Below are 57671 nucleotides of genomic sequence, written 5' to 3'. Positions count from 1 at the left end.
ACTCCTCAATAGCGAAGAGATAGTCTGCCAAATATTGCCTATCTTCTTCTTCAACATTATCTATCCCTTCTAAAGCGACTAAAGCGACCTTGATAACAATAGCATTAAGCCGAGAGTAAAGTTCTCCTTCATCTGCTAACAAATCTGATGTTAATAAAGCTTTCAAAGCTTCTTTGTCCTGCTGGTAATACAAATCTGAGATGAGATTGGCCAGCTCGATATGAGGTGCTTCTTTATATCCATGGTATTTGTAAGTAAATTCTTCCATGGTCATGTTAATACCCTCGACAGCCACGATTAACTTATCCGCTGCCAACATGGATTTTCCCGATTCAAAGCGTGACAACTGTGCTGCTGTAAAGTCTCCTCTGACAACATCCTTTTGCTTAACCAAGCGAGAATTTCGGAGTTCCCTGTAAAATTCGCCTAAACTCATTTGTGGTACTGTACCCATGACTCATCCCCTTTCTTGATGCATTAAAATTCCACTTCCATTTATTATAATATCCAAATATATTTTTGTCAATTTTGCTTATTATTCTGCCAAATGACTGCTTGTTTCTGAAAATCATGACACTTTTCCATTTTCCTACCAAACCCTTTTACCATCAGCATATTTTATGGTATAATGAAGAGTAATATTTAGACTGAATAAATTGACAACTCGAGAAAATTGAATAAGCATTACCAGACAGCCCCAACTGTTTGGGGCTTTTTTCATAGTTGCCAGTCAAAAAGAAAGGAACTATACTACACATGATTTATAAAGTATTCTATCAAGAATCAAAAATTAGCCCACGTCGCGAGCAAACACGTGCTCTTTATCTAGACATCGATGCTGCGTCAGAATTGGAAGGTCGTATTATCGCGCGTGAATTGGTGGAAACCAACCGCCCTGAATACAACATCGAATTTATCGACCTCTTATCAGACAATCATCTTGAATACGAGAAAGAGCACGCAGATTTCAAAATTACGGAGTTTTAATCCATGTCATCAGTCAATCTAAAACCTCATGAAGTTGGCGTTTTCGCCATCGGTGGTTTGGGAGAAATCGGGAAAAATACCTATGGTATCGAGTATAAGGATGAAATTCTCATCGTCGATGCCGGTATCAAGTTCCCAGAAGATGACCTATTGGGTATCGACTACGTTATCCCAGACTACTCCTATATCGTTGAAAATCTAGATCGTGTCAAAGGTCTAGTCATTACCCACGGTCACGAAGACCACATCGGAGGCATTCCCTTCTTACTCAAGCAAGCCAATGTCCCAATCTATGCAGGTCCTTTGGCCCTCGCCCTTATCCGTGGCAAATTGGAAGAACACGGACTGCTCCGTGATGCGACCTTGCATGAAATCAATCATAATACAGAGTTGACCTTCAAGCACCTCAAGGTCAGCTTCTTCCGCACCACCCACTCCATTCCAGAACCACTTGGTATTGTCGTTGACACCCCGCAAGGAAAAATCGTCTGTACCGGTGACTTTAAGTTCGACTTCACGCCAGTTGGCGAGCCCGCAGACCTGCATCGCATGGCTGCCCTCGGTGAAGAAGGTGTTCTCTGCCTCCTCTCCGACTCGACAAATGCTGAAGTCCCAACCTTCACCAACTCGGAAAAAGTGGTCGGCCAGTCCATTATGAAACTGATTGAAGGCATTCACGGACGCATCATCTTTGCTTCCTTTGCCTCCAACATCTTCCGTCTGCAACAGGCAGCTGACGCAGCAGTCAAGACTGGTCGCAAAATTGCTGTCTTTGGACGTTCTATGGAGAAAGCTATCGTCAATGGTATCGATCTCGGCTACATCAAGGTGCCTAAGGATACCTTCATCGAGCCAAACGAGATCAAGGAGTACCCAGCCAGCGAAGTTATGATTCTCTGTACAGGTAGCCAAGGCGAGCCTATGGCAGCACTCTCTCGCATCGCCCACGGTACTCACCGTCAGGTTCAACTCCAGCCGGGCGACACGGTTATTTTCTCGTCCAGTCCTATTCCGGGAAATACCACAGGTGTCAACAAGCTGATCAATATCTTGATTGAAGCCGGTGTTGACGTCATTCACGGTAAGATTAACAACATCCATACCTCTGGACACGGTGGCCAGCAAGAACAAAAACTCATGCTCCGCCTAATCAAACCAAAATTCTTCATGCCTGTCCATGGCGAATACCGGATGCAAAAAATCCATGCCAGCCTGGCAGTAGATACCGGCGTGCCAAAAGATAACATCTTTATCATGGAAAACGGTGATGTCCTAGCCCTGACCAAGGATTCTGCACGATTGGCCGGCAAGTTCAACGCCCAAGATATCTACGTGGACGGAAACCGTATCGGTGAAATCGGTGCAGCTGTCCTCAAAGACCGCCGAGACCTCTCAGAAGACGGCGTTGTCCTTGCTGTTGCAACCGTTGACTTCAAATCCAAGATGATTCTGGCAGGTCCAGATATTCTCAGCCGAGGCTTCATCTATATGCGCGAATCTGGTGACTTGATCCGCGAAAGCCAACGCGTTCTCTTCAACGCTATCCGCATCGCTATGCGTAATAAAGATGCCAATATCCAGACGGTCAACGGCGCCATTGTCAATGCCCTACGACCATTCCTATATGAAAAAACAGAACGCGAGCCTATCATTATCCCAATGATTCTCACTCCTGATCAATAATAAGCAACAATCCCGTAAGTTCTATGAACTGCGGGATTATTTTATAAATGACCACTATTCCTTAAAATGTGAAACATTAATCTGGTGATACTCTTCGAAAATCAAAATTAACCGGTGTCAACTTGCCTTGATGAACTCCAGTTCAATCTTCGCCATCGTTTTCTAGGCTACTTTTGATTTTCATTGAGTATGAACAGAAAAAGACAAGTATCCGTGAGATACTTGTCTTCGGTCTAAAAAACTGCAAGGGACCTAATTCGCTATCTGGTTTTCAAGCTCATGTCCATCCCCTCGCCCTGCATTTCTGAACTCGGGCTGAAACAGTCTCTTCCCAGACTGTTTCACTCCACCGGTCCATTACTCGCTCTCGAATATCTTGGCTCATGAAAAAATGGGCCAAGCGCCATTACTCGCTTTCCAGTTTCTCGGCTCGTGAAAAAATGGTCCACCGGACCATTTTTTTTAATACATATCCAAATAGTTGTCGATTTCCCATTGAGAGACGTAGGTTGCGTAGCTTGCCCATTCGATTTTCTTAGCTTCCAAGAAATTCGTATAAATATGATCACCTAGGGCTGCACGAACGACTTCATCTTTACGAAGTGCCTTCAAGGCATTGTGAAGAGTTGATGGTAGGTCTGTAATACCAGCTTCACGGCGCTCTTCGTCTGACATTGCATAGATGTTGGTTTCAACAGGTGCTGGTGCCTCAATCTTGTTCTCAACACCTTCTAGACCTACTTCTAAAAGGACAGCCATTGCTAAATATGGGTTAGCAGTTGGATCAACTGAGCGCAATTCCAAACGAGTTCCCATACCACGAGAAGCTGGAACACGAACCAATGGAGAACGGTTTTTACCAGCCCAAGCGATGTAAACAGGAGCTTCAAAACCTGGAACCAAACGCTTGTAGGAGTTTACAGTTGGGTTTGTAATAGCAGTATAGTTGTAAGCATGCTTGATCAAACCTCCCAAGAAGTGATAGGCTGTTTCTGACAATTGCATACCACGTGGATCTTCTGGGTCAAAGAAGGCATTGTTTCCATCCTTGTCAAAGAGTGACATGTTACAGTGCATACCTGAACCAGCGATACCATATTTTGGCTTAGCCATAAAGGTTGCATACATACCATGTTTACGGGCAATCGTTTTAACAACCAACTTGAAAAGTTGAATCTTATCACAAGCACTCAAAACATCATCGTATTTGAAGTCAATTTCATGCTGACCAACGGCACACTCGTGGTGACTTGCTTCTACTTCAAAGCCCATTTGAGTAAGGACATTCACAATTTCACGACGGGTATTATCTGCTAAATCTGTTGGAGCTAGGTCAAAATAACCACCTTTGTCGTTCACTTCAAGGGTTGGATTTCCTTGCTCATCCATCTTGAAGAGGAAGAATTCTGGCTCTGGACCCAAATTGAATGAAGAAAATCCAAGTTCTTCCATGTGGCGAAGGGCTTTTTTCAAGTTACCACGAGGATCACCAGCAAATGGCTCACCTGAAGTTGAATAAACATCACAGATCAAACCCGCTACTGAACCATTTTCATCACCCCAGGGGAAGATTGTCCAAGTATTCAAGTCTGGGTAAAGGTACATATCTGATTCATTAATACGTACAAACCCTTCGATTGATGAACCATCAAACATGACCTTGTTTGATAATACCTTATCAACCTGCTCATCAGTTGCTGGAATCTCTACGTTTTTCATCACTCCCATAATATCTGTGAACATCAGACGCAGGAAGGTAACGTTTTTCTCTTTAATATCGCGTTTGATATCTGCCACTGTGAATGCCATTAGTTTTCTCCTCTATTTAAAAAGTAATTACGATGAACGGAAAATGGAACTAGGACTTGAAAAGCGTCCTTGACGACTGAATTCATCATGTAAGATACGACGGACATCTTCGTCCGTCAAGGTTTTCTGTTGTTTTTGAACCTTAGCTTTCGCTTCACGATTTGCATATTCCTTCTTAATCGCAGCTATATTCAAACCTTCAGCTAGAAAATCCTTGATTTCAAGAAGTAAGTCCATATCATTTAGAGAATACAAGCGACGATTCCCTTCATTTCGATCAGGCTTTATCAATCCATGATCTTCATAGTAACGAATCTGACGGGCTGTTAGGTCGGTCAATTTCATAACGCTGCCAATTGGAAAAATGGCCAGGGAACGACGGAACTCTCTTTCTCTCATAATGAACTCCTTTCTGCCTACCATTATAGGAGAATTTTTTTTTTAGGTCAATAGGCGATGTTATATTTTATAACATTATTTATCCTGAAAACGTTTTTTTATAACATTCACATCATAATTAACTAGAATCGCAATGAAAACTCCGATAAAGGTTTCAAATACACGAATAAACACATATTGAATCGTATCACCAGCAGGAATCGACAATGTAATAATTAATAAAGCTGATACACCACCAATAATTCCCGCTTTATTATTCATCGCCACATTTGTCATAATCGTTAACATGACAAATATCGGAACAAAAACCGCAGTTACCCAAAAATGATCTAAGAATAACCTATCCAAAATAAAGAAAAGTAGCGCATAAAAACCGCCAATAGAATTACCCAGAATACGAGAAGCTCCAAAATGGACACTCTGATCGAAGTCTTCTCGTAAACTAAACACAGCCGTCAAAGCCGCAATCTGAATCCCTTCCCAGCCCATATAGCCAAAGAGTAGAATAACTAGAAAGACTGCTAAACCCGATTTGAACGTCCGCATCCCCAACCGAAATTTCTTTGGATCAAATGTATATTTTTTAAACATACCTCTATTCTAACATGATTTCGGAAAATAGAATAGCAAATACCTGCCCAGCTTTTCTTTTCTCCTAAGCTCGACTGGAGAAGCCTCCTGTTCACGCCAGCTTTTCGAAAAACCCAATAATCTGCTACTTTAAATCAGCTGCAAGAAGGAACCCAGAAGTAAGACAAACAAATAGACGCTGCAAAAAAACAACGTCTTTTCTACATTTATATTTTTGTCGCAGTAGCTGAATGGGAGTTGTGACCAAGATTCAGCCTTGCGGGGTTCAAATAGCACAGTGGACTATTTGAAGTTATCACCAAGAAAAATCAAAGTAACAATCTACGGAATCATTTTTGACAGAAGCTTCGCTTCTTCTATTTCTAACCTCAACATATCTCCCAGATATTTTGAGCTGACTTACCGCCTATTTTTCAGTCAAAGCTGCACCTAGCCAGTCTTTCTAGGTCACACTTCCCAGAAAGACTAGGCATGGCACTAGAAGCTGGGCATAAAGTCCAGCATCGCTTCTTAGAGTTCGTGTCAACATCTCAGCGCAGTGGTTGATTGGCAGATTTGTTCGTGTTTTACACTCTAAATCTGACCTATACGACTGATGCGAACAGAGTTCGCTTCATTTCCAACCTCAAACTGTCTCCCAGACAGTTTGAGCTGTGCGGGGGTGGGAGTGAAACAGTCTATCCCCAGACTGTTTCAGCTCAACAACTGGAAATAAGGACTTGTTGACGAACTCTTTTTTTGACTAGTCGAGTTCTTTCCCACTCCCGTCGCAAGTCCTGGAAGCACTTTACACCTTGCTAGACTTTCTAACTCGCTTAGCTTCGTAGAAATGCTACGCGATGCACTAGAAAAGAGTTGGTCTCCCAACTCTTTTCATCGCATTTTTTACTTTTCAGTCAAAGCTGCAAGTCCTGGAAGCACTTTACCTTCGAGGAGTTCCATTGATGCACCACCACCAGTTGAGATCCATGAGAACTTATCTGCACGGCCAAGGTTGATAGCTGCTGCTGCTGAGTCACCACCACCGATGATTGATTTCACGCCTGGTTGTTTCACGATAGCGTCCATTACACCGATTGTACCAGCTTGGAAGTCTGGGTTTTCAAATACACCCATAGGTCCGTTCCAAACAACTGTTTTGGCACCAGTCAACGCTTCGTCAAACTTAGCGATTGACTTAGGACCGATGTCAAGACCAAGGAAGCCTTCTGAAACTGCTTCACCTTCTGTGTCGCGAACTTCAGTGTAGCCAGCAAATGCGTTAGCTTCTTTTGAGTCAACTGGCAAGATCAATTTACCGTTAGCTTTTTCAAGAAGTGCTTTTGCCACATCAAGCTTGTCTTCTTCTACAAGTGAGTTACCGATTTCGATACCTTGAGCTTTGTAGAATGTGTAAGTCATACCACCACCGATAAGAACTTTGTCAGCTTTTTCAAGAAGGTTCTCGATAACACCGATCTTATCAGATACTTTTGAACCACCAAGAATTGCCACGAATGGGCGCTCTGGAGTTTCAACAGCTTCTTGGATGTAAGCAATTTCGTTTTCCAAAAGGAAACCAGCTACTGCTTTTTCTACATTTGCTGAGATACCAACGTTTGATGCGTGCGCACGGTGTGCAGTACCAAATGCATCGTTAACGAAGATACCATCACCAAGTGAAGCCCAGTATTTACCAAGTTCTTCGTCGTTTTTAGATTCTTTCTTACCATCAACATCTTCGAAACGAGTGTTTTCAACAAGGAGAACTTGTCCATCTTCCAAAGCATTGATAGCTGCTTCTAATTCAGCACCACGAGTAGCACCTGCGATGAAAGCAACGTCTTGACCCAATTTAGCTGCCAAGTCAGCTGCTACAGGAGCCAATGATTTACCTTCTTTGTCAGCTTCTTCTTTCACACGACCAAGGTGAGAGAAAAGAATTGCACGTCCACCTTGCTCAAGAATATACTTGATAGTTGGAAGAGCAGCTGTAATACGGTTATCGTTTGTGATAACGCCATCTTTCAAAGGCACGTTGAAGTCCACACGAACAAGAACTTTTTTGCCTTTCAATTCTACATCTTTAACAGTCAATTTTGCCATTAGATAAGAACTCCTTAAATTATATTTACTTTACCATTGTATCATATTTTCTGTATTTTTTCTTGCATAAAGATATTTTTTTCACAAATCTTCAAAAAGAACGAATGAAAAAAGAGGCCGAAGCCTCTTCGATTTTCACTAAGGATTATTTAGCGATTTTTGCGAAGTACTCAAGAGTACGAACAAGTTGTGCAGTGTAAGACATTTCGTTGTCGTACCATGAAACAACTTTTACCAATTGCTCGCCATCAACTTCGATAACTTTAGTTTGAGTTGCATCAAACAATGAACCGAATGAGATACCTACGATATCTGAAGATACGAGTTGGTCTTCAGTGTAACCAAATGATTCAGTAGCAGCAGCTTTCATAGCAGCGTTTACTTCTTCAGCAGTTACTTTCTTGTCAAGAGTTGCAACCAATTCAGTTACAGAACCTGTTGGAACTGGAACACGTTGTGCAGCACCGTCAAGTTTACCGTTCAATTCTGGGATTACCAAGCCGATAGCTTTAGCAGCACCAGTTGAGTTAGGAACTATGTTTGCAGCAGCAGCACGTGCACGACGAAGGTCACCACCACGGTGTGGTCCGTCAAGAACCATTTGGTCACCAGTGTAAGCGTGGATTGTAGTCATCAAACCTTTTTGAACGCCAAATGCATCGTGAAGAGCTTTAGCCATTGGTGCCAAACAGTTTGTAGTACATGAAGCACCTGAGATAACTGTTTCAGTACCATCAAGGATGTCGTGGTTAGTGTTGAAAACAACAGTCTTAACATCGTTACCACCAGGAGCAGTGATAACAACTTTTTTAGCACCGTTAGCGTGGATGTGTTGCTCAGCTTTTTCTTTAGAAGCAAAGAAACCTGTAGCTTCCAAAACGATATCTACGCCATCAGTAGCCCAGTCGATGTTTCCTGGCTCGCGCTCTGCAGAAACTTTAACGAATTTACCGTTAACTTCGAAACCACCGTCTTTAACTTCAACAGTACCGTCGAAACGACCTTGAGTTGTGTCATATTTCAACAAGTGTGCAAGCATTACTGGATCTGTAAGGTCGTTGATACGAGTAACTTCAACACCTTCTACGTTTTGGATACGACGGAAAGCAAGACGACCGATACGTCCGAAACCGTTAATACCAACTTTAACTACCATGAATGATTTCCTCCTTATGAAAATCGAGTTCTTTATTTTAAAAGGCAAGCCTTTTAATCCTTTTGTGAAAATATTAACTTGTAAGCCTACAAGCATCTTTTCAACGTTCTTATTATATAACTATTTACCGAAAATTGCAAGAGTTTGCATACTTAAATCATGTCCACATACCTTTTCTTGTATTTACAAACTCTTACAAACTCTAAAAGATTATTCATTGTATTTGCAGTCATCTATTTCAAGGCAAGTTTTCTACTCAATAATATAGCATATCAATTCACAATCTGATAGATTATAGACAATATGTAAAGACCCCCAGTTGAGAATTCGTGGATTTACCTGTACACTAGAATAAAAAAACAATCGACTTCTAACAGGAATTACCACACTCAATTGGAGGTCTTATATGTTTCATTTTACCACACTTTTCATCGGAATGGATGTTCACAAAGAAAGTTTTTCACTCTGCTATTATGATATGATGGCGAATCAATTCAAACATAGCACTAAAGTTGGTCCAAATGTTAGCTATATTGTGAACTATGTGAATGAGCTTCGTCGTTTATATGGTCAAGATGCAGAAGTGTTATGTGGCTACGAAGCCGGATGTCTTGGATTTACCCTATATCACCAGCTACAAGCTCACGGGATTCCCTGTATCGTGATGGCGCCTACAACGGTGATGAAGGAAGGATCTAAGCGTGTTAAGACTGATAAAAAAGATGCAGCTCAGCTCGCAAAAGCTCTGGCCTTTCGTAGCTATCGGCCTGTTCATATTCCTACTGTTGAGGATGAACAAGTCAAAGAATATATCCGCATGAGAACAGACCACAAAGTGGCTCTGAAGAAAATCAAACAACAAATTCTTGCCTTCTGTCTCCGACATGATTTTCGCTATACCGAGGGAAGCAGTAATTGGACACAGAAACATGTTCGCTGGCTCCGTTCCCTAAATCCTGATGGACTTTACGCAGAGATTTTGACAGAATATCTATTGACCTATGAGAAATTAGTAGATCAAATAGAACGGTATGATGCACGAATTGAGCAACTGGGTCAAAGCGACAGTTATCAAGAGAAGGTCTCACGGCTTTCTTGCTTTATTGGCATTAAAACACTAACTGCTCTTTCCATTGTGACAGAAATCGGTGATTTTAATCGCTTTGCGACAGCTCAACATTTTGCTTCTTATCTTGGGCTAACTCCTAGCGAAAATTCTAGCGGCGACAAGGAGAGAAGAGGTGCTATCACCAAAGCTGGGAATAGCCATGTGAGACGACTTCTGATAGAAGCTGCACAATCATTGGCTAAGGGGACGATTGGGTATAAATCCAAAGAATTGAAAAGGAGACAAAGTGGAAACCGAGTGGAGGTGATTGCTTATGCGGATAAGGCTAATGAACGCTTAAGAAGACGTTATCGCACACTTGTTCTAGGAAAAAATAAGAAACAAAATGTTGCTAAAACAGCTATTGCACGAGAATTGTCTGGTTTTATTTGGGGGATGATGACAGGAAGAATAGCTTGAAGTTAGCGCTTGTTTTCATGTACACTTTTGACCATTAAGTTTTATCATCGCAGAGCGATGAGGAATCCCTATTTCTATCCAAAATCACTGGGTGAATTTGGACAGAAATAAGGATTGAAATCATGTTTGAATGGAAAGTATCTTGAAGGAGTTTAGGACTTCAAGGTTTGAGTCATCTACGAAACGACTAAGTGGCACAATTGTGATCCACGCTTATAGAGAGTAGGACTCGCGGCAGAACCATTGACCTGTAGGTAACCAATCCACGAATATCAGAGTGGCCAATGCCCGAAGCTAAGAACTAGGCTCTTTCTAGATACTTTTCATTTTTTAATCAGTTCGATTGTTTTTACTTGACAAAGGGCTTTACATATCAGTCATTTGAATTAACTTTGATACATCGTCACTTTCGGCTTGCCGTACTCTGCAGAAGTGACTTGCTTTGCAAGTTATATCTCCAACCTAGCACAGCCACTAGGCTGTGCTAGCAACCTGCACCTCAGTTCCTTGTCTGAAAGCTAATTCATTCGACTATACTTTTTTGAATTTTCCGTATTTTCCTATCTTCAAAAGCAACATACTCTACATTTCTGGTTCAAATTTTTTTGAAAATATATTGAAAAAGTGCGGAGCTAGAAATTGGTTTTGTGCATTTTCTGAATGACTATTTTTACAATCCTTTCTAACTCAATTGAAAAAAAAATAAAAAATGTTACAATAGTAATTAACATATTTTAGAAAGTATAATACGTAATGCGAACAACCCATTCAGAGAGCATTAAAAGACGCTCATTGAAAAGATTACATCGTTCAAAATGGAAAAAAATAGTTATCAGCACTATCATACCTCTAATCTGCTTTGGAATTTGGTACGGAGTCAGCTTTGCCACCGCTTCTATTCAAACCAAATTAGCGGATTTTTTTCCAAACCATGTACAAACCATTTATAACCTTTCAGTTGCTCTTTTATACAGTAACCTAGTTTTTACAATCACACTTCCTTTATGGATTTGGTGGAAAATCCTATTCAACGAAAGATTTACATGGTGGAAACCTTCCTCCCTTCTATTTATTCTCCTACCAGCATTCCCTGTTTTCTTATTAGCTGGATTTGAAGCAGCCTCCCATCTTCCAAAATCTCCTCTTATTATCTCCCACCGTGCTTTAAACGACCACCAAGCCATCGAAAATACCGTTGAAGCAGTCCAATTAGCTAGCGAAAGCAACCCAGATTATATTGAAATTGATCTTTGGGAAACTGCTGATTTAGAATTCGTTGCTTTTCATGACCCAACTTTGATTAATTGGGCCGGACTAGACTACCGTCCTCATGATTTAACTTTAGCAAGTTTAACAGAAACAAGGATAACGGATGCAGCAGGACATACTGCTCAAATCGCAAGTTTTGACCAGATTCTAGCTGAAGCAACTGCGAGAAAACAGAAACTCTTAATTGATTTTAAAACTTCAGACCAAGATAGCCCGCAGATGGTGGACAATTTCATGAAGAAGTATCAAAAACGTTTTGAAGAAGAAGGTCATCAACTTCAGTCTGGTAGTTATGATTTCATGAAATCCGCCCTCTCCTACTCTCCAAAGTTTGAAACTTACCTATTGATGAGCAGTCCTCCAGAAAATGAACTACCAAATTTGACAGGTTATAGCGTCCCCTTAGACCAACTCACAGATGAATTGCTCAATTATATTTGCAAATCGGGAAAATCTTTCTACGTATGGACTGTCAATACTCCTGAAGGAGTACAACAAGCAGACTCCATAGAAGTAGATGGCATCATCACCGACTACCCAACTCGTACACAAACAGTTTTATCTGGTCTATCACAAGCCAATAAATACACAAAACTGTATCAAGAACAATTACAATATTTTAAAATATTCCCCATCCAGGAATAATGATTTTGTCTTAAGAGAGATGCGAAAATGTCCACTTGATTATTTAGCATCCACTTCGTTTGTCCGACTTCCACGTGCCACAGTTCAGCCCTAGACTGTTGGAGGTGATTTTTAATGAACTACAACATCTTCTCAGCCACCAGTTTAACTGGTGGTTTTCATTTGTTCTTGACGAAAGAGAAATAGAAGGCATGAAAAAAAGCCCGCTCTTTCGAGCAGGCTTGGACAGTCAATTAAGCATTGCCGCCGTTTTTCTTAATGATTTCATCTTGTACAGATTTTGGTACATCTTCGTAGTGGTCAAATACCATCATGAATGTACCGCGACCTTGTGTTGCTGAACGAAGAACAGTTGCGTAACCGAACATTTCAGCAAGTGGCACATAAGCACGAACGATTTGTGTGTTACCACGAGCTTCCATACCGTCAACGCGACCACGACGTGCAGTAACGTGACCCATAACGTCTCCAAGGTTGTCTTCTGGTGCAGTGATTGTTACAAGCATCATTGGCTCAAGGATAGTTGGTTGAGCTGATTTAGCAGCTTCTTTAAGGGCAAGAGATGCTGCCACTTTAAAGGCTGTTTCAGATGAGTCGACATCGTGGTACGAACCATCGTAAAGCTTAGCTTTAACGTCAACGATTGGGTAACCAGCAAGAACACCGTTAGCCATAGATTCTACGAGACCTTTTTCAACCGCTGGGATGAATTCACGTGGAACCACACCACCGACGATAGCATTCTCGAACTCGAATCCTTTACCTTCTTCGTTTGGTGTGAATTCGATCCAAACGTCACCGAATTGACCTTTACCACCAGACTGGCGTTTGAAGAAACCACGAGCTTGTGTAGAAGCGCGGAATGTTTCACGGTATGATACTTGAGGAGCGCCTACGTTTGCTTCAACCTTGAATTCACGACGCATACGGTCAACAAGGACATCCAAGTGCAACTCACCCATACCAGAGATAACTGTTTCACCTGTTTCAACGTTTGTTTCAACGCGGAATGTTGGATCTTCTTCAGCCAATTTAGAAAGGGCAATACCCATCTTGTCTTGGTCAGCTTTAGACTTAGGCTCAACCATCAATTGGATAACTGGTTCTGGAACGTGGATTGACTCAAGGATGATTTTTGCTTTTTCATCTGTCAATGAGTCACCAGTTGTAGTGTCTTTCAAACCAACCGCAGCGGCGATGTCACCAGCGTAAACAGTTTCAATTTCTTGACGGCTGTTTGCGTGCATTTGAAGGATACGTCCGATACGCTCACGTTTACCTTTAGAAGTGTTCAATACGTATGAACCGCTGTTAAGGACACCTGAGTAAACACGGAAGAATGTCAAACGACCTACGAATGGGTCAGTCATGATCTTGAAGGCAAGAGCTGCAAATGGCTCTTCATCTGATGCATGACGCTCTTCTTCAGCATCTGTATCTGGGTTAACACCTTTAATAGCAGGGATGTCAAGTGGGCTTGGAAGGTAGTCGATAACTGCATCAAGCATCAACTGAACACCTTTGTTTTTGAAGGCAGAACCACACAATACTGGGAAGAATTCAACGTTGATAGTTGCTTTACGGATAGCAGCTTTCAATTCGTCATTTGTGATTTCTTCACCTTCAAGGTATTTCATCATCAATTCTTCATCAGTTTCAGCAACTGCTTCAACCAATTTTTCACGGTATTCTTGAGCTTGCTCAAGGTATTCAGCTGGAATATCTTCTTCAAGAATGTCTGTACCAAGGTCGTTAGTATAGATTTCAGCTTTCATCTTGATCAAGTCGATGATACCACGGAACTCATCTTCAGAACCGATTGGCAATTGAATTGGGTGAGCATTTGCTTGAAGACGCTCATGAAGTGTGCTTACTGAGTAAAGGAAGTCAGCACCGATTTTATCCATTTTGTTGGCAAATACGATACGTGGAACACCGTATTCAGTTGCTTGACGCCAAACTGTTTCAGTTTGTGGTTCAACACCTGATTGTGAGTCAAGAACGGTTACCGCACCATCAAGAACGCGAAGTGAACGTTGTACTTCGATTGTGAAGTCCACGTGTCCTGGTGTGTCGATGATGTTTACACGGTGGTTGTTCCATTGAGCTGTTGTCGCAGCAGATGTGATTGTGATACCACGCTCTTGCTCTTGCTCCATCCAGTCCATTTGTGATGCACCTTCGTGAGTTTCACCGATTTTGTGGATTTTACCAGTGTAGTAAAGAATACGCTCAGTTGTCGTTGTTTTACCCGCGTCAACGTGCGCCATGATACCGATATTACGAGTTTTTTCTAATGAAAATTCGCGTGCCATGAGGTTTGTTCTCCTATATTTTTAGATTTCTATTCTGATTATACCATATTTTAAGAAAAGCGAGTGGGCAAGTCCCACCCGCTTGATTTCTTACTAATGGTGTGAAGTGGTTGAGGCAAGCCTCAATCCGATTTGTGATGTTGGAACGAGAAGTTTGTACTATAATCTCAATCGATTTATATAGAACTGACTTAACGCCCTCACATCTTAATTGAACTCGGGCTACAACTCACTGACAAAAAGAGACGCAGTTGTTTTGGCTTTAGCCAATTACAAATGGGGCTACCTTTAGGTGAGAACCTCATTGATTGCACAGCAATCTGCTTCGCTTCCCTATTTTGTCTAGGAGTTGCTTGACGCCCTCGTATCTTAATCTTAGTTGAATTTTAGCTACAAATGTCTGCCAAAAAGATAAAATCTCCTAGAAACTGAAGTTTCTTCGTCAATTTTCCTATTTTGGCTAGCATTTGTTTAACGCTAAAATATCCTATCTTACCAGCGGAAGTGTGCGAATGCGCGGTTTGCTTCTGCCATTTTGTGGGTGTCTTCACGTTTCTTAACAGCTGCACCAGTGTTGTTTGCTGCATCCATGATTTCTTTCGCAAGGCGATCAATCATAGTGTGCTCACCACGGTTACGAGCGATTGTTACCAACCAACGAAGACCAAGTGTTGTACGACGCTCTGGACGAACTTCAACTGGGACTTGGTAGTTAGAACCACCGACACGACGTGCACGTACTTCAAGTACAGGCATGATGTTTTCCATTGCTGTTTCAAATACTTCAAGTGCATCATTGCCAGTTGCTTCTTTGATTTGATCAAAGGCACCGTATACGATCGATGCAGCAGTACCACGTTTACCGTCCAACATAACACGGTTAATCAAACGAGTTACCAATTTTGAGTTATACAATGGATCTGGCAATACTTCGCGCTTAGGCGCTTGATTTTTACGACTCATTTATATTTCCCCCTTCTTAGCCTTTTGGACGTTTAGTACCGTATTTAGAACGGCCTTGCTTACGATCGTTTACACCAGCAGTATCAAGTGCACCACGAACGATATGGTAACGTACCCCTGGAAGGTCTTTTACACGTCCACCACGAAGAAGAACCACACTGTGTTCTTGCAAGTTGTGACCGATACCTGGGATGTAAGCAGTAACTTCGATAAGGTTGCTCAAACGTACACGAGCAAATTTACGAAGGGCTGAGTTAGGTTTTTTAGGTGTCATTGTTCCAACACGAGTTGCAACACCGCGTTTTTGTGGTGATGAAACGTTTGTTTGAACTTTTTTACGGCTGTTGTAACCAACGTTCAAAGCTGGTGATTTAGATTTTTCTACTTTAGACTTACGTGGTTTACGTACCAACTGGTTAATTGTAGGCATCTACATTCTCCTGTATATATTTTTTATTTTTGGTGATAGGGCATTGGTGACAACCCCTATCTGTGTGTACTTTTGCAACATTTGTCAGCACGTCCCTGTACACTCTTGAGAGACCAAAAGTAAAAAGTACCGTCTAATATAGTACCACATCCCAAACCCATTGTCAAATAGATATGTTTGAAATTTTCAAGAAAAAAACACAGCCAAGTAGCTGTGTCATTTTGCTATTTCTTAGTAGCCCATACCCATTCCATCCATAGCTTGTGGCATAGCTGGAGCGGCTGGTTCTGGCTTGTTGGCAACGACTGCTTCTGTCGTCAAAATCAAGCTGGCTACGGAAGCTGCATTTTGAAGAGCAGAACGAGTCACCTTAACAGGGTCAATAATACCTGCCTCAATCATGTTGACCCATTCGCCAGTCGCTGCGTTAAAGCCAGTGCCAAGTTCTGAATTCTTCAGTTTATCAATGATAACTGAACCTTCATAACCTGCGTTATAGGCAATCTGACGAACTGGCTCTTCCAAGGCACGTAGGACAATATTGCGTCCTGTCTCATCGTCGCCTGTCAATTCCAATTTCGCTACGCTATCAATTACATTGACAAGAGCAGTACCACCACCGGCAACGATCCCTTCTTCAACTGCGGCACGTGTTGCATTGAGGGCATCTTCGATACGGAGTTTCATTTCTTTCAACTCAGTCTCAGTAGCGGCACCGACTTTGATAACTGCAACACCGCCTGACAATTTAGCCAAACGCTCTTGCAATTTTTCACGGTCAAATTCAGAAGTCGTCACTTCAATCTGTGACTTGATAACAGCGACACGGTTGGCAATGACTTCTGGATTTCCAGCACCTTCAACAATGGTTGTACCATCTTTGTCAACCACAACCTTGGCAGCTTGACCAAGTGCTTCAATGGTCGCATCTTTCAAGTCTAAACCAAGGTCTTCTGTAATCACTGTACCGCCTGTCAAGATCGCAATGTCTTCCAACATAGCTTTGCGACGGTCACCAAAGCCTGGAGCTTTGACTGCAACAACGTTGAAGGTACCACGAATCTTGTTGAGAACAAGAGTAGGAAGAGCTTCGCCATCCACATCGTCAGCAATAATCAAGAGCGGACGACTAGTCTGGAGAATGCTTTCCAAGAGTGGCAAAATATCTTGGATATGAGAAATCTTCTTATCTGTAATCAAGATGAATGGATTTTCAAGTTCTGCCACCATTTTCTCATTATCTGTTACCATGTATTGCGAGAGGTAACCACGGTCGAATTGCATACCTTCAACCACATCCAGCTCAGTTTCCATACCGCGAGATTCTTCAATGGTGATAACACCATCTGTACCCACACGCTCCATAGCTTCTGAAATGTACTCACCAACTTTTTCAGAACGTGAAGACACGGCTGCGACTTGAGCAATTTCAGCTTTATTGGATACTGGGCTTGCTTGTGCTTTCAAGGCTTCAACCGCAGTCGCAACCGCAGCCTCGATACCACGACGGATACCAATTGGATTGGCACCTGCAGTTACGTTTTTCAAGCCTTCACGTACGATAGCCTGGGTCAAAACAGTTGCAGTGGTTGTCCCGTCACCAGCGATGTCATTGGTTTTTGACGCTACTTCGGATACCAGCTTGGCACCCATATTTTCAAAGTGGTCTTCCAACTCAATTTCTTTGGCAATGGTTACACCGTCGTTTGTAATAAGTGGTGAACCGTATGCTTTTTCCAAAACAACATTACGACCTTTTGGACCCAAGGTTACTTTGACAGTATCCGCCAGAATATCGACACCACGGACCATGCTTTCACGTGCATCTGCTGCAAATTTAATTTCTTTTGCCATTTTTCTACCTCTATTCTACAATTGCCAAAATGTCTGCTTCACGGATGATGTGAACGGTTTGGTCCCCATCTTTAACTTCCAATCCTGCGTGAGCATCAATCAAAACAGTATCTCCAACCGCCACCGCTGGGGCAACCAAGTCACCGTTCAAGGTACGAATTCCTTGTCCAATCGCTAGGACACTTGCTTCTTTTGTCTTTTCTTGGCTTGCACCTGCAAGGACAAAGCCACCAACTGTTTGTTCTTTTTCTTCAATTTTTACGACGATACGATCGCCCAATGGTTTTAACATTCTATTACCTCCTGGTCTTTTTAGCACTCTCTACATGCGAGTGCTAACTCACATTTCCTATTGTATCACTTGGTCAAAAATAGTCAAGAAAATTCTATTCCTTTTTCGTGAAAATCCTTCTTAAGTATGAGACAGAATTTACCTATTCATTGTTGGTAAACTATGTTATACTATTTTTAACAAGTTAGGGGGGATTCATGAAATTTTTTAGAGATTTAAAAACAGATTACCTTGAGAGTCGATTTTCTGCCCACGAAAGTTTTGCCGAATGGTTTTTAAAACGTAAATTAGGCTTTTGGGGAGTGGGAAAGAACTCGACTGGTCAAAAAGAGTTCGTCTTCCCACCCCCGCACAGTTGATTAGGTCAGATTTGGAGTGTGAAACACGAACAAAACTGCCAATCAACCACTGCGCTGAGATGTTGACACCAGACCTGAGAAGAGGAGTCTTGCCTTTTGCTCAACCGCCTATCTACTCTGGCTAGTCTGGTTGCTTCTCTTTTCCCACCCTCATTACATCATCTTTTTCTTTTACGGAGTTCTCCTACTTTCTCTAATTATCATGCTGATAGAATGGTGGAAATATAGAAAATAAGTAGCAAAAAACACCAACTTTCGTCGGTGTTTTTAAGGAGATATGAAAAATATTTAGGATTGACTATAGTATAGCCTATTTTTCAATACGCTCCATCGGTCTTGGGACTGATATTGCTTTAAAACGGTAATTCCTCCTCTTCCAAGACCAAGTCTGCTAGGTCATCACCAGTGTTATTTTCACGCATGGCACGTTGGGCACGGCTTTCGAGCAACTGGAAGGATTGTCCTAAGATTTCAGTCACATAGTGGTTGCTGCCGTCTTTTTCGTATTTTCGCGTTCGCAACTCACCGTCAATAGAAATCAGACTGCCCTTGCTACCATAAGAAACAAGTGTCTCCGCCAGTTTGCCCCAGAAAATAACATTAAGAAAATCTGCTTCACGCTCACCGTTTTCTGTCTTAAATCGGCGATTGACTGCGACAGTTACACGAGTCAAATTTTTGCCAGTTGGTGTTTGAGTGAGTTCGGGTTGGGCCGTCAAGCGACCGATTAAAATAACTTTATTATACATTTTATATCCTCCTACTTATTTATTCGTAGAAGGATTAGAAAAGGAGCGAAAATTATGAAAGAATTTTTGATGGAAAAGATACAGACCTCCCAACCATATACCAATGCCGAACTGGCTTGGTTGCTGGAAAACATCGGTCATCCTGATCCTGCTATACGCGACGAACTGGTCTATGCTAGTTTTTGCCATATCTTTTTGAAGGGCTTGATTACAAGAGAACAAGCACAGTCGCTACTGCAATTCTCTCAAGAAACCAAGCCATTTTCCCTAGAAGGCTCCACACTAAAGCGAAGTTTTACTTGCTTGCTCTACTGTCTTCTGCTGTCTGTCGATAATGAGCCAGAGTCTATTTATCATGCATTTTTAAGCACTAACGACCACGAACTCCTCTTCCAGCAGGCCTTGGATTATTTGGCGATTGAAAATGACTGGTCTGGCTACGATGAAAAATTTGGCTGGGTTCACACAGCTACCCACGGAGCTGATTTTCTTCTGGCCGCAAGCTGTCATGATCAATTTCCCGCTGAAAAAAGCAAAGAAGTCTGGCAAACTATTGTCACTTGTCTATCTAAACAAAGTAAAGTTTTCTCAGCTGGCGAGGAAATCCGTCTGGCACAAATCCCTGTCTACCTCCTGCTAAATGAAAAAGTGTCAAGCCAAGAGCTGACGGAATGGATTAGCAAGCTGGACTTTCCAAATCAAGAACCAGTAGACTACTTCCGGTGGCTCAATCTCCAACATTTTCTGTCTAGTCTTTATTTCCAACTCAAATCACAACAGGCCTTGACCGAAGAAATCGAACAGGCTATTGAAGGAAAAATTGAACCAGCATAAAAGAATTGGCCACCTGACCAATTCTTCTTTTTCTATCCCTTCCAGTGTTTAGCTGGATCAAGTGCTTCTCCGATCACTGCGGAGTCGTCCAATTCGATAATGCCACGGACTTGCGGTGCGTTTGGCAAAGCCAATTCACGTGGGCTACACATCATACCAAAGCTATCTTCGCCACGCAACTTCCCTGGGAAAATAAGGCTACCGCTCGGCATCATTGCTCCCGGAAGAGCCACAATGGTTTTCAATCCTTGGGCAGCATTTGGGGCACCGGCTACGATTTGCACTGTTTTGTCCCCAACATTGACCTGACAGATATTGAGGTGGTCGCTGTCTGGATGAGGAACCAGTTCCACAATCTGACCGACAACGAATTTCGGACTATTGTCGTTGGCCAAACTTTCAGTAAAACCTTCCTTAGCCAATGCAGCATTCAAAGTCGTAACCTGCTCATCTGTCAAGAAAACTTGACCATTTCCAGCAAGCTCAACCAAACTTGATGCTTCAAAGATATTCCAAGCAACTGTTTGACCCGTTTCTGCTAAGAAAACACGCGCCACTTGACCCTTACGTTCAAACTGGACAGCTTGTCCCTTGTCTTCTGCAACGATGACCATGAGGACATCGCCGACCTGTTCTTTATTATATGTAAAAATCATTTCTTTTTCATTTCTCCTTTATGCAAATAGACCGGTCAAGCCTTTCCAAAGATTTTCAAAGAAGGCTCCGATTTTTTCTAAAATCCCTGAATCTTGTAGATTCTTATAGGCTTCTGAAATTTGTTGCTCCGCCTGTTGCTTGAACTGGTTGAGCTGGGCAGCCACTTCCGCCGAATCAATAGCAGAGGTTCCCTGATAAGCTTTAGCAAATGTGACTAGCTTAGAAATTTCATCTGCTGTGATGACATTTTCCAAACCGTTTTGGGCCAAAACATCATTGATGATGGTGTTGATGTCTGCCTCAGAAGCCACCTGACCATTGGATTGCTTGTAATCCGCAAGAGCTGTCTTGATTTCTGCTACTGCCTTATCCAAAGCAGAGCTGTCAAATTGTTCATCACCAGCATGGGCTGTCGCTACTTCATTAACAGTAGTTAGTTCTTGCTGGGCTACTTCTGTCCGAGCCGGATCAACTGTTTCACCATTAGCTGCGAGAGCCTTGTAAACACCTGTCAGAGCGGACTCTCCCGTCACCTGAATGGGTGCCGCAACATCAATCAAGACGTCTGTTGCACCGGCAGTAATGGCCGCATTGGCATACTGGGTCTTGGTAATCAAGGTGATATTCTGTGGCGTCTTAATATCCACCACAACCCCTTTTCCATCATCCTGCTTTTGCACCAAGACAGATGAATAGAGGGAGGCTGTGTCCGCTCCAGATGTACCTAAATATTGGTCCATATCCGTACCCAACACAATTTGGCGGCTGACGTTATTGACATCCGAAATACCAAGCAAACTATTGACCTCTGTCGCCTGGGCATCTGACAAACCACCACCATAGACCAGTGTCGGCTTGCCCCATTTTTCATTGATAACATCCGTCTGAATTTCCGCTTGAGCCAACGGTGCCAAACTTAAACTCAACCCCAGCACCACGGGTGCTAACAGGATTTTTCCGAGTGATTTCTTCATGTTGTATTCCTTTCTTTCGGGAAATGGGAGTGGGAAAGAACTCGACCATCCATAGAAGAGTTCGTTTTCCCACCCCCGCACAGTTGATTAGGTCAGATTTGGAGTGTAAAACACGAACAAATCTGCCAATCAACCACTGCGCTGAGATGTTGACACAAACCCTGAGAAGTGGCGCTGGACTTGAGCCCAGCCTCGATTTACCTACCCAGTCTAGATAAGAAGTTCATGATTTCTTCCTTGGTCTTGCGATTCTTATCGACAAAACGACCGATTTCCTTACCATTTTCCAAAACAACCAGACTTGGAATGCCTAAAATAGCCCATTCCTGTGCCAAAGGCATAAAGTCATCTCGATCCAGTTGCACAAAACGGAGATCTGGAAAAGCTTCTTCGATAGCTGGCAAATGCGGTTTGATATAGTGGCAATCTCCACACCAAGTCGTCACAAATAGAAAAACGGTTGGCTTGCCATCTTCAATCAAGGCAGCCACTTCTTCAAGCTTTGTTGGAAAAATCATCTTTCTTCCTCCCTGTACTGAATAGAACCTTGGGTATTTTCAAATAAAAACACCTGTCCTGCCTCCATCACAACCCCGCCAATAAGCTGGTCACGAGTTGAGGCTGTTTCATCCACATAGACCGTGGCAATCTCTCCTAAATCAGCGAAAAAGTCACGCACCTCCTGCAAGGCCTGTGCTTTTTTACGGTCTTCTTGGATTTTACGGTAAAATTGAGCACTAGCGGTGAGCACACCTGCCCCCAATAAGCCTGCTAGCAAGGCTGTCTTCTTCTTTTTCATGTTGACTATTTTATCATATTTCTCCGGATTTTTCCCAAAAATGCCATTGGACTTGTGACAGCTGAGACAAACTCGCACCACTTGACAAAAGACTTAAAAATAGATAGAATGGTCTTACAGTGAGAAGTTCGATAATACATCGGCAATCAAAAAGCCCCCAACGTTCCCAGCGTTGAGGGTTTTCTTTTGCCCCTGGGGCCTATTTGTTGCGATTGTTGAGCCAATACTCAAAGAGTATCAACACAAGACCTGATACAATAGGTGCAACGAACAATGTGAGAAGTTCGAACAACAAGGCAATCACCTCCTCTCTATTTTGAGGGGCATTTCTATCCTAGCAAACTTCAAGCATTCTTGTCAATACTATCCATATTTTCAAGACAAGTCTAGCTCTTCGTGATAAAATAGTAGTAATCATGTCATGGAGGAAGAAGAATGACTCTTTTTGAAAAAATTAAAGAAGTTACAGAATTGCAAAGCTTACCGGGATTTGAAGGACAGGTTCGCAACCACATCCGCCAGAAAATCACGCCACACGTGGACCGCATTGAAACAGATGGGCTAGGTGGAATTTTTGGCATCAAGGATACGGCTGTTGAAAATGCTCCTCGTATCCTAGTGGCCGCTCACATGGATGAGGTTGGCTTTATGATTAGCCAAATCAAGCCAGACGGTACTTTCCGTGTTGTCGAGCTAGGTGGCTGGAATCCTCTGGTTGTTTCTAGCCAAGCCTTCACTCTTCAGTTGCAGGACGGTCGTACCATTCCAGCCATCTCAGGCTCAGTACCACCTCACCTTTCACGGGGGGCTAACGCTCCTGGCATGCCTGCCATTGCTGATATTATTTTCGATGCTGGTTTTGCCAATTATGACGAAGCCTGGGCTTTCGGTGTTCGTCCGGGGGATGTCCTGGTTCCCAAAAATGAAACTATCCTTACTGCCAACGGAAAAAATGTTATTTCTAAGGCTTGGGACAACCGCTTCGGTGTCCTTATGGTGACGGAATTGCTGGAAAGCCTATCCGGTCAAGCTTTACCAAATCAGTTGATTGCTGGGGCCAATGTGCAAGAAGAGGTTGGCTTACGTGGAGCTCATGCTTCTACAACCAAATTCAATCCAGACATTTTCCTTGCTGTTGATTGCTCACCAGCGGGCGACATCTATGGTGACCAAGGAAAAATCGGAGATGGTACCCTATTTCGTTTCTATGACCCAGGTCATATCATGTTAAAAAATATGAAAGACTTCCTCTTGACGACTGCTGAGGAGGCTGGTGTCAAATTCCAATACTACTGTGGTAAAGGTGGAACAGATGCTGGTGCAGCCCACTTGAAAAATCATGGCGTTCCATCGACAACCATCGGTGTCTGCGCTCGCTATATCCATTCACATCAAACCCTCTATAGCATGGATGACTTCCTAGAGGCTCAAGCCTTCTTGCAAGCCATCGTTAAAAAGCTAGACCGCTCAACGGTTGATTTGATCAAGAATTATTAGACAATTATGCAAAGCGAAGAAGTACCCTATGATCGCTGAAACTATCTTGCCAGTTTAAAATAATATATCAGTAAACGCTCTCTAACCTGTATCGTCATATTCTGGCATTCACCGATAAGTCTGAGCCTACTATAAGAAACAAACCTATAGCAAACGAATCTCCAAATTAACAGATTATTTGCATTTTACATGTAATCTGTTATAATAAAAATGGAAAAAGAGCTGGACGGCAATCCAGCTCCGAATGTAGAACCGTTAAAAAGACGGTGGCTCGTATTACAGATTTAATCCGTCCTACTCGCGCAAAAGTGGGGACGGGTTATTTTTTGTCTTCATCTTTGAAGATTTTATAGCCCAAACCAATCAAAGCAACTGTGAAACCACCGAAACTTAAAATCGTCTGCACAACTTCAAAAGCTGTCAAAAGAACGCTCCTCCTTTCCGTCAGATTTTGATGAATTGCCCATAGGCATCACCTCACTTTCAGAAAATCAAGAGCTACCGTCTTCACTTTTCTACTCATCTAGTGTATCATATTTCATCCCTAAAAATTGTTGGAATAGCGTAGTCTTTCCGAAATTTTTAGCAATCCAAAAAATCTTCCTACTGTCATAGTAAGAAGATTTTTTTCATATTCGCTACCTATCCTTGTTTGCGTCTTCTTGCACTTGCAAGACCAAGACTAGATAATACTGCCACACCTGCGAGTGCCAACAAACTTGTTTGCTCCCCTGTGTTTGGCAAGGTCTTAGCACGTTCTACACGTGAGTAAGTAATACCTTGTGGTGTGACGGTGACACCTGCTTGTGGGTTCGTCACCACAACTTCCCCGTCAACAACTGTTACATCTTGACCTTTATCAAGAGCTTGTTTGACTGCATCTACATCAACAGCTGGTTTTTCAGCAGCAGTTGGTGCATCTTTTGGTACTGCAACAATTGTTCCGTCTGGAAGCGTTGCAATCACATTGTCTTTTGCTTTGTCTTCAAGGTCTTTGAGTTTGTTGTACTCAGCTTGAAGTTCAGCCAATTTGCTTTCTTCTTCAGCAAGTTTAGCAGTAACAGTTTCAAGTTTGTTTTTTGCTGTTTCAGCTTTAGTTTGTGCTTCTTTAAGAGTAGCTTCTTTTTCAGACAACTCAGCTTTTGCTTCTTTTAGCTTAGTACCAGCTTCAAGATAACCTTTAAGTTCAGTAGCAAGTGCTTTAGCTTCTTCAACCAAGCGGTCTTTTTCTGCAAGAAGAGCGTTTTTATCTTTGTTCAAGCTATCAAGTGTTGCTTGTTGTGTTGCAAGGTTAGCTTGAGCTGTTTTAAGAGCTTCAGCTTTTGCAGTTGCAGTAGCTTGTGCTGTAGCAAGTTCAGCTTTAGCAGTATCAAGAGCTGCTTTCTTTTCAGCAAGATTTGCTGAGAAGTTGTCAACTGCTTTTTGTGCATCAGCTTTGCGAGCTTCAGCGTTTGTTAGAGCGATTTCTGCAAGACGTAGATTATTTTCTGCGACTTGTGTTTGAAGAGGTGTAGCCATTGCATCAGCAAGAACTTTTTCTGCTGCAGTTTTAGCACCAAGCGCTTTAGCATAAGCATCACTTGCTTCAGTTAAGTCAGACTTAGCTTTGTCTGATGTAGATTGTGCTTCAGTTTGTTCAGCTTGTGCTTTGGTAAGTGTTGCTTGAAGAGTTGTTGTATCATTTGGATTGGTGATTTCTGCACCTGTGTAGACACCAAATACGTTGATAATATGTGGTTGTCCAGCAAATGTGGCAAATGCGACACCAAGGTTAGGTGCACCAATCAAAGTATTGAATAGATGACCCCAGCTTGATGGTGCATCTGCAAATGCCATATATGTAACGGCATCATAAATTTCTTTTTTCAAATCATACATTGTTGTTGTATTTCGAAGATTTGAAACATTTTCACCGAAGTAATCACCGCCAGAAACATGACCTGCACTCATAATTGATTTATTACGAGCGATATATTTGTCAGCTTGATTTTTAGCTGCTTTAAGTGACCCTGTATTGAGGGTAAGTGGTTGTGCACCAAATAGTTGACGCACTGCGTTTACAACTTGTAGATTGTATAATGCAAGTTCTTGCAATTGTTCATCTGTTAAGGCATCAATGTTGACAATTTTGTTTTTATCAGCTGGACTGATAGTGGTGCTTGAGGCTTGAGCCACCTTAACACCTTGACCAGTCAATGTTAGTGACCATTGGCTGGTTCTATTTTTCATATACTTTTCATAAGCTGTTTTAAAGTTAGAAACATTTGATGTATACCCATTTCTTTGTTTCACTTCATCTGAAACAATTGTATCTGGCATAACAATTGTAACAGTATCAGCATTTGTAAGAGCAAGAGCATCTTGTGCTGATTTGACAGCATCAGTAGCTTTAGTCACTGCATCAGTTGTTTGTTTAACCGCATCTTGTGCAGCGGTCAATTTTGCTGAAGCAGTTGTTACAGCATCTGTTTTAACTGCAACGTCAGTTGTTGCGGCATCAATTGCAGTTTGACGTTCTGCATCTGCCTTTTTAGCTGTATCAACGGCTGTAGTAGCAGTTGTAACATTATCTTGTGCTGTTTTGACATCAGCTGTAGCTTGGTCAAGAGTTGCTTGAGCCTCTGCAAGACCAGTACCAGAAAGAGCATCTTGAGCTGCTTTAACATCAGCTTCTTTAGATGCTACTGCGCTATCTGCTTGGTCTTTTTCTGCTTGGGCAGTATCAACAGCAGTTTGTGCATCTGCAACAGCTTGTGTTTGTGCTGTGATTTCAGCATTAACTTCATCTGTTTCAGCAGCGTTTGCTGTTTGGTCAGCAAGGTTAGCTGTTTGGTCAGACTGGTTAGCTGCAATGTTTTCTGGTGTTGCTTTAGCAGTGTTTGCTTCTGCGTCAGCTACAGCTTGGGTTGCAGTATCAACGTCTGCTTGAGCAGTGGTAACAGCTTGGTTAGCTGCATCTGCATCAACTTGAGCTTGGTTAGTTTCAGCTACAGTAGCATCAACAACAGCTTGTTGAGCATCAAGAGCTGGTTTAACATCAGCTGATGTTTTAGATGTTTCGACAGCTGTAGTTTCCACTGCTGGTGTTTCAACAGTTGATGCTTGAGTTTCTAACCATGAGGATAAACCTGCGTTTGCTTCGTCATATGTAGAGTATGTACCATTTGGTTCAGATTTTACAATTTCGCCTGTGGTACGATTGACAGTTTGCCACTCACCAGTCACACGGTTTAAAACAATACCGTATTGTGTGTCTGCTGATACGGTAGATGCACCAACGGTTGCAAGGGTGATGGCAGTAGTTGCCGCAATTGTGCCATATATATACTTGTTCTTTTTCATTATTTCCTCCTGTTTAGGCTAATAGGAAGGGCTTGGCCGAAGTGTCAAGCCCTGCTATACTAGTATAGCAGGCATTTTGTCAAGTTTTTTGCATGATTTTTTCCAGAAATATAACAAAAAATGCATGTGTTCATTTTCTAACTACATGCATTTTAAATTCCTGTGCTAATTTTTAATTGTACAGCATCGTTTCCAATATATACTTCCTCACATAAGTAATGAAATAAAGCGACCCTGTAATCAGGTAGAGTTTTTTGGGATTGTCCAAGTCCGCCTGCTCCAACCATTCCTGATAGGTTTGCACCCGTTCATAGCCTGACGGATAATCGTTCAGCTGCACCGCTCTGAAATCGTCAAAGGTCGTCACGCTAACAGGTCCAAATTGGCTGAGTTGGGACAACATCTGGTCCACAGGCTTGGTATTGATGGCTGCAAAGAAGATTTCAATATCTCTGTCACCATACTTATCTTCCAAGAGTTCTGTCAGGACGGCGATACTTTCATTATTGTGGGCACCGTCAATCATGAGATTAGGTCTAATCAACTCTAAACGGCCTGGCCAGATGGCTTGGGACAAGCCCTGGCGGATGGTTTCATTGGTAATTGTTGGAAAATGAGGGCTGATGAGCTGGGCAGTTGTCACTGCCAAGGCTGCGTTGACCTCCTGGTGACGCCCCTGCATCTGTAGCCTCAAACCCTCAACACGGCCGAGAGGACTTGAGACTGCAAAGCCTGCTCTGCTATTTTCCAAAAGAATCTCCCGCCCCACCGCATAGGTCGGACTCTGAAGCTGACGGGCCTGCTCCTCAAAAACTGCCACCACTTCTGGCAAATCGGTCGCATAGACGAGGGGAACCCCCTCACGCAAGACAGCAACCTTGTGACGGGCTATAGCAGCGTGGGTCTCTCCCAAAAAAGCCTGATGGTCCAAGCCGATGGACGGGCAAACTACTGCCAATGGGGCAAGGACATTGGTCGCATCCTGCAAACCGCCCATGCCTGCCTCCACCAAGAGAATATCAGGACGCTGGTAGTAGGCAAAATAGACAAACATAGCCACTACTACAATCTCAAACTCCGAGATGGCATCCAGTCCAGCCGTCTGGTCCAAGTCCTCAATCAAGGGTTGCAAGTCTGTCACAATCCTCGCAAAATCCTCCTCCGAAATCATCTCTTGCTCAAAGACAATCTGCTCTCGAAAATCAATGATAGACGGTGATGTAAAGCGGCCGACCGTGTAACCCGAAGCCTGCAAGATGGACTGCAAGGCGTTGAGGGTCGAGCCCTTGCCATTTGTCCCTACGAAGTGAACCGTCGGCACTTGAAGTTGGGGATTATCCAAGCGTTCCAAGAGCCAGTTGACACGTGCAACACCATTTTCTAAATCTGATGCAGGACGACTAGATAGCCACCGGCGAGTTTCTTGATAATTCATGATTCCCTCTCTATAAAAAGCAACAGGGGGATGACCTGTTGCTTGATACTGTTTTATTTAATGCCCATTAACTTGGCCAATTCAGGTATTTTTTGTAAACTTGGCAAGACAAGCATGGTCACGACAATCCGTAATGGAATTTCAAAAACTGCCTTAATCAGACGACTGCTATACAGAACAATCCAAGGTGTTCCAAAATGGAAATGGAGGGCAATCGGTGTCATGATAAAGGAAATCACAACCTGAATCAAGACAACAACCCCTGCAACATAGAGCCAATCAGCCTTGTTCTTGGTGTCTAGCGGTTTTCGATAGAAGAACCAGCCATAGATAAAAGCCGATACCGCCTCAATCAAAATCCAAGTAAAGAGGACCGTTTGCCCGCTAAACAAGACAAAGACTGGGTCTGAAATAGCCGCAAAGACAGCTGCCCAAACCGGACCAGCAATAGCTCCCAAAATAGTATTGGGAATGAAGGTAAACTGAACCTGCAAGGTTTCTGAAATCCGAATGGAGAAATAGTTCTCCACAACCATAACCAAGGCAAGGGTCATAGCAATAGCAGTCAACAACTGCACCGTTAGTTTTGGAATTTTCTTTTCCATAAAAAATGCTCCTTTTTCAAAAAATGGAGCTGTCGTGTGTATTCGACAGCGGATGCAATGGTTTACCGCGCCACTTTTAGCTAAGGACTCGATGTTCCGACCAAAACAGACATCAACCCCAACCAAAAGCTAGCTTCGTTATGTGGCAACATCCCATCCACATACACTTGACGCAAACCATCTACTCTGTGCAAATTTCTTTGCTAGTCTATTGTATCACACACTATATATTTTGACCACTTGCTAAAAACTATACCTTTCTAAAGGTATAAACTATAAGAGAAACTGGCAGTCTCCGACTACCAGTTCGTTTTTCTTATTTCAAACGTTCAACTTCACGCGCAATAACCAATTCTTCATCCGTCGGAATAACCAAGACACGAACTTTTGATTCTGCCGTTGAAATGTCACCATAGTTGCCAAATACATTCTTTTCTGGGTCCAACTCAATACCAAACCAAGACAAGCCTTCTACTACGTCATTGCGCATAAGCGGTGCATTTTCACCCATACCTGCCGTGAAGACAATAGCATCTGCCCCATTTAAAACTGCAAGATACTGACCGATAAATTTCTTAATACGGTCAATGAAAATATTGTAGGCCAACACTGCATCTGGGTTCTTAGCTTCCAAACCTGATTCAATGTCACGCATATCACTTGAATAACCCGATACACCAAGCAAACCTGATTGTTTATTCAACATGTTAACAACATCCGCAGCGTCCTTCAACTCATCAACATTTGCAATCAAGTAAGGAATAATCGCTGGATCAATATCTCCCGAACGAGTTCCCATCATTGGACCAGCTAGAGGAGTGAAGCCCATAGAAGTGTCAACTGATTGACCGTGGTAGTTGGCAGTAATAGATACACCATTTCCGATGTGAGCCGTAATCAATTTTAATTCCTCAATCGGACGTCCCAATACTTTTGCTGCCTCATGCGCTACATAATAGTGACTAGTTCCGTGCGCTCCATACTTACGAACCTTGTGGTCGGTATAGTACTTTTGTGGAATCGGATAAAGATAGGCATGCTTTGGCATCGTAGTGTGAAAGGCTGTATCAAAAACAGCTACATTCAAAACTTCTGGTAGTACTTCCTCAAATGCACGCATTGCTGCTACGTGTGCTGGGTTATGAAGCGGTGCCAAAGCACTTAGCTCTTCAATTTGCTCAACCTCTTTTGGTCCAATAACAGCTGATTCTTTGAAAATCTCTCCACCTGCAACAACACGGTGTCCGATACCAGTAATTTCCTCGTAAGCAGCAATGATGTTGTGTTTAAGCAAGTCTTCTAGGAGAATCTTAACCGCAACTGTATGATTAGGAATATCTAAAACTTCACTTTCTTTCTTCCCATCATACTTAACTGTTGAGATGGAATCGTTCAAACCGATGCGCTCAACAATCCCTGCCGCTAATACTGTTTCTTCTGGCATTTGATAAAGTTGCCATTTCAGACTTGAACTACCTGCATTAATTGCAATTGTTTTTGACATATCTTACCTCTTTTAAAGCGTTTTCCTAAATAGTATAACAGATTTTCACTTAAATTGCATTCTCTTGCTTCCAATTTTTGAAATTGAGCATGAACTTCTGAATAGCTTCTGGTTCTTGAAGACTTTGCAAGGGATAAACAAACGGCGCTAGAGGTCTAGCTGCTTTCCTTTGCAAAACAAAAATAGACTTGGCCATAGCAGCCTTCCCAAAGAGATTTGGTGGCAGGGCAATCATGGCAACAATATTGGCTTGCTCCTGTAACCAACCTTTCAGCAAATCGCTTTGCGGACTAGTCAATAAATCATTTGGAGCCAACAAAATCGCAAAGCCATCTTTTTCCAGATATTTGAGGGATTGTTCCATGAGCAAATGGTGGGCGTAGGTATGTTCATTTGAACTGGCAACCTGATAACGGCTGGCAATCTGGTCATCTGGATAGTAACCAATCGGCAAATCCGCAAGAATGATTTGGCTTTCCTTCAAAATCTGCGGACGTACCGCATCGCCCTGGGCAAAAGAAATCTCTGCCTGCATGACATCCGCAATACTTGCCGACAAATCAATCAAGAGGTCGTCCACTTCGATCCCCAAGTAATCCAATTCTTTCTGACTGGCGTTGAGAATGGTCTGAGCTAGATTGCCTGTCCCCGAACCAATTTCTAGAACCGTCACCTTTTGAGTCGGCACCAATTGGTCTACTAGAAAAGATAGGATAAATCCGATAGAGTCAGGTGTGAACTGGTGATTGTACTGCATGGGTTCAGTCTGATTGGCCTTGATGAGCAAGAATTGGTAGGCACGACGCCATTCTTCCTTGGTTAAATCTAGTTGTTTCAAGGTCTTGTTATTATTGATAATAAGGTCCGTCTCATGCTGATCAGCTACGTAAGCAGCATTTTGCTCAATCATGGCATCATAGATATTGGTACCTAGCTGGTTTTGGATAGTCTGTACGTTTTCTAATAGTAGGTCGTAAGCCTGTTCGATCTTTTCAAAATTCATACTCTTATCTTATCAAAATTTCACAGACTTTGCACCAAAAAGGGGAGCAAGTCAACTCACCCTCCTTCTGATGATAGCCCCAAAGGAAATTGATAGGTATACAGACCATCACTTGTTAACTCAACTGTAACCAATAGTTGGTCTCCTTTAAGTTGATAACGAGCCTGACCCTCCTGAAAAGTGACCGCTCCCTTATCTTCTATTGGTTTGCTTTCCACGTTTTGAGTTGATGATGTGTCAACTGATTTTGTAGTTGGTTCTGGCTTAGTGCTTGTTGTTTCTTGTACCTCCCCTTCTTCCTTAATATTAGCCGTTTCACTAGCTGTTTCTTTATCTTCCTTCATTTCATCTGTTTGACTTGCTACCTTCTTGGCAATCGCTTCACGCTCTTGCAATTCCTCTTCAACCTGGTCCAAGACCATCTGGGCCATGATGTAGGCTGTCGCTTCTTGCTTAGCTACTTGAGCTATTTGACTTTCAGCCTCTTGGCGGTGGAGATAAAACTGAAGCAAGAGACTAAAAACCGCCAGCATCAAAAGGGCATAGAGTAGGATGCCAGCCTTAACTTTTTTCTTTAAAAGCATAGATAAAGGTCCGCTCCTCTCCGTTTTTAAAGCTAAAGTCGATGCGCACCAGCTGGTTTTCTTGGGAAATGGCTGCGCTGTCTACTTGATAAATCATGGGCTGATAGCCCTGCCCTCTGTCATTTGTTTTCCGAAAATCATCCGAACGTGACTTGCCAAAGGCTAATGCTTGTCCATCCTTATTGACATAGACCTTGCCATTTTCAACCTTGACCAATTCCGACTGGTCCCATTCCGACCGCAACTGACTAGAAAATACTAGCCACTCCTTTTGAACGGTCTGACCTTGGTAATGTGCTTCTTGAACCAACAACTTTGACAAGCCTTCAAAAATCAAGAGGCTGCCTGAAACGATAACTAGAGCCACCAAGCATTCCAATAGGGTAAAAGCAAGAACCTTACTTTTTAACAACCGATAAAACCTCCTTTCCCTCGTGGAAAACCGCAACTCTATCCGAAGTCCGTTGAACCTGAACTGCAACTCCGTTTAAGGATAGGTCATCTTGCTCGGTCTGCACGGCCATCTGAGCTAGATTGAGAACCTCCTGTTGTTCCAATTCCCAAGCCTGTCGCCTGCGACCTGCATCCACCGCTGATAAAATCAAGCTGCAAATAGTCACTAGAGTCGCAAGGGCAACCAGACTTTCTAGCAAAATATAAGCCTTATTCTTCTGTTTTCTTATAGCGACCACTCCCTATATATAATTGATACGTGACTGTTTTTCGACTAAACCGAAAACGAATTTTAGACAGTGAGGAATTTCCACCATCTTCTTCAAATGTGATGGTCTTCCCTTCCAATACTTCTACATTTCTGGGTACCTGTACAGACTGATAACCATTCGTAACCTCCTGTCCACCGATAGCTAGACTTACTGTTTGGTGAGAACTGGCCGCCAATTTCTGACTGTCTTTATAGATGGCCTCATATTCCCAGAGAAAAATCTCTTCTTGAACAGACTGAAAGACGGTCTGCACTGTTCCCGACAAAGAAACTGCCAAAAAACTAACAACAAATAAGGTCAGCAAGCTTTCTAGAAGAGTGAAGGCCTTATTTTTTCGCCTTAGCATACTCTTCTGCTTGTTTCTCAGTAATATAGCCAGCCGCCTGTAAATCTGCCACCGTTGCTTCCTTATCATGCTCTAATGCATAAAGTTCCATCTGGCTTTCTACGACTTTAACGACAGCTGTACCCCCGGACTCTTTAATCGCTTCTTTTTGTTTGCTCAAATTTGGCACAAAGAGGAGCAAGAGCAGGCTAATGATCCCCAAAACGACTAACATTTCCACCAGAGTGAACGCTTTTACCTTCTTTTCAATTAATTTTTTCATTTTATAACTCCATATTTTGATAAATCGGCAGCAACATGGCTGCGTAGATGAGAACGACCATTAAGGCCACAAAGAGAAAGACCAGCGGTTGGATCAGCTGCATGGCTCTATTGACCCGAGAGAAAAAATCCTCCCAACACTCAGCTGCATAGACTGTCAACTCGCTCCCCAACTTGGACTTGACCTGACCATACTCGGCAATCAAACTCAGCTCCCGCTTAAAAAAGGCGTAGGTCTTAATGTGTTCGTGAAAGCTCTGACCATTGGAAAGCGACTGCTCCAGGTCCTGGCCAATCTCCCGAAAGAGCTGCGATTGCTGCGATTGCATCAAGCCCACAATCTGCGGCAGGTCCAAGCCTTGCCCAATCAAACTCCCCCACTCCCTGGCGTAATAGGCCGTCAGATAGATTTGGATGAATTTTCCGAAAAATGGCAGAGCAGCTAAGCAGGAAAAGACCTTGATTTTGTTGGTTTTGCGAAACCAAACCATACCAGCTAAGACCGCCACCAAACTAAGTCCACAGAGGGATAAGAAGATAGTCGGCAGATGATTTATCAGCATAGTCGCTGCATTACCTTCCTCCAACTGGGGCAGAAGGTAATTTTTCAAACCCAACATAATCAAAAGAAGAAAAGCAAGCAGTATAACTGGATAGGTCGCCACCTCAATCAGCTTTTTACGAACCTTGCTGACATTTTCCAGATAGGACTGAATATGGCCCAAACTCAGACTGGTATTGCCATGAACTTCTGCCAGAGCTACTTGCGTGACCACCGCATCTGAAAAACGCAAATCCGCCAGCAAACTTGAAAAGGGTTTGCCTGCTAACAGCCCATCTGACAAGACCTGGGTATAGGGATCTGCCAGAAGCTGACTACGTTTGAGGAAATCAACAATCTCTCCCAGATGAAAGCCACTGGCAAAGAGATTGTTAAACAGTTCAATGACCTTACGCTGGCGAGCCAAGGGTAATTTTTTCTGTTTCTGCCTGCCGAAGACTGATATGTCCTGCTGCAAAAAGGCGATCAATTTGTTCATTCCACTGGTCTGCGGAATGGTTTTGGTAGTCTCCATTTGCAAAATCCACTACACCTCCTCCCCCGATCAAGCGTTGATATGCAATGCCTTGAAGGGCATTATTTAACTCCTCGGGGCTGACCCCCAATTCCAACATACGAGCATAAACACCCGAAATAGACCTTGCATGAACCGTTGAGAAAACGGTAGCTCCCGTCAGGCTGGCTCGAATGACTGCTCGAGCCGTTTCTGCATCCCGAATTTCACCGATGATGAGCAGGTCCGGTCGATGACGGAGGGACAGTTTAATCAGATTATCGTAGGTGGCTCCGATGGCTTCATTGAGCTGGAGTTGCAGCATGTCCTCCTGCTTGATTTCGACTGGATCTTCAATGGTCAAAATCTGCTTGTCTGGGAATTTCAGCCTGGCAAGATGGTACATAAGTGTGGTCTTACCAGAGCCGACTGGACCCGAAAAAAGGTAGAGCCCTCGTCCCTTGATTTCTTCTGCAAGTCGCTCGGCCGCCTCAAACCAGAACTTGAGTTCCTTGTCATTGTCATAGAGCAGGCGGATAACCAGACTTTCCTTGCCACGATAATCACCGACTGTTGATAAGCGAAGCGAAATCTCTCCGCTCCCATAATCATAGTCACAGGAACCCTGCTGGCTACGGCGTTTTTCACCAACATTTAAACCTGCTAAAAACTTGAAATGGCTGATGATGGCTGTTACTTCCTCCTCAGCCACGTCTTGCACAAATTCCCGCTCGTCCATGATACGATGATAGACTTGGTAACACTCACCTCGAGGAACTAGATAGATGTCACTGACCCTATCTGCCACCGCCTCTTCAATCATCTTTCTTGCTTTTTCTTGAATCATACAACCTCCTCACCCTATCAATTCGTAAGGAAACTTGATTTTCCATACTTTTTTGTTAAAATAATAAAAAAGCTTGGAGGTTCCTATGAAAAGATTAAAAAAAGGCGACCACATACGCGTAGTCAGTCCTTCTTCGTCTATTGAAAGAATTGGTGGTTTTGAGGCCAATCTTGCTGCCAAGGAAAAATTGGAAGAACTGGGCTTCAAACTCTCTTTCTCAGAACATTATTTTGAAAACGATATGTTCGATTCTGCTCCGATTGCCAGTCGTGTTGCGGACTTGGAAGCCGCTTTTGCAGATGAATCGGTCGATGCCATTCTGACAACCATTGGCGGTTTCAACTGTAACGAACTACTGCCTTATCTGGATTTTGACCTAATCGCCCGCCATCCGAAAATTTTCTGCGGTTATTCGGATACTACTGCCCTGCTCAATGCCATCTACGCCAAGACAGGCATGCAAACCTACATGGGGCCAGCTTATTCAAGCTTCAAAATGATACAGGGCCAAGCCTATCAAACAGAAGCCTGGCTCAAGGCTGTGACACAAGATTCCTATGATCTGACTCCGAGTCCTGAATGGTCTAGCGATGCCTGGTACCTACCAGATGCCCCTCGCACCTTTTACCCAACAGAGTGGAAAGTCTACAATCCAGGCCAGGCCTCTGGTATTGCCATCGGCGGAAACATCTCAACCCTCAACCTACTGACTGGGACAGAGTTCGCACCCAGACCAGACAACTATATTCTATTTTTAGAAGAGGCGGAAGACGACGATTATCTCATTATCTCTCGTCATTTGACAGCTCTTCTACAAGCCTATCCAAATCCACAGGCTCTTGTCCTCGGTCGTTTTCCTAAGGAAACCAAGATGACCCAGGAGATTTTGTTGGCGATTTTGGACAAGCACCCTATTCTCAAAACCATCCCTGTTCTCTACGATTTGGATTTTGCCCATACCCAGCCTCTGTTTACCATTCAAATTGGCGGGTATGTTGAGCTTGATGCGGAAGCATTTACTATCAGATTTAGCTAAAAAGGATTGACCCGCAAAGGTCAATCCTTTTTTATTATTCATTTACGCAATTATAGTCGAATGAATTAGCTTTCAGACAAGGAACTGAGATGCAGGCTGTACTAGAGTACGGCAAGCCGAAAGTGACGATGTATCAAAGTTAATTCAAATGACTATATTTTGTTTTAATTTGCAGGGGCGCATACGAGGTTGCGTAGGTTGCTTAATAAAACCAGCCGGTAAATTTTCTCTCGCTTCTACCAACATCAACGAATGATACCGTTGTAAATATTCATCACATTCCTCACACCAATGCTGGTCTGATTCATCCCAAAAAGCCACCATTGTGCCATTCTTACTTTTCTTCATTGGAAAATCCTCTGATAGCCGTACCCACTCCTTCTGAAATGCTTTTTGCGCATCCTCATAACGTTCATAGGTCGTCTTACTAACTATATCTTCTTCCCAACCATCTAAAAACCACCAGGGTTCAAAATCTCCATACATTCTAATAACTTGATACATAACACATACTTCCTTTTTCGTACACATTATATCGAAATCATCTGATTTAAGAAAACATTCTGCTTGTTAATTCCTTATCAAGTAATGTATGCGCTTCATTTCCGAATATCAAAAAGCACATCCCTAGAAAAGAGAGATGTGCCATCTTAATTTATTCAGTTACAGCTTCAAGCTCTGCTTCTGCTGCAAGCTCTTCTGCTACTGTGTCTTCAATGATTTCAACTTCATTGATGGCTTGTGGTTCAAGATTACGGTAGCGGGCCATACCTGTACCTGCTGGGATAATCTTACCGATAATAACGTTCTCTTTAAGACCGAGAAGGTTGTCACGTTTACCACGGATAGCAGCATCTGTAAGGACACGTGTTGTTTCCTGGAAGGATGCGGCAGACAAGAATGAGTTGGTTTCAAGGGAAGCCTTCGTGATACCCATAAGAACTGGACGAGCTGTTGCCGGAATACCACCAGCGATAACCACTTCAGCATTGGCATCTGTAAAGTCTGTGATATCCATGAGGGTACCCATGAGAAGATCTGTGTCACCTGGATCCATGACACGAACTTTACGAAGCATTTGACGAACCATTACCTCGATGTGCTTGTCGCCGATTTCTACACCCTGGCTACGGTAAACTTTTTGAACTTCAGAAAGAAGGTAAGTTTCAACCGCCAAGACATCACGGACTTCAAGTAAGCGTTTAGGTTGGATAGAACCTTCAGTGAGGGCTGCTCCACGCGCTACTTGGTCACCAACTTCAACCTTCATACGGGCTGTAAATGGCACCACATACTCACCTTCACCAGTTACGCCCTTAACAAAGACTTTCTTAGTACGAGTAGAGGCATCTTCTTCAATGGCGATAACTTCACCTTTGACCTCAGTGATAACCGCTTCCCCTTTCGGATTGCGGGCTTCAAAGATCTCTTGGACACGAGGAAGACCCTGCGTGATATCGCTGTTTGAGGCTACACCACCCGTGTGGAAGGTACGCATGGTAAGCTGTGTACCAGGCTCACCAATAGATTGGGCTGCAATCGTACCAACTGCTTCACCCACTTCAACCGCATCACCTGTTGCCAAGTTGATACCGTAACAATGACGGCAGACACCGTGACGAGTGTTACATGTAAATAAGCTACGGATGGTTACTTGTTCAACGCCTGCATTGACAATTTCACGGGCAATATCTTCCGTAATCAATTTGTTTGGACCAATGATAACGGCACCCGTTTCAGGATGTTTAACAGTTTTCTTAGTGTAACGACCTTGCAAACGCTCTTCAAGTGGCTCGATCATTTCCTTGCCATCTGTGATCGAACGGATATCAAGACCACGGTCCGTTCCACAGTCGTCTTCACGGATGATGACATCTTGGGCAACGTCAACCAAACGACGAGTCAGATAACCTGATTCGGCTGTCTTCAAGGCCGTATCCGTCATACCCTTACGGGCACCGTGAGTTGAGAAGAACATTTCCAATACAGAAAGACCTTCACGGAAGTTAGACAAGATAGGCAATTCCATGATACGTCCGTTCGGAGCTGACATCAGACCACGCATACCGGCCAACTGGGAGAAGTTGGAGATGTTACCACGGGCACCAGAGTCCATCATCATAACGATTGGGTTCTTAGGATCTTGTTTTTCAACCAGGCGTTTTTCCAATTTTTCCTTAGCTGAACGCCATTCATCTGTAACAGCTGCATAACGCTCATCATCCGTAATCATACCACGGCGGAATTGTTTCTTGATTTGTTCTACACGTTCGTGAGATTCTTCAATGATTTCTGCCTTGTTGTCGATGACTGGGATATCGGCAATACCCACTGTCAAACCAGCAAGTGTTGAGTGATAGTAACCCAAGTCTTTCAAACGGTCAAGGAGGGCTGATGTTTCAGTTGTACGGAAACGCTTGAAGATTTCAGCGATGATGTTTCCAAGATTTTTCTTCTTGAATGGTGGGTTGATTGGTAATTCTGCAATAGCAGCCTTGATATCTGAACCTGGTTCCAAGAAGTATTTATCAGGAGTTCCATCTGTCAAGTTAGCATTGTTTGGCTCTTGCAAGTATGGAAGACCTTCTGGCATAATCGCGTTGAACAAGATTTTTCCGACAGTTGTCATCATGACCTTGTGTTTTTGGTTGTCTTTCCAAGGCTTATCAAGGCTATCTGTTGCAATACCAACACGAGTATGCAAGTGAACATAGCCATTGCGGTAAGCCATAACAGCCTCATCCGCATCCTTGAAGACCATACCTTCACCTTCGCGACCAGCATCTTCCATGGTCAAGTAGTAGTTACCCAAAACCATATCCTGAGATGGTGTTACGACTGGTTTACCATCTTTAGGGTTCAAGATATGCTCTGCCGCGAGCATAAGGATACGTGCCTCTGCCTGTGCTTCTTCTGACAATGGAACGTGAATGGCCATCTGGTCACCGTCAAAGTCAGCGTTATAGGCTTCACAGACAAGCGGGTGCAAACGAAGAGCCTTACCGTCAATCAGAACTGGCTCAAAAGCCTGGATACCCAAACGGTGAAGGGTAGGTGCACGGTTCAAGAGAACTGGGTGTTCTTTGATGACGTCTTCCAAGATATCCCAAATACGATCATCACCACGCTCAATCAAACGTTTCGCGGCTTTTACGTTACCAGCAATATCACGGGCAACGATTTCACGCATAACAAACGGTTTGAAGAGCTCGATAGCCATTTCACGTGGCACACCACATTGGTACATTTTTAGAGTTGGACCAACGGCGATAACGGAACGTCCTGAGAAGTCAACACGCTTACCAAGCAAGTTTTGACGGAAACGTCCTTGCTTACCTTTAAGCATGTGGCTGAGTGATTTAAGCGGACGGCTACCTGGTCCTGTAATTGGACGACCACGGCGACCATTGTCAATCAAGGCATCCACAGCTTCTTGGAGCATCCGTTTTTCGTTTTGTACGATAATCCCTGGAGCGTTCAGTTCCAAGAGACGAGCCAAACGGTTGTTCCGGTTGATAACACGGCGGTAGAGTTCGTTCAAGTCAGACGCCGCAAAACGGCCACCATCCAACTGAACCATCGGACGCAAATCTGGCGGAATAACTGGAAGGATGTTGAGAATCATCCACTCAGGCTTGTTACCAGATTTATAGAAGGCATCCAATACATCCAAGCGGCGAACTGCCTTAATGCGTTTTTGACCAGAAGCTGTTTTCAATTCTTCTTTCAAAGCTGCGATTTCTTTTGGAAGATCGACTTGCTTCAAGAGGTCTTGAATGGCTTCTGCACCCATTTTGGCTACGAATGAACCATAACCATATTCACGCAAACGCTCACGGTATTCGCGCTCTGTCATGATAGACTTGTGCTCAAGCGGTGTATCTTTTGGATCAATAACCACATAAGCCGCGAAGTAGATAACTTCCTCAAGCGCACGTGGGCTCATATCCAAGGTCAAGCCCATACGGCTTGGAATGCCTTTGAAATACCAAATGTGTGAAATGGGTGCTTTCAACTCAATGTGTCCCATACGTTCACGACGGACTTTTGCACGAGTTACTTCCACACCACAGCGGTCACAAGTGATCCCTTTATAACGGATACGCTTGTATTTACCACATGAACACTCCCAGTCTTTTGTTGGACCAAAGATAACTTCATCAAAAAGTCCATCACGTTCTGGTTTGAGTGTACGATAGTTGATTGTTTCAGGTTTTTTAACCTCACCGTAAGACCATGAACGAACCTTACTTGGTGAAGCTAACGTGATTTGCATACTTTTAAATCGATTTACGTCAACCACTAATAATCCCTTTCTTTTCTTGTGAGAGGTTGGTTTTCCACACCTCAAATTCTTGAACAATAATCAGCAGAATGGATAGCTTGTAAGCTATTTTTCTATAAATCAGACGGAGGAAGACCGTTGGTCCTTATCTCTTTCAGTTCTGAGATTTGGACCAACTTGTTCCATCCATTCTAATTATTCTTTGCCTTCTGCTTCTTCTGCGGCAAAGGCTGCGGCTGCGTCAGCTGCGGCTTTTGCACGTGCTTTTTCAAGATCATCTACGTGGATGATGTCATCATCTTCACCTTCATCAAGGTCACGCAATTCTACTTCGTTGTTGTCTTCATCAAGGACACGCATATCCAAACCAAGTGATTGCAATTCTTTGACAAGAACGCGGAATGATTCTGGAACACCTGGTTTTGGAATTGGTTTACCTTTGGTGATGGCTTCATAGGCTTTAAGACGGCCTGTCACATCATCTGACTTGTAAGTCAAGATTTCTTGAAGGACGTTAGAAGCACCGTAGGCTTCAAGGGCCCAAACCTCCATCTCACCGAAACGCTGACCACCAAACTGAGCCTTACCTCCGAGTGGCTGTTGGGTAACGAGTGAGTATGGTCCGACTGAGCGGGCGTGGAGTTTATCATCAACCATGTGGTGAAGCTTGATCATGTACATGACACCGACAGACACACGGTTATCAAATGGCTCACCTGTACGTCCATCGTAAAGAATGGTCTTGGCATCTGAATCCATACCTGCTTCTTTAACAGTTGACCAGAGGTCTTCTGAACTTGCACCATCGAAAACTGGTGTTGCGATATGAATGCCCAAGTTGCGAGCCGCCATACCCAAGTGAAGTTCCATAACCTGACCGATGTTCATACGTGATGGCACCCCGAGTGGGTTCAACATGATGTCAACTGGTGTTCCGTCTGGAAGATATGGCATATCCTCAACAGGTACAATACGTGAAACGACACCCTTGTTACCGTGACGACCGGCCATCTTATCTCCGACCTTAATCTTACGTTTTTGAGCGATGTAAACACGAACCAACATGTTAACACCTGATTGCAATTCATCACCGTTGGCACGGGTAAAGATTTTCACATCACGAACGACACCATCGGCACCGTGAGGTACACGAAGAGAGGTATCACGTACTTCACGTGACTTGTCACCGAAGATCGCGTGCAAGAGACGCTCTTCAGCAGAAAGATCTTTTTCACCTTTTGGTGTGACTTTACCAACAAGAATGTCGCCCTCTTTAACTTCGGCACCAATACGGATAATCCCCATTTCGTCCAAGTTGCGAAGGGCATCTTCACCAACGTTTGGAATTTCGCGTGTGATTTCTTCAGGGCCTAACTTGGTATCGCGTGTTTCTGATTCGTATTCTTCCAAGTGAACAGATGTATAGACATCGTCTTTCACAAGGCGTTCAGACATGATAACCGCGTCCTCGAAGTTGTAACCTTCCCAGGTCATGTAGGCAACGATAGGGTTTTGACCAAGAGCCATTTCCCCATTTTCCATAGAAGGTCCATCTGCGATGAAGTCACCTTTTTCTACGATGTCGCCCAATTTTACAAGGGTACGTTGGTTGTAGGCAGTACCCGAGTTTGAACGACGGAATTTAGAAATGTGGTAGACATCAAGCGATCCATCTTCACGACGCACTTCTACCTTGTCCGCATCTGCGTAAACAACCTTACCATCGTGTTGAGCGATGATTGCCGCACCTGAGTCGTGGGCAGCCTGGTATTCCATACCAGTACCAACATAAGGTGCTTTGGGATCAATCAATGGAACAGCCTGACGTTGCATGTTGGCACCCATGAGGGCACGGTTGGAGTCATCGTTTTCCAAGAAAGGAATACACGCTGTCGCAACGGCAACTACCTGCTTAGGAGACACGTCCATGAAGTCTGCTGAATCAGCTGGGAACTCTTGGTTGTTACCTTGGTGACGACCCATTACAATCTTATCAACGAAACGGTTGTTTTCATCGAGTGGCGAAGTTGATTGGGCTACGATGTAAGCATCTTCTTCATCAGCAGTCAACCAAACGATTTCATTTGTAACTGTACCAGTTGCACGGTCAATCTTACGGTATGGTGTTTGAATGAAACCATACTTGTTGAGATGCCCATAAGAAGACAAGTTGTTGATCAAACCAATGTTTGGTCCCTCAGGCGTTTCAATCGGACACATACGACCATAGTGAGTGTAGTGAACGTCTCGAACCTCATAACCAGCACGGTCACGGGTCAAACCACCTGGTCCCAAGGCTGACAAACGACGTTTGTGCGACAACTCAGAAAGTGGGTTGTGTTGGTCCATGAACTGTGACAACTGGGATGAACCAAAGAATTCTTTGATTGCGGCTGTAACAGGACGGATATTGATGATTTGTTGTGGTGTCAATACTTCATTGTCTTGAACAGACATACGCTCACGCAAGTTACGTTCCATACGGGTCAAACCGATACGCACCTGGTTGGCAAGCAATTCACCAACGGCACGAATACGACGGTTACCCAAGTGGTCAATATCATCTACACGACCAAGACCCTCAGCCAAGTTGAGGAAGTAGCTCATTTCAGCCAAGATGTCCGCAGGTGTTACTGTACGTACGTTTTCTGCAGGATTAGCATTACCAATCACCGTCACAACACGTTCTGGATCCTTAGGAGCTACAATCTTGAATTTCTGCAAAAGAACTGGCTCAAGAAGAACAGCGTTGTCATTTGGAATATATTCTACCAAGTTGAGCTCATCGAATTGTGCTTCTACTTTTTCAAGCACATCACGACTCAATACAGTACCAGCTTCCAAGACGATTTCGCCTGTCTCACCGTTAATCACATGCTCAGCAAGTGTTTGGTTGAGCAAACGAGTACGGAGGTTGAGTTTTTTATTAATCTTGTAACGACCAACAGGTGCCAAGTCGTAACGACGTGGGTCAAAGAAACGAGCTGTCAAAAGGCTACGAGAGCTTTCAGCAGTCTTTGGTTCACCTGGACGAAGGCGCTCATAGATTTCCTTAAGCGCTTCATCCGTACGAGAATCTGCTGGGTTTTTGTGAATATCTTTTTCAATGGTATTGCGAACCAATTCGCTATCGCCAAAGATGTCAAAGATTTCATCATCACCTGAGAAACCAAGCGCACGAACAAGCGTTGTGAACGGAATCTTACGCGTACGGTCAATACGAGTGTAGGCAATGTCTTTCGAATCTGTTTCCAATTCCAACCAAGCTCCACGGTTAGGGATAACCGTTGAACCATAACCTACTTTACCGTTCTTATCTACTTTATCATTGAAGTAGACACCTGGTGAACGAACCAACTGAGAAACGATGATACGCTCTGCACCGTTGATGATGAAGGTACCCATTTCAGTCATGATTGGAAACTCACCGAAGAAGACTTCTTGTGTCTTGATCTCGCCAGTTTCTTTATTCACCAGACGGAAAGTTACATAAATTGGAGCTGAGTAGTTCGCATCATGCGCACGCGCCTCTTCCAATGTGTATTTAGGCTCTTTCAATTCATAACCAACGAATTCCAATTCCATGGTATCCGTAAAGTTTGAAACTGGAAGTACATCTTCAAAGACTTCTTTCAAACCATAATCTAAAAAGTCTTGGAAAGAGTCCGTTTGGATTTCAATCAAATTTGGTAAATCAAGAACTTCCTTGATTCTTGAAAAACTACGACGGGTACGGTGCTTACCGTACTGAACTTCATGTCCTGCCAAAAGTTTTCTCCTTTGTAATAAGATACGAGACCGTGAAAACCAAAGTGAAAATAGGAGAGTGACGCCGTGTCACCAGACACAAGGAGCTCTATCTTTTTCACACAGGTTTTAGTCCGAGTTCAATTAAAAGATACGAGGACGTAAAATTCGAGAGAAAAATAGGAAATCAACGAAGTGTCATCAGACACTAGGAGATTTATCTTTTTTCCGACGAATTTAGTCCGAGTTCAATTAAAAGATACTAAGCCGTAAACAACTCAAAGAAAAATAAGCGGTAAGTCCGAAATCTTTGATTTCGTTGACGCACCCTCGTCAGAACGACTAGGACTTTCTTGACAAATCGTCGAAGAAAGTTCAGTCGTTTACGACGCCACGAAGTAAACAAAACCAAAGCTCTACAAACCTTATCTTTTTTCACAGAGTTGTAGGCGAGTTCAATTATATACAGCCATGTGATGACTAATATTCATCCTTTTTCTGAATTTTTAGAATCTTTAAGAATAGGTAACAATTCTCAAAAAAATTCCTCATAGACACAAAAAGAGCAGCTAAATCTTCCTTTGAAAAAGTTTGATTTAACTGCTGCAAGCCTTGTTTGGACAATATTTCAAACAAGACACACGACAAATAATTTACACTATTATAGCACAAGTACTAGGAAAAATCAAGGTGAATCATTATTCGCTTGCTCACTAGTTGCTGTTTGCGTTTCTGATGACTGATTCGTGTTATTAGCTGAAGAACTCGTTCTACTCCGAGTCGAACTGCTTCGTTGGGTTGAGCTACTTGATGTTGGCGTTTGGGAACCGATAATTGTATTCCAAGCCTGTGCTCGGTCACTATCTGTCCCCCCAACCATGAAGTTATAACTTGTTACTGGTGCACCATTTTTAGCCCAATAACTAGTTGTCATCGCACCACCAACTGTTACTTGGCGCCCATTTACCTGTGTCGTCCCTGCACGTTGACCTGTAGAAGCAACGACGCTAGAAGCAATAACACTACTGTCTAATTCAAATTTTCCTGCGAACATATCCGCATTAACATTGTAAAGCGCATCAACCATATGGGCCACATATTGTGAATTATTGTGGTAGCCTGTCCAGACATACATTTCTGAGTTATCATCATTCCCAGCCCAGGTACCTAAAGTTACTCTAGGGGTTGATAGCATGAGCCACACGTCATTGACTTCATTACTTGTTCCCGTCTTACCGACGAAATCAGATGATGCTGCCTGTGGGTTTAAACCACTCAATCGACTCTTGAACGTCGTAGTATAACCAGAGTTGACAACCTGTCTCAAAAGCTGGTTCATAATACTTGCAGTTGCTTTAGAATAGACCTGAACCGGAGCCGCTTCATGCTGATACACTACTGTTCCATCAGAGGCAGTAATGCTTTCAACAATGTAATGTTTGTTATAAACGCCACCATTTGCCAAAGTTTGATAGGCATTGGTATTTGTCAATACTGAAATTTCAACACCACCGGCCAACGGTACACTTTCAATATCGTACATAGGAATATGATAATTCATTTTATCCATGTATGCTTTGGCATCTACACCTGCATTTCTCATCATCTTATAGGTCCAAAAAGCAGGAATGTTAACAGAACGGTCAATAGCAGTCTGTAAGTTCATCATACCAGTACCACGTCCTGAACCATACATAATCGGTTGTCCACTTGAGAAGTTCGTTGGATAATCGGAAAGGATGCTGGCAGAACCTATCAAACCTTGATCAATCGCAATACCGTAAGCTAACAGAGGCTTGATGGTTGACGCTGGCGAACGAAGAGTATCAAAGGCATGGTTATTTTGGTTGGTTGCATAATCGCGACCACCCACAAATCCTAAAATGGCTCCTGTGGCATTATCAATTAAGACACTGCCTGTCTCGACATATTCGTTTCCATCATCCAAAACAGAGCCATAATTTGCTACAACAGATTGCATCGCCGCATAGATTCCTTGATCAACGGTACTCTTGATCGTATAGCCACCTTGACTCAATTCTTGCTTGGCCAACTCCTCATAGGATGCCTTTGTTTCATCATTTTTCAAATCATTTTTAGAAACCTTATCACGTTTTACCAGATAATCAAACATAACCTCTTGCGCTTCTTCCATGACCTCGTAGTAGAGATAATCTTTCGTATCCGCCATTACAGGAGCTGGAGCAATAAAATCTTGTTTAATATCGTAAGCTTTGTAGGTTTCGTATTCTTCCTTGGTCAAGAATGACGCCCGATACATATTAAAGAGAACATCTTGATAGCGTTCAATACCGTAAACCATATCTTCATCTGATTTACGTGTTCCATCTGATGCATAGGGAGAATAAACAATCGGACTTTGCGGTAAGCCTGCAATAAAAGCAGCCTGCGGAACAGCCAAGTCTTTCGCTGGTTTACCAAAAATTCCCTGAGCCGCAGCTTCTACCCCTGCAATATTTCGTCCCTGATTATTTCGACCAAATGGAGAAACATTTAAGTAAATGGTCAAAATCTCTTCCTTGGTCATATTCCGCTCTAATGCCAAAGCCGAAACAATCTCATTAGCCTTACGCGTAAAGGTTGGAGCATCTCCGACAAGTTGCTGTTTTATCAATTGCTGCGTCAAGGTTGAACCACCGCTAGATGAACCTAGACCAACTGATCCCAGTGCCGCACGCAAAACAGCCTTAGGCACAACTCCATTGTGGGTTTCAAATGTTTCATCCTCTGTCGCAATTACAGCCTGTTTTAGATAATTCGAGACCTCTTCCGAAGTAATAGGTACACGAAGCAGATCTGAATTCACTTCCGACACCAAGCTACCATCCGAATAGGTAACGGTGGAAATCCGACTAACTTCTGAAACCTTCGCTACCAGTTCCTCTGTTTTGGGAATCTTAACGTCATCAAAAAGACTAACCACGAAACCAATTCCTATACCCGCACCAAAAAGACCGAATAGGAACACCAAGACAGCTACTGAATTGAATAATAATTTCAGCGTCCGAAGGAAAACTCCTACTACATCCCCTAGGCCTAGGGCACTGATTTTCTTTTTAAAATCTTGCTTATCTGATTTAGTCGCCATATTAACTCCTTATCGTTCCATTATACCAAATTTTGTTTATTTTCCGCAATTTCGTGGTATAATAGGGAGGAATTTTTTAAAATGAAGTTCGGTCCAAAAATCATATAAAATGGTTTATGGTCCTGTATATTAAACCTAAAGGAGACAGCCCACATGAACATTTTTGAAGAACTAAAAGCTCGTGGCTTGGTCTTTCAAACGACAGACGAAGAAGCCTTGGTAAAAGCATTGACAGAAGGACAGGTTTCTTATTACACAGGATATGATCCAACAGCAGATAGTTTACACTTGGGGCACTTGGTTGCTATCTTAACTAGCCGTCGCTTGCAGTTGGCAGGCCACAAGCCTTACGCCCTAGTTGGTGGTGCAACTGGTCTGATTGGCGACCCTTCCTTCAAGGATGCGGAGCGCAGCTTGCAAACCAAAGACACCGTGGACGGCTGGGTGACAAAAATTCAAGGTCAACTCTCTCGCTTCTTGGATTTTGAAAATGGTGACAACAAGGCTGAAATGGTCAACAACTACGACTGGTTCTCAGACATTAGCTTTATCGACTTCCTTCGTGATGTTGGTAAATACTACACGGTCAACTACATGATGAGCAAGGACTCTGTAAAAAAACGGATTGAAACAGGGATTTCCTACACCGAGTTTGCCTACCAAATCATGCAGGGTTATGACTTCTACGAGCTTAATGACAAGCACAATGTGACCCTACAAATCGGTGGTTCTGACCAATGGGGCAATATGACTGCGGGTACCGAGTTGCTTCGCCGCAAGGCTGACAAGTCTGGTCACGTGATGACTGTTCCCCTCATCACCGACTCTACTGGTAAGAAGTTTGGTAAGTCAGAAGGCAACGCTGTTTGGTTGGATGCCGACAAGACTTCTCCTTACGAAATGTACCAATTCTGGCTCAATGTCATGGACGACGATGCCGTTCGTTTCTTGAAGATCTTTACTTTCTTGTCATTAGATGAGATTGCTGAAATCGAGAAACAATTTGACGCTGCCCGTCATGAACGTTTGGCTCAGAAGATTTTGGCTAAGGAAGTCGTGACATTGGTCCACGGTGAAGAAGCCTATAACCAAGCTCTTAACATCACCGAGCAATTGTTCGCAGGCAATATAAAAAACCTATCCGCAAAAGAGCTCAAGCAGGGCCTCAGCAACGTTCCAAACTACGCTGTACAGGCTGAAGACAACCTTAACATCGTTGAACTTCTAGTCACCTCTGGTATTGTCAGCTCAAAACGCCAAGCTCGTGAGGATGTAGCAAATGGTGCCATTTATGTCAACGGTGAGCGTGTGCAGGACTTGGACTATACCCTTTCTGACAGTGACAAGATTGACGGCGAGTTGACTGTTATCCGCCGTGGTAAGAAGAAATATTCGGTATTGACTTATTAAGCTATGAAAAATATTAAACAAAATCCTAAAAATCAAGAATTTTTGACTGATTACTTTGAACAAATGGCTCAGGAAGCCAGTCTTTTGCATCCTGAGTTAGAGCATTTGTCTGCCGAGGAACGTCAAGCTTTTTTGGACCAACTCTATCGTGAGGATGAGACACGTCGTGCCAAACGCCTAAAGGAGCATCTGGAGGTGTTCTCTGATGCAGTTATTGGAATCATCATCACTCTGATGCTGCTGGAAATTCCTTTGCCGAGTGACACTGTTGATACACATCACTTTTTCACCGGCATCCTCATCTTCTTCGTCTCCTTTTTCATCGTGGCGGATTTTTGGTATGACAACCACAAGATTCTAGGACAGATTGAGCACGCAACCAGCAAAATCTTGATTGTTCAATTTAACTTCATGGTAACGCTGGCCCTCATCCCCCTCTTTACTCGGTGGATGATGGAAGGCATCACCACCACGGCTGTTATTGGTTATGGGGTCGTGACTATTGCAGTCAATCTCTGTCAATCCATTTTGAATTACTTTGTCCTACAAGAAAAGTTTGCCGGAACAACATATACAAAGCGGTTTGTTTCCATGGCACACTTACGACAATTGGTGACCGTCGCCCTTTTCAACATCGTCGTTATCCTATTTGCTTACTTTAATCCGACACTTGCCTTTTATTTCTACATTTTACGGCCAATCGTATCTTTCCTAGGAGCAGCCTTCTTCGAAAAGAAACGGCAGGAGCGGAAAGAAAAAATGGCAGTTAGAGTAAATCACATATAATTCCCAAGGAAATCCTATGTGATTTCCTTTTCTGCTAACCTAGGAGAAAAGACATGACCTGCATTTTTTGCCACCAACTCAAAGAAGAAGATATTCTCTACCAGACGGAACATTTCAAGGTTGTCTGGGATATTGACCCCGTCCAAATGGGGCACCTACCGATTATCAGCAAGGAACACTATGACACGCTCAGCCAAATCCCTTCTGCTGTTCGCTATGAGCTATCGGACTTGGAAGTCTTTTTGACTGATAAACTCTGTCAAGCATTGACAATTGACGGTGTGACCACAGCCTGCAACGATCGCTTGTTTGATGCCGGAATCCATTTCCATGTCCACCTGATTCCACGCTTTCGATCAGACGGCTTCTGGGACCAAATTTCACTTGCGCAAGTACAGCTTGACCTGAACGCCTTTCTCAAAGCATTATAAAAAGCAGCCCGACGGCTGCTTTTTCGCTTATACCAACTCTTCCACTTCATAAATAGTATCATCCAGCACCTCTTGGTACTGTTCCAAGTCATAGGCTACAGAGGTTCCCACCTCCGCCAACTGCTCTTCCAGCTGGATTTTCACCTCTTCCACCCCATCCAAGTCCAAGAGGTGATCGGTCACATGCTTGACACAGTTTTGACAAGACAGGTTTTTTAACTTCAAGATTTGTTTCATCGTAGTTCTCCTTTTTTATGATGCCCACAGGTACATTGCCCCGCCAAGCACCGACAAGCGATTTGCTCGGGTGCAGTCCTTTGTAACTGCGAGATTTTGCTGGCCAGACTTTCAAGGCTTTTTTGGGAAAATGTCCCTGTGTCTAGCAGTTTTTCAACCAATTGCCCCTGTTTTGTGGAACATATGGTAGCTAGTAAGAGCTCCACCTGCCCCTGCAAATGTTCCTCTTCACTGATCAGCGGATAATAGTGGTATTTGCTGGTTTCCTTGACCATTCTCAAATAGTTTTTCTTCCGCAGCCGCCCCAAGAGTGTCTTAATGGTCGTCGCCTGCCAATCAAAGCCTTCCTGCAAGGCCTGAATAATTTCCTGAGAAGTCGCACCAGGATGGGCCCACAGGACCCGCATGACCTGCCACTCTGCAGCAGAAATTGTCTGCTCCACACATTCACCTCCCAACAATAATTTTCTAACTTCAGTTTACATTTGTAGTCAAAAATTGTCAAGAAGAAAGACTGAACACCTTGCCCAGTCTTCTCATTATTCTTAGTGAGCCAGCATCTCCTGACCAATTTCCAAACCAGTCAAACCAACAGGGTAGTATGTCGGCCAGTTTTCCAACTCTTCCAAGAGTTTTTCTTGGCTCTCTCCACCAAAATAGATATGGAAGTGACCTGTTTTAACCGGGGCGATATTGTGGTCGCTAAATTGAACATACTTATAGTTACCAGCATTTGCATCCGTTGCTTCAAACAAGAAACGAACACCACGATTTCCTTTTTTGTAGGTCAAAATCTTATAACCCACATACTTATACGTGAATTTTTCTTTCTTATCTCCCACTACAAATTCCATGGTATTATCTGTAATGTTAATTTGTTCAACATCTGTTTTGTAGCCAGTATCGTAATAAGCCTTGTACTCTTCTGCTGTCATACCACCTTTGATCTTAGCCTTGTAATCCCAGACCTGATCTAGTGTACCATCAAGCAAGTATGGATAAACAGATTGCCACTCACCTACATAATCTGAAAGAGTACGATCTTTTACGGCACTATCTTCAAAATAACCGTTATAAACAGTTTGCGCAGTCTCAGCACCTTCTTCTGGCAAAATTTCAGAACCTTCTTGGGAAGTTGTTTTTTCAAGGGCAGTCAGATTATCTTCCATAACAGAAATATAATCCTTACCATTTTTCATATCCTCATCCGTCAAACTTTCCAGAGGATTAAGAACTTCCAACTGAACTCCAGTCTCTTTAGCAAGTGTTTCTGCAACAGATTTTGACGCATTTTCTTCAAAATAGATATACTTAATACCATATTTATTAATATACTCTGTCAATTCTGCTAGACGTGATGGAGTTGGATCTTCATCTGCAGCAACACCTGTAATAGAAACTTGTTTCAAACCATAGTCCAAAGCCAAATATGCAAATGCAGTATGCTGTGTAACAAAGTATTTCTGTTTCGCAGCAGATAATGTTTCAGAATATTTAGCATCCAAAGCATCTAATTTCTCAATATAGGCTGCCGCATTTGTTTCAAAAGCATCTTTCTTTTCTGGGTATTTAGCTACCAAACTATCACGAATATTTTCTACAAGTGTGATGGCACGCTCAGGAGACAACCATACATGCGGATCATAAGCATGGCTATGCCCCTCCTCACTATGGTCGTGACCTTCATGTTCCTCCTCACCGCCAGGCAAAAGTAACATCCCCTCCGTCGCACTAATCACATTAACCTTTGTTGTATCAAGTGATTTTTCAACATCATGGACCCATGTTTCCATATTTTCATTTTCATAAACAAAAGCATCTGCTTCTTGGATGCGAGCAATATCTTTAGCTGACGGCTCATAACCATGAACCTCCGTTCCAGCTTTGACCAACAATTCAACATTTGCTTCATCACCTGTTACCTGTTTGGTAAATTCGTAAACAGGATAAAAAGTCGTGACGATATCCAACTTGCCATCTTCCTGAGAAGCTGTGCTATTGCCACAAGCCCCTAAAAGCAAAGCTGATGCAGATAAGAATAGTAATCCAATTTTTTTCATCTTAACTCCTTATTTTTTAAATTTTTGAACAACATTCACCAGTAAGAAAATACTAATGAAAATCAAGGTAATACTTGCACTCGCTGGGGTTTCTGCATAGTAAGAAGTCAGCAACCCCATGACCATTCCAAAAAAGCCAATGCCCATCCCAGTAAAGATAACAGCTTTAAAACTCTTACCAAGTCGCAATGCAATAGAAGCTGGCAAAACCATAATTGTTGAAACCAGCAAAGCACCTGCCGCAGGAATCATTAAGGCAATGGCAACACCAGTCACCACATTAAAGGCAATGGACATAGCTCGCACAGGTAACCCATCTACAAATGCCGTATCCTCGTCAAAGGTAAGAATATACATCGGACGTAAAAACAGCAATGTCAGCACAATGACAATCACAGCAATCGTAAACAAAGCAATTACCTGCTCCTGACTAATGGTCACTATCGAACCAAACAGATATTGTTCCAGACTAAGCCCTGATTTCCCACCAGATTTATTCATGACAATGAGCGAAATAGCCAAACCAGTCGACATGAGGATAGCCGTCCCAATTTCCATAAAATTCTTGTAAATTGTCCGCAAATACTCTAAAAATACAGCTGCCACAATAACGACAAGAACAGTCGAAAGCGTTGGTGAAATCCCCAATACCAAACCAAATGCAACCCCCGCCAACGAAACATGACTAAGAGTATCCGACATCAAACTCTGCCGTCTAAGTATCAAAAAGACCCCCAAAATGGGCGAGAACAGACTCATCGCAATAATCGCCAGAAAAGCACGCTGCATAAAGTCATAATGAAATACAGATAGATCAAACATGGGCAACCTCCTCATCCGCTTCATGAACATTGAAACAACGCCAAGGAGACTGCTGATCACGAACCAAGTGAATGTTTCGATCAGCATACTTATTCAGCTCATCAGGATCATGAGTTATCATCAAAACCGACTTTCCATGCTTCTTAGCCGAATGATGCATGAGCTGGTAAAAAGCATCCTTGGTCCCTGCATCCATCCCTGTTGTCGGTTCATCCAGAATAAAAATATCTGGATCAGAGGCAAACATACGCGCAATGACCGCACGCTGCTTCTGCCCACCACTCAAAGCACCTAAGCGCTTATCCCGATGTTCCCACATGCCAACTGATTCCAAACTAATCCGAACATGTTCCTCATCATGGGCTGTCAAACGACGAAACCAACCTTGTCGAGGATAACGCCCTGATTTTACAAATTCGTAAACCGTACTCGGAAAACCAGCATTAAAACTTGCAATTTGCTGAGGTAAATAGGCCATTCTCAACTTCTTACCCTTTATACTCTTCTCAGCAATAGAAACCTTCCCTTGTTTGGGCTTCAATATCCCCAAAGTCGCCTTAATGAGGGTTGTCTTGGCTGCGCCATTCTCACCAGTCAAAGTCACAAATTCCCCACTATCAAGATAATAACGAATATGTTCTAAAACCGGTTCTTTGTCGTAGTAAAACGACAAGTCTTCCACAGTAATATATCTCATTTATTTTCTAATCTTCTCCACTAACTCACTTAAGAATCGAGCGATTGACTCCTGCTCTTCAAGACTATAATGTTCCAAAAGCTCTTCATAAGCTTCCAAGGTATGCGCGTGATGATGAGCATGCTCTGCAGCAATAGGCTTAGCAGCCTCAGTCAAACTAAAGCGAACAATACGAGCATCCTTATCATCTCTAACCGCCACCAATAACCCCTGAGCAACTAATGACTTTGTAGCCTTCGTGATCGCAGCCTGACTAACATTCAACTCCTTAGCAATCTCAGTATTAGTATAGGCAGCCTTTTCAATAAGCATCAAAATATGCTCCTGCGTATTCGTCAACTTCACCGTGCTTTTACAAGAACCAACCAAAATCTCTAATTGATTCTCCGAACTCAAAACAATCTCGTGCAGGTACTTCTCAATTTCTAATGCAATACGATTCATAGGCATCCCCTTAACTTTTTAATTAACCTGTTAAGTATACCACATAGAAAACAAAAAAACAAGGAAAATTTACTGAAAAAGAGTATATCTATTCTATCTATCCATAGCAACTCGTAATCCTTCTTAATAAAAAAGAAACACCAAAAAAGAGAGAACGAATTTCGTCCTCTCTAGGTGTTAGCTTTTCGTCTACCCACTACAGTTGACAATGAGCCACAAAAAAATAACAAAAGACAAGGCTTAGAAACCTTGTCTTTTAAACTATACCGGCGGCCTACAATCTAGCGTTAAAATCAGTTAAAATAAGTATCAAAAATGCGATAAAATCAAGATATTATCACTCGCTAGTTAGTATAAAAATCGGTAAAGTTGACCATCAGTTGACCAAGTTATTTCCTGAACTAAAAAAGGAAAACTTCCATCATTCCGTTACTTCTATTGAATTTTATACAAGTAGTTTGATACCGAGTACGGCTTTTCAATAAAGTTATAAAGATGCTAAATTTCAAATACAACTTAGATTAAAATTTCATAACACAAGCTAATAGCCAACATTATCAGATTATTTGCATTTTACAAGTAATCTGATATAATGGAAATAGAAAAGGGGTTGGTCTGCAAACCAACCCCAGGTAGAACCGTTAAAAAGACGGTGGCTCAATTTAGATTATTTAGAAATAACCGTGACTGTCCAAAGTTTGACGGTTATTTCTTTTTGCCTTCATCTTTGAAGATTTTATAGCACAAACCAATCAAAGCAACTGTGAAACCACCGAAACTTAAAATCGTCTGTACAACTTCAAAAGCTGTCAAAAGAACGCTCCTCCTTTCCGTCAGATTTTGATGAATTGCCCATAGGCATCACCTCACTTTCAGAAAATCAAGAGCTACCGCCTTCACTTTTCTACTCATCTAGTATATCATATTTCATTCCTAAAAATTGTTGGAATAGCGCAGTCTTTCCGAAATTTTTTGGAATCCAAAAAATCTTCCTACAATAAGTAAGAAGATTTTTTATTTAGTTTATTAGAGTATATTCACGACTCCTAATTAGTTCGATAACCTTTTTGACAAAGGAGGTAGAGAGTAAGTCTGTTATATCTGCCCCATAAGTCGTAAAAGTCGAATCAATTTCTTCAACCATTAATTCAGGATAGTCCTTAGTACTTAATTCATCAATGGGACTGTGAAAACTATAACCTCCAAATTCATAATATAGAAAATACAAATATTTTTCTCTTCCGGTACTATAATCAAAAAAATCTACTTTCCTATTTTCCTCATCATAGTACGAGTTTGTATAAAGTATACTATCATTTTTTTCTTCTAATAGTTTTCTATAGTCTTTTTGATAACTAAAAACACGTATAATTTCTGGTTCAATAGGTTGTTTATGAATGACTTTAGGAGAAAAAACAGATAATAATACTTCTTTTTGAGCATAATACTCATTCTTTTTCTCTTTCGCTTTTTCAATATTTTGATATTTATACCTATTGTATCTTGATTCTCTTAATTCCTGAATTTTGTCTCTATAATTTTTTGCTCTTTTATTTACTGAATATGTACATTGAGCAATAATTTCCTCTGTAAGTTTTGCATCTTTTAACAACTTTGTATATTCTTTAGGTGTTTTCATGCTTGTTCTCCGAACTTATTTTTTATTAGTTTTTCAACTATTATAACATAATAAAAAATCTTCCTATTGTTCATAGTAGGAAGATTTTTTCATTTTAGCTAGCTATCCCTGTTTGCGTCTTCTTACACTTGCAAAACCAAGGCTAGACAATACTGACACACCTGCAAGTACCAATAGGCTTTCTTGTGCTCCTGTTTGTGATAATTATACGTTAAAATAAGTAAAAATATATAACAAAAATGGAGATAATCAAGGGTTTGTTACTTATCTAGGGAATAATAAAAAGTAAGAAGATATTTCTTTTTAACGATATTTCTTTCTTCTCTTCGCCAAAGCACCTAAACCAAGAATACCTAGTCCAAGATAGCTCAAGTTAGTCTTTGTCTCACCTGTATTAGGTAATATTTTGACACTATCATCAGTAGATTGTTTCAATTCTGAAGAATGATTAACTACTTTAGGAGTTACTACAACTTCTTCTTTAGCTGTGTTTGAAGTTTCAAAGGTAGGCGCATAGTCAACCTCAACTTTAGTTGGAGTTTCAACTTGAACTGTGGCTTCAACCTTAACAGGAACCTCTGCAACTGGAACTTCAGTAACAGGCACTTCTTTGACTGGAACCTCTGTAGTTGGTACTTCAGTGCTTGGAACCTCAGGAGTTGGAACCTCGATAGTCGAAATGTCAAGAGTTGGTAACTCATGGTAAGCAGGGTCACCTTTACCAGTGATAATCAATTGACCGTCCTCACCCTCGATGATGTCGATAGTGACAGGAACCTCTGGAGCAGTTGGCTTCTCAGGTGTAACTGGAACAGTTGGCTCCTCTGGAGTTACAGGCGTTTCAGGTGTAACTGGAACAGTTGGTTCCTCTGGAGTTACAGGCGTTTCAGGGATACCCAAAGAGTCCATATAGAGCTTGTAAGCATCTACAGCCTGAGTGTGCTTACGCACAGCATCGTTCATAGCAGTCTTAGCAACATTCAACTTAGACTCAGCAGAGTTTACATTGTTAAGTGCAACTGGAATATCAGCTGTTTGACGAGTAACCTCTGCATTGGCATCGTTCAAGGCTTTCAACTTTTCATCACGAACAGTCTCAGCTGTTGTAAGAGCTGTGTCCGCAGATGCACGGTTGAATACAGCCTTTGTAAGGTTAGATTTAGCCTGTTTCAGAGCTTCATTCGCCAATGGACTTTGAAGTGGTACAGCAAGTGCAGACTTCAACTCATCCTCTGCTTTAGTCAGGATACCCTGAGCGGTAGTTAGAGCGGTTTTAGCTGTGTCAGCATTGACCTTAGCACCTGAAACCTGCATTTGAGCAGTAGCCAAGCGAGTTTGAGCTTCTGTCAAGGCTTGTTTGAGTTCTTGTGGGTTTACTGGGTTTTC

At 42.7% G+C, this 57671-nt stretch carries 55 protein-coding genes and 1 riboswitch (2 of these 56 cut by a window edge); of the genes, 11 read left to right on the top strand and 44 right to left on the bottom strand.

The window, feature by feature from the left end:
* Positions 1 to 454, bottom strand: partial view of an Rgg/GadR/MutR family transcriptional regulator gene (locus tag PHA78_RS00980; protein ID WP_024412005.1) — the 5' portion only. Its footprint begins 413 nt before the window's first position; the window shows 454 of its 867 coding nt (coding positions 1-454); the start codon lies at positions 452 to 454; the stop codon falls past the left edge of the window.
* Positions 455 to 756: 302 nt separating this feature from the next.
* On the opposite strand from PHA78_RS00980, the gene PHA78_RS00975 reads away from it, so the two are divergent.
* Both PHA78_RS00975 and rnjA read left to right on the top strand, forming a co-directional pair.
* On the top strand, positions 757 to 987 hold the full coding sequence (locus PHA78_RS00975) for a DNA-dependent RNA polymerase subunit epsilon (protein ID WP_002938523.1): 231 nt from the start codon (positions 757 to 759) through the stop codon (positions 985 to 987).
* Between the two features lie 3 nt (positions 988 to 990).
* Positions 991 to 2670: a ribonuclease J1 gene (rnjA, locus tag PHA78_RS00970; protein WP_272158334.1), complete on the top strand. Its 1680-nt coding sequence runs from the start codon at positions 991 to 993 to the stop codon at positions 2668 to 2670.
* A 462-nt stretch (positions 2671 to 3132) separates the two neighbouring features.
* Here the strand turns inward: rnjA and glnA are convergent, their stop codons facing one another.
* The 5 genes from glnA to gap all read right to left on the bottom strand — a co-directional run bounded on the left by glnA (position 3133) and on the right by gap (position 8710).
* Entirely contained in the window at positions 3133 to 4479 is a 1347-nt protein-coding gene (gene glnA, locus PHA78_RS00965) for a type I glutamate--ammonia ligase (RefSeq protein ID WP_099807204.1), read from the bottom strand.
* Between the two features lie 27 nt (positions 4480 to 4506).
* Entirely contained in the window at positions 4507 to 4878 is a 372-nt protein-coding gene (locus PHA78_RS00960; protein WP_099807205.1) for a MerR family transcriptional regulator, read from the bottom strand.
* 75 nt (positions 4879 to 4953) lie between these two features.
* On the bottom strand, positions 4954 to 5469 hold the full coding sequence (locus tag PHA78_RS00955) for an FUSC family protein (RefSeq protein ID WP_002940039.1): 516 nt from the start codon (positions 5467 to 5469) through the stop codon (positions 4954 to 4956).
* An 885-nt stretch (positions 5470 to 6354) separates the two neighbouring features.
* On the bottom strand, positions 6355 to 7554 hold the full coding sequence (locus tag PHA78_RS00950; RefSeq protein ID WP_014637337.1) for a phosphoglycerate kinase: 1200 nt from the start codon (positions 7552 to 7554) through the stop codon (positions 6355 to 6357).
* 145 nt (positions 7555 to 7699) lie between these two features.
* A complete protein-coding gene (gene gap, locus PHA78_RS00945) occupies positions 7700 to 8710 on the bottom strand; it encodes a type I glyceraldehyde-3-phosphate dehydrogenase (RefSeq protein WP_002940037.1) in 1011 nt (336 codons plus the stop codon).
* 406 nt (positions 8711 to 9116) lie between these two features.
* On the opposite strand from gap, the gene PHA78_RS00940 reads away from it, so the two are divergent.
* Positions 9117 to 10238, top strand: coding sequence for an IS110 family transposase (locus PHA78_RS00940; RefSeq protein WP_015445098.1), 1122 nt, complete (start codon positions 9117 to 9119; stop codon positions 10236 to 10238).
* Positions 10239 to 11030: 792 nt separating this feature from the next.
* Positions 11031 to 12152, top strand: a complete 1122-nt coding sequence (locus PHA78_RS00935) for a glycerophosphodiester phosphodiesterase family protein (RefSeq protein ID WP_029876226.1) — start codon at positions 11031 to 11033, stop codon at positions 12150 to 12152.
* 233 nt (positions 12153 to 12385) lie between these two features.
* On the opposite strand, the gene fusA is transcribed toward PHA78_RS00935, so the two are convergent.
* The 5 genes from fusA to groES form a co-directional block, all read right to left on the bottom strand.
* Positions 12386 to 14467 carry an elongation factor G gene (fusA, locus tag PHA78_RS00930; protein WP_024419398.1) on the bottom strand — a complete coding sequence of 694 codons (2082 nt, stop codon included), beginning with the start codon at positions 14465 to 14467 and terminating at the stop codon, positions 12386 to 12388.
* A 492-nt stretch (positions 14468 to 14959) separates the two neighbouring features.
* Positions 14960 to 15430, bottom strand: a complete 471-nt coding sequence (gene rpsG / locus PHA78_RS00925) for a 30S ribosomal protein S7 (protein ID WP_002940031.1) — start codon at positions 15428 to 15430, stop codon at positions 14960 to 14962.
* Positions 15431 to 15446: 16 nt separating this feature from the next.
* Positions 15447 to 15860, bottom strand: a complete 414-nt coding sequence (rpsL, locus tag PHA78_RS00920; RefSeq protein WP_002940030.1) for a 30S ribosomal protein S12 — start codon at positions 15858 to 15860, stop codon at positions 15447 to 15449.
* 231 nt (positions 15861 to 16091) lie between these two features.
* The gene (gene groL / locus PHA78_RS00915; RefSeq protein WP_272158332.1) at positions 16092 to 17714 is read right to left on the bottom strand and encodes a chaperonin GroEL; all 1623 of its coding nucleotides are present in this window, start codon (positions 17712 to 17714) and stop codon (positions 16092 to 16094) included.
* Positions 17715 to 17724: 10 nt separating this feature from the next.
* Complete coding sequence (gene groES / locus PHA78_RS00910; protein ID WP_014637330.1) at positions 17725 to 18006, bottom strand: co-chaperone GroES; 282 nt, start codon at positions 18004 to 18006, stop codon at positions 17725 to 17727.
* A 197-nt stretch (positions 18007 to 18203) separates the two neighbouring features.
* Here groES and PHA78_RS00905 point away from each other — a divergent pair, with 197 nt between their 5' ends.
* On the top strand, positions 18204 to 18365 hold the full coding sequence (locus PHA78_RS00905; protein ID WP_153958514.1) for a hypothetical protein: 162 nt from the start codon (positions 18204 to 18206) through the stop codon (positions 18363 to 18365).
* Positions 18366 to 18718: 353 nt separating this feature from the next.
* Here the strand turns inward: PHA78_RS00905 and PHA78_RS00900 are convergent, their stop codons facing one another.
* A complete protein-coding gene (locus PHA78_RS00900) occupies positions 18719 to 19114 on the bottom strand; it encodes a single-stranded DNA-binding protein (protein ID WP_014637328.1) in 396 nt (131 codons plus the stop codon).
* Positions 19115 to 19168: 54 nt separating this feature from the next.
* On the opposite strand from PHA78_RS00900, the gene PHA78_RS00895 reads away from it, so the two are divergent.
* Positions 19169 to 19948, top strand: coding sequence for a DUF2785 domain-containing protein (locus PHA78_RS00895; protein ID WP_272158330.1), 780 nt, complete (start codon positions 19169 to 19171; stop codon positions 19946 to 19948).
* Between the two features lie 32 nt (positions 19949 to 19980).
* Here the strand turns inward: PHA78_RS00895 and ytpR are convergent, their stop codons facing one another.
* The 5 genes from ytpR to PHA78_RS00870 all read right to left on the bottom strand — a co-directional run bounded on the left by ytpR (position 19981) and on the right by PHA78_RS00870 (position 22682).
* Positions 19981 to 20604, bottom strand: coding sequence for a YtpR family tRNA-binding protein (gene ytpR / locus PHA78_RS00890; RefSeq protein WP_029178036.1), 624 nt, complete (start codon positions 20602 to 20604; stop codon positions 19981 to 19983).
* An 18-nt stretch (positions 20605 to 20622) separates the two neighbouring features.
* A complete protein-coding gene (locus tag PHA78_RS00885; RefSeq protein ID WP_272158329.1) occupies positions 20623 to 21579 on the bottom strand; it encodes a DUF1002 domain-containing protein in 957 nt (318 codons plus the stop codon).
* A 197-nt stretch (positions 21580 to 21776) separates the two neighbouring features.
* Positions 21777 to 22097, bottom strand: coding sequence for a thioredoxin family protein (locus PHA78_RS00880; RefSeq protein ID WP_272158328.1), 321 nt, complete (start codon positions 22095 to 22097; stop codon positions 21777 to 21779).
* A complete protein-coding gene (locus PHA78_RS00875; RefSeq protein WP_002940015.1) occupies positions 22094 to 22378 on the bottom strand; it encodes a DUF4651 domain-containing protein in 285 nt (94 codons plus the stop codon). Before PHA78_RS00875 ends, PHA78_RS00880 begins: the two co-directional genes overlap by 4 nt.
* A 199-nt stretch (positions 22379 to 22577) precedes the next feature.
* The gene (locus PHA78_RS00870) at positions 22578 to 22682 is read right to left on the bottom strand and encodes a type I toxin-antitoxin system Fst family toxin (RefSeq protein WP_125175873.1); all 105 of its coding nucleotides are present in this window, start codon (positions 22680 to 22682) and stop codon (positions 22578 to 22580) included.
* 131 nt (positions 22683 to 22813) lie between these two features.
* On the opposite strand from PHA78_RS00870, the gene pepA reads away from it, so the two are divergent.
* A complete protein-coding gene (gene pepA / locus PHA78_RS00865; protein WP_029184956.1) occupies positions 22814 to 23875 on the top strand; it encodes a glutamyl aminopeptidase in 1062 nt (353 codons plus the stop codon).
* Positions 23876 to 24194: 319 nt separating this feature from the next.
* On the opposite strand, the gene PHA78_RS00860 is transcribed toward pepA, so the two are convergent.
* From PHA78_RS00860 to comGA, 13 genes are all read right to left on the bottom strand, one after another.
* Positions 24195 to 24335 (bottom strand): putative holin-like toxin, encoded by a 141-nt coding sequence (locus PHA78_RS00860; protein WP_099875943.1) that lies wholly within the window; start codon positions 24333 to 24335, stop codon positions 24195 to 24197.
* A gap of 182 nt (positions 24336 to 24517) precedes the next feature.
* The gene (locus PHA78_RS00855; RefSeq protein ID WP_272158327.1) at positions 24518 to 27217 is read right to left on the bottom strand and encodes an SEC10/PgrA surface exclusion domain-containing protein; all 2700 of its coding nucleotides are present in this window, start codon (positions 27215 to 27217) and stop codon (positions 24518 to 24520) included.
* 172 nt (positions 27218 to 27389) lie between these two features.
* Positions 27390 to 28652 carry a bifunctional folylpolyglutamate synthase/dihydrofolate synthase gene (locus PHA78_RS00850; protein ID WP_272158326.1) on the bottom strand — a complete coding sequence of 421 codons (1263 nt, stop codon included), beginning with the start codon at positions 28650 to 28652 and terminating at the stop codon, positions 27390 to 27392.
* Between the two features lie 53 nt (positions 28653 to 28705).
* Positions 28706 to 29257, bottom strand: a complete 552-nt coding sequence (locus tag PHA78_RS00845) for a folate family ECF transporter S component (protein WP_202105774.1) — start codon at positions 29255 to 29257, stop codon at positions 28706 to 28708.
* A gap of 44 nt (positions 29258 to 29301) precedes the next feature.
* Positions 29302 to 29448, bottom strand: a riboswitch (THF riboswitch).
* A gap of 125 nt (positions 29449 to 29573) precedes the next feature.
* Positions 29574 to 30761, bottom strand: coding sequence for an acetate kinase (locus PHA78_RS00840; RefSeq protein ID WP_105202630.1), 1188 nt, complete (start codon positions 30759 to 30761; stop codon positions 29574 to 29576).
* Between the two features lie 49 nt (positions 30762 to 30810).
* Positions 30811 to 31764 carry a class I SAM-dependent methyltransferase gene (locus PHA78_RS00835; protein WP_272158325.1) on the bottom strand — a complete coding sequence of 318 codons (954 nt, stop codon included), beginning with the start codon at positions 31762 to 31764 and terminating at the stop codon, positions 30811 to 30813.
* A gap of 56 nt (positions 31765 to 31820) precedes the next feature.
* Positions 31821 to 32348 carry a competence type IV pilus minor pilin ComGG gene (gene comGG, locus PHA78_RS00830; protein ID WP_272158324.1) on the bottom strand — a complete coding sequence of 176 codons (528 nt, stop codon included), beginning with the start codon at positions 32346 to 32348 and terminating at the stop codon, positions 31821 to 31823.
* A complete protein-coding gene (comGF, locus tag PHA78_RS00825; RefSeq protein ID WP_172115686.1) occupies positions 32326 to 32760 on the bottom strand; it encodes a competence type IV pilus minor pilin ComGF in 435 nt (144 codons plus the stop codon). Before comGF ends, comGG begins: the two co-directional genes overlap by 23 nt.
* Positions 32747 to 33040, bottom strand: a complete 294-nt coding sequence (comGE, locus tag PHA78_RS00820) for a competence type IV pilus minor pilin ComGE (RefSeq protein ID WP_272158323.1) — start codon at positions 33038 to 33040, stop codon at positions 32747 to 32749. Before comGE ends, comGF begins: the two co-directional genes overlap by 14 nt.
* Positions 33012 to 33419: a competence type IV pilus minor pilin ComGD gene (gene comGD, locus PHA78_RS00815; RefSeq protein ID WP_272158322.1), complete on the bottom strand. Its 408-nt coding sequence runs from the start codon at positions 33417 to 33419 to the stop codon at positions 33012 to 33014. Before comGD ends, comGE begins: the two co-directional genes overlap by 29 nt.
* Positions 33400 to 33681 (bottom strand): competence type IV pilus major pilin ComGC, encoded by a 282-nt coding sequence (gene comGC, locus PHA78_RS00810; RefSeq protein ID WP_272158321.1) that lies wholly within the window; start codon positions 33679 to 33681, stop codon positions 33400 to 33402. Before comGC ends, comGD begins: the two co-directional genes overlap by 20 nt.
* Before the next feature lies 1 nt (position 33682).
* Positions 33683 to 34720 (bottom strand): competence type IV pilus assembly protein ComGB, encoded by a 1038-nt coding sequence (gene comGB / locus PHA78_RS00805; protein WP_272158556.1) that lies wholly within the window; start codon positions 34718 to 34720, stop codon positions 33683 to 33685.
* The gene (gene comGA, locus PHA78_RS00800; protein WP_043026808.1) at positions 34632 to 35582 is read right to left on the bottom strand and encodes a competence type IV pilus ATPase ComGA; all 951 of its coding nucleotides are present in this window, start codon (positions 35580 to 35582) and stop codon (positions 34632 to 34634) included. The genes comGB and comGA overlap by 89 nt, the downstream gene beginning before the upstream one ends.
* Positions 35583 to 35667: 85 nt before the next feature.
* On the opposite strand from comGA, the gene PHA78_RS00795 reads away from it, so the two are divergent.
* Positions 35668 to 36618 (top strand): S66 family peptidase, encoded by a 951-nt coding sequence (locus PHA78_RS00795; protein ID WP_272158320.1) that lies wholly within the window; start codon positions 35668 to 35670, stop codon positions 36616 to 36618.
* Positions 36619 to 36762: 144 nt separating this feature from the next.
* Here the strand turns inward: PHA78_RS00795 and PHA78_RS00790 are convergent, their stop codons facing one another.
* The 4 genes from PHA78_RS00790 to pbp1b form a co-directional block, all read right to left on the bottom strand.
* Positions 36763 to 37122, bottom strand: coding sequence for a DUF1033 family protein (locus PHA78_RS00790; RefSeq protein WP_024377796.1), 360 nt, complete (start codon positions 37120 to 37122; stop codon positions 36763 to 36765).
* Positions 37123 to 37273: 151 nt separating this feature from the next.
* The gene (gene rpoC / locus PHA78_RS00785) at positions 37274 to 40921 is read right to left on the bottom strand and encodes a DNA-directed RNA polymerase subunit beta' (protein ID WP_272158319.1); all 3648 of its coding nucleotides are present in this window, start codon (positions 40919 to 40921) and stop codon (positions 37274 to 37276) included.
* A 177-nt stretch (positions 40922 to 41098) separates the two neighbouring features.
* Complete coding sequence (gene rpoB / locus PHA78_RS00780; protein WP_002936570.1) at positions 41099 to 44671, bottom strand: DNA-directed RNA polymerase subunit beta; 3573 nt, start codon at positions 44669 to 44671, stop codon at positions 41099 to 41101.
* Between the two features lie 664 nt (positions 44672 to 45335).
* Positions 45336 to 47759, bottom strand: coding sequence for a penicillin-binding protein PBP1B (pbp1b, locus tag PHA78_RS00775; RefSeq protein WP_272158318.1), 2424 nt, complete (start codon positions 47757 to 47759; stop codon positions 45336 to 45338).
* Positions 47760 to 47912: 153 nt separating this feature from the next.
* Here pbp1b and tyrS point away from each other — a divergent pair, with 153 nt between their 5' ends.
* From tyrS to PHA78_RS00760, 3 genes are read left to right on the top strand one after another with little or no spacing between them, the layout of a single operon-like run.
* A complete protein-coding gene (gene tyrS, locus PHA78_RS00770; protein ID WP_024415510.1) occupies positions 47913 to 49169 on the top strand; it encodes a tyrosine--tRNA ligase in 1257 nt (418 codons plus the stop codon).
* Positions 49170 to 49172: 3 nt separating this feature from the next.
* The gene (locus tag PHA78_RS00765; RefSeq protein WP_024377801.1) at positions 49173 to 49955 is read left to right on the top strand and encodes a TMEM175 family protein; all 783 of its coding nucleotides are present in this window, start codon (positions 49173 to 49175) and stop codon (positions 49953 to 49955) included.
* 53 nt (positions 49956 to 50008) lie between these two features.
* The gene (locus PHA78_RS00760; protein ID WP_272158317.1) at positions 50009 to 50386 is read left to right on the top strand and encodes an HIT family protein; all 378 of its coding nucleotides are present in this window, start codon (positions 50009 to 50011) and stop codon (positions 50384 to 50386) included.
* 27 nt (positions 50387 to 50413) lie between these two features.
* Here the strand turns inward: PHA78_RS00760 and PHA78_RS00755 are convergent, their stop codons facing one another.
* From PHA78_RS00755 to PHA78_RS00715, 10 genes are all read right to left on the bottom strand, one after another.
* Positions 50414 to 50623: a heavy-metal-associated domain-containing protein gene (locus tag PHA78_RS00755; RefSeq protein WP_024377803.1), complete on the bottom strand. Its 210-nt coding sequence runs from the start codon at positions 50621 to 50623 to the stop codon at positions 50414 to 50416.
* A complete protein-coding gene (locus tag PHA78_RS00750; protein WP_024377804.1) occupies positions 50620 to 51066 on the bottom strand; it encodes a CopY/TcrY family copper transport repressor in 447 nt (148 codons plus the stop codon). The genes PHA78_RS00755 and PHA78_RS00750 overlap by 4 nt, the downstream gene beginning before the upstream one ends.
* A gap of 102 nt (positions 51067 to 51168) precedes the next feature.
* The gene (locus PHA78_RS00745) at positions 51169 to 52683 is read right to left on the bottom strand and encodes a zinc ABC transporter substrate-binding protein AdcA (protein WP_099778505.1); all 1515 of its coding nucleotides are present in this window, start codon (positions 52681 to 52683) and stop codon (positions 51169 to 51171) included.
* A 9-nt stretch (positions 52684 to 52692) separates the two neighbouring features.
* Positions 52693 to 53505: a metal ABC transporter permease gene (locus PHA78_RS00740; RefSeq protein ID WP_002936593.1), complete on the bottom strand. Its 813-nt coding sequence runs from the start codon at positions 53503 to 53505 to the stop codon at positions 52693 to 52695.
* Positions 53498 to 54202 (bottom strand): metal ABC transporter ATP-binding protein, encoded by a 705-nt coding sequence (locus PHA78_RS00735; protein WP_024377806.1) that lies wholly within the window; start codon positions 54200 to 54202, stop codon positions 53498 to 53500. Before PHA78_RS00735 ends, PHA78_RS00740 begins: the two co-directional genes overlap by 8 nt.
* Positions 54203 to 54646, bottom strand: a complete 444-nt coding sequence (locus PHA78_RS00730) for a zinc-dependent MarR family transcriptional regulator (protein ID WP_024377807.1) — start codon at positions 54644 to 54646, stop codon at positions 54203 to 54205.
* A 705-nt stretch (positions 54647 to 55351) separates the two neighbouring features.
* Entirely contained in the window at positions 55352 to 55495 is a 144-nt protein-coding gene (locus PHA78_RS00725; RefSeq protein ID WP_099806715.1) for a putative holin-like toxin, read from the bottom strand.
* A gap of 169 nt (positions 55496 to 55664) precedes the next feature.
* Entirely contained in the window at positions 55665 to 56285 is a 621-nt protein-coding gene (locus PHA78_RS00720; RefSeq protein WP_024376311.1) for a hypothetical protein, read from the bottom strand.
* Between the two features lie 102 nt (positions 56286 to 56387).
* The gene (locus PHA78_RS12495) at positions 56388 to 56444 is read right to left on the bottom strand and encodes a hypothetical protein (protein ID WP_443033313.1); all 57 of its coding nucleotides are present in this window, start codon (positions 56442 to 56444) and stop codon (positions 56388 to 56390) included.
* A 144-nt stretch (positions 56445 to 56588) separates the two neighbouring features.
* On the bottom strand, positions 56589 to 57671 hold the 3' end of the coding sequence (locus PHA78_RS00715) for an SEC10/PgrA surface exclusion domain-containing protein (RefSeq protein WP_272158316.1). It continues 1401 nt past the right edge of the window; 1083 of the gene's 2484 nt are visible here — the last part of the coding sequence; its start codon lies off the right edge, out of view — the gene reads right to left on this strand; its stop codon occupies positions 56589 to 56591.

This window comes from Streptococcus sp. HN38, assembly GCF_028335765.1.
Lineage (GTDB): Bacteria > Bacillota > Bacilli > Lactobacillales > Streptococcaceae > Streptococcus > Streptococcus suis_P.
This window is presented reverse-complemented; position numbering and strand designations above follow the sequence as displayed.

What these genes read in the sequence shown, in the direction of transcription:
- PHA78_RS00845 (WP_202105774.1), bottom strand. Translation starts at nt 29,257, where the DNA reads ATGGAAAAGAAAATTCCAAAACTAACGGTGCAGTTGTTGACTGCTATT.
- groES (WP_014637330.1), bottom strand. Translation starts at nt 18,006, where the DNA reads ATGTTAAAACCATTGGGCGATCGTATCGTCGTAAAAATTGAAGAAAAA.
- PHA78_RS00960 (WP_099807205.1), bottom strand. Translation starts at nt 4,878, where the DNA reads ATGAGAGAAAGAGAGTTCCGTCGTTCCCTGGCCATTTTTCCAATTGGC.
- PHA78_RS00975 (WP_002938523.1), top strand. Translation starts at nt 757, where the DNA reads ATGATTTATAAAGTATTCTATCAAGAATCAAAAATTAGCCCACGTCGC.
- rnjA (WP_272158334.1), top strand. Translation starts at nt 991, where the DNA reads ATGTCATCAGTCAATCTAAAACCTCATGAAGTTGGCGTTTTCGCCATC.
- tyrS (WP_024415510.1), top strand. Translation starts at nt 47,913, where the DNA reads ATGAACATTTTTGAAGAACTAAAAGCTCGTGGCTTGGTCTTTCAAACG.
- PHA78_RS00905 (WP_153958514.1), top strand. Translation starts at nt 18,204, where the DNA reads ATGAAATTTTTTAGAGATTTAAAAACAGATTACCTTGAGAGTCGATTT.
- PHA78_RS00720 (WP_024376311.1), bottom strand. Translation starts at nt 56,285, where the DNA reads ATGAAAACACCTAAAGAATATACAAAGTTGTTAAAAGATGCAAAACTT.
- comGC (WP_272158321.1), bottom strand. Translation starts at nt 33,681, where the DNA reads ATGAAAAAATTAATTGAAAAGAAGGTAAAAGCGTTCACTCTGGTGGAA.
- PHA78_RS00895 (WP_272158330.1), top strand. Translation starts at nt 19,169, where the DNA reads ATGAAAGAATTTTTGATGGAAAAGATACAGACCTCCCAACCATATACC.
- rpsL (WP_002940030.1), bottom strand. Translation starts at nt 15,860, where the DNA reads ATGCCTACAATTAACCAGTTGGTACGTAAACCACGTAAGTCTAAAGTA.
- groL (WP_272158332.1), bottom strand. Translation starts at nt 17,714, where the DNA reads ATGGCAAAAGAAATTAAATTTGCAGCAGATGCACGTGAAAGCATGGTC.
- PHA78_RS00950 (WP_014637337.1), bottom strand. Translation starts at nt 7,554, where the DNA reads ATGGCAAAATTGACTGTTAAAGATGTAGAATTGAAAGGCAAAAAAGTT.
- PHA78_RS00940 (WP_015445098.1), top strand. Translation starts at nt 9,117, where the DNA reads ATGTTTCATTTTACCACACTTTTCATCGGAATGGATGTTCACAAAGAA.
- PHA78_RS00955 (WP_002940039.1), bottom strand. Translation starts at nt 5,469, where the DNA reads ATGTTTAAAAAATATACATTTGATCCAAAGAAATTTCGGTTGGGGATG.
- PHA78_RS00730 (WP_024377807.1), bottom strand. Translation starts at nt 54,646, where the DNA reads ATGAATCGTATTGCATTAGAAATTGAGAAGTACCTGCACGAGATTGTT.
- comGG (WP_272158324.1), bottom strand. Translation starts at nt 32,348, where the DNA reads ATGCTTTTAAAGAAAAAAGTTAAGGCTGGCATCCTACTCTATGCCCTT.
- comGB (WP_272158556.1), bottom strand. Translation starts at nt 34,720, where the DNA reads ATGAACAAATTGATCGCCTTTTTGCAGCAGGACATATCAGTCTTCGGC.
- PHA78_RS00755 (WP_024377803.1), bottom strand. Translation starts at nt 50,623, where the DNA reads ATGAAACAAATCTTGAAGTTAAAAAACCTGTCTTGTCAAAACTGTGTC.
- gap (WP_002940037.1), bottom strand. Translation starts at nt 8,710, where the DNA reads ATGGTAGTTAAAGTTGGTATTAACGGTTTCGGACGTATCGGTCGTCTT.
- PHA78_RS00875 (WP_002940015.1), bottom strand. Translation starts at nt 22,378, where the DNA reads ATGAAAAAGAAGAAGACAGCCTTGCTAGCAGGCTTATTGGGGGCAGGT.
- PHA78_RS00765 (WP_024377801.1), top strand. Translation starts at nt 49,173, where the DNA reads ATGAAAAATATTAAACAAAATCCTAAAAATCAAGAATTTTTGACTGAT.
- PHA78_RS00835 (WP_272158325.1), bottom strand. Translation starts at nt 31,764, where the DNA reads ATGAATTTTGAAAAGATCGAACAGGCTTACGACCTACTATTAGAAAAC.
- PHA78_RS00795 (WP_272158320.1), top strand. Translation starts at nt 35,668, where the DNA reads ATGAAAAGATTAAAAAAAGGCGACCACATACGCGTAGTCAGTCCTTCT.
- PHA78_RS00855 (WP_272158327.1), bottom strand. Translation starts at nt 27,217, where the DNA reads ATGAAAAAGAACAAGTATATATATGGCACAATTGCGGCAACTACTGCC.
- PHA78_RS00760 (WP_272158317.1), top strand. Translation starts at nt 50,009, where the DNA reads ATGACCTGCATTTTTTGCCACCAACTCAAAGAAGAAGATATTCTCTAC.
- PHA78_RS00735 (WP_024377806.1), bottom strand. Translation starts at nt 54,202, where the DNA reads ATGAGATATATTACTGTGGAAGACTTGTCGTTTTACTACGACAAAGAA.
- PHA78_RS00790 (WP_024377796.1), bottom strand. Translation starts at nt 37,122, where the DNA reads ATGTATCAAGTTATTAGAATGTATGGAGATTTTGAACCCTGGTGGTTT.
- PHA78_RS00850 (WP_272158326.1), bottom strand. Translation starts at nt 28,652, where the DNA reads ATGAATTATCAAGAAACTCGCCGGTGGCTATCTAGTCGTCCTGCATCA.
- rpsG (WP_002940031.1), bottom strand. Translation starts at nt 15,430, where the DNA reads ATGAGTCGTAAAAATCAAGCGCCTAAGCGCGAAGTATTGCCAGATCCA.
- PHA78_RS00840 (WP_105202630.1), bottom strand. Translation starts at nt 30,761, where the DNA reads ATGTCAAAAACAATTGCAATTAATGCAGGTAGTTCAAGTCTGAAATGG.
- PHA78_RS00900 (WP_014637328.1), bottom strand. Translation starts at nt 19,114, where the DNA reads ATGTATAATAAAGTTATTTTAATCGGTCGCTTGACGGCCCAACCCGAA.
- PHA78_RS00880 (WP_272158328.1), bottom strand. Translation starts at nt 22,097, where the DNA reads ATGATTTTTCCAACAAAGCTTGAAGAAGTGGCTGCCTTGATTGAAGAT.
- ytpR (WP_029178036.1), bottom strand. Translation starts at nt 20,604, where the DNA reads ATGATTTTTACATATAATAAAGAACAGGTCGGCGATGTCCTCATGGTC.
- pepA (WP_029184956.1), top strand. Translation starts at nt 22,814, where the DNA reads ATGACTCTTTTTGAAAAAATTAAAGAAGTTACAGAATTGCAAAGCTTA.
- PHA78_RS00740 (WP_002936593.1), bottom strand. Translation starts at nt 53,505, where the DNA reads ATGTTTGATCTATCTGTATTTCATTATGACTTTATGCAGCGTGCTTTT.
- comGA (WP_043026808.1), bottom strand. Translation starts at nt 35,582, where the DNA reads ATGATTCAAGAAAAAGCAAGAAAGATGATTGAAGAGGCGGTGGCAGAT.
- fusA (WP_024419398.1), bottom strand. Translation starts at nt 14,467, where the DNA reads ATGGCACGCGAATTTTCATTAGAAAAAACTCGTAATATCGGTATCATG.
- PHA78_RS00745 (WP_099778505.1), bottom strand. Translation starts at nt 52,683, where the DNA reads ATGAAAAAAATTGGATTACTATTCTTATCTGCATCAGCTTTGCTTTTA.
- comGD (WP_272158322.1), bottom strand. Translation starts at nt 33,419, where the DNA reads ATGCTAAGGCGAAAAAATAAGGCCTTCACTCTTCTAGAAAGCTTGCTG.
- pbp1b (WP_272158318.1), bottom strand. Translation starts at nt 47,759, where the DNA reads ATGGCGACTAAATCAGATAAGCAAGATTTTAAAAAGAAAATCAGTGCC.
- glnA (WP_099807204.1), bottom strand. Translation starts at nt 4,479, where the DNA reads ATGGCATTCACAGTGGCAGATATCAAACGCGATATTAAAGAGAAAAAC.
- PHA78_RS00885 (WP_272158329.1), bottom strand. Translation starts at nt 21,579, where the DNA reads ATGAAGAAATCACTCGGAAAAATCCTGTTAGCACCCGTGGTGCTGGGG.